The organism is Kocuria himachalensis (assembly GCF_054784195.1).
Window position 1 is genome coordinate 87,196 of record NZ_BAAGPL010000024.1, and the last position, 52,571, is coordinate 139,766.

Below are 52,571 nucleotides of genomic sequence, written 5' to 3' on the forward strand. Positions count from 1 at the left end.
TCGTCGGTGGCCGGGACCGTGCCGCGTCCAAGAAAGCGGCGGCCCCGGGCGGGCTCAGGCCGGGAAGATGACCCCGGCGAACCGGACCAGCACCGTCCCGAAGATCAGCACGAGCAGAGCCGCGGAGACGAACCACGCCCACTGGCCGGCGCCGCGCGCCACGCCGGTGGGCGCCGGCAGCACCCCGGCGCGCAGGTTGCGGGCCGTGGTGTGCACGAGCAGGACGGTCTGCATCACCCACACGAGCATGCAGTACAGGCACAGGGCGTTGATCTCGAAGGTGGTCTGCCACCACAGCCACAGCACGAAGACCCAGCCGAGGGTCACCCCGACCTGCAGCCCCCACCAGTACCAGGCGGCGAACCGGGCGCCGGCCAGCACCGCGAGCGCCACGGCCACGACGACCGCGTAGGCCACGATGCCGATGAACGGGTTGGGGAAGCCGAAGGCCTCCGCCTGGGGGGTGCGCATGACGGTGCCGCAGGACAGCCACGAGTTGATGTCGCAGCTGGTGCGGTGACCGGCGTCGAGGAAGAGCTGGAGCCGCTCGTACACCAGCGTGGCGGCGCCGTAGAAGCCCAGGAGGGCGGTCACGAGGGCCACGACGCCCCAGCGCCGGTCGGCCCGGGCGTCGTGGCCGTGGGACACGGCGGGGGAGTCGTCGAGGGTGGGAGGAGGGGAGGTCACACGCCGATCCTAGGCGATGGGCCCCGGAGCTCTCCCGGACCCGCGCGGGAGGGTCGCAAGCCGTGACGAGGCCAATCCGGCCCGGACCGGGACGTCTGTGAGATACTGGCCACGGTCGAGCCCGCCCGTACGCGGGATCTCGGCCCAGTCGGACTTCGACCCCAGGTCGGCAGGACCCGCGGCTCTCATCGGATTGAGCGCGTCCGCCGCCGGCTCAAGACCGTTGCCCTCGTGAGCAACGGCTCGAAGCCCCGGACTGGCTCGTTGCCGTCCCCGCCCGTTCGCGGGGTGTGCGGGACGCGACGGGTACGCACAGGACTTCTGGCCGCCGCGTGGACCCCCACCGGCGTTACGCCGACCAAGCCGTTGCGGGGACCGGGTACGGACGGCGTACCGCGGCAGGAGCACAGCTGTATATGGATGCCGAACAGGTGAACCAGGCCGGGGCGCAGGACGCTCTGGACGCTGGTCAGCAGAACACATCGGATGACGCACGCCGGGACCTCCCGGCGGCGGAGGGAACGGTGCAGGACACCGCCCCCGAGATCCCGGCCCAGGCGCCGGGTGACGACCTCGACGGGCCGTCGCAGGCCGCGCCGGACGCCGCCCCCGAGATCCCGGCCCAGGCGCCGGGTGACGTCCTCGACGAGCCGTCGCAGGCCGCGCCGGACGCCGCCCCGGAGATCCCGGCCCAGGCGCCGGGTGACGTCCTCGACGAGCCGTCGCAGGCCGCGCCGGACGCCGCCCCGGAGATCCCGGCCCAGGCGCCGGGTGACGTCCTCGACGGGCTGTCGGAGGCCGCGCAGCCCGTGCCGGACACTGCGCCGGCCACCGGCGACACCGCAGGGACCGACACCCTCGACGTCGCGCCCGGGACCGCGGTGCCCGGCGACGAGCGCCCCGGTGCGGTGGCCGAGGAGGCCGCGGCGCCCGAGAACCCCGCACCCGGCACCCCCGGTGCCGAGGAGGCCGCCGAGGGCGTGGAGCCCGCCGGCGAGGCCGAGGACCTGGGCCCGGAGGCCCCGTCCGCACCGGCGGAGGATGCGCCGAGCGGCGCCGGGCAGGACCCTGCCCCGGACGCCGACGAGGACACGGACGGCGAGGACACGGACGACGAGGACACCGACGACGACGGGGAGCCGCGCACGGCACTGGCCGCCGCCGTGACGGCGACCTCGCTGATGTTCCACGCCCCGGACCTCGACGAGCTGCGCGAGGCCGCTCAGCAGCGCGCCGCCCGCCGCCGGGAGGCGCGGCGCCGCCAGCAGGAGGAGAACGCCTCCGCCGAGGACCCGGGCGACGGTCCCGAGGAGCCGGACACGGCGGAGCTCGCCGACGAGGGCGAGGAGGCCGGACAGGGGTCGGGCGGGGGCGCCACCAGCCGACGCCGTCGGCGCCGCCGCCGCGGCGAGGTCGACATGGAGCTCGTGGGCGGCAGCGACGACGACCCGCCCAACACCGTGACCCGCGTCCGGGCGCCCCGCGCCGCGGAGACCGCCACGGCCGACGAGGTCGTGGCCGTGAAGGGCTCCACGCGGCTCGAGGCCAAGAAGCAGCGCCGGCGCGACTCCCGCCAGACCGGCCGCCGCCGCCAGGTGATCACCGAGGCGGAGTTCCTGGCCCGCCGCGAGTCCGTCGAGCGGCAGATGCTGGTCCGGCAGAAGGACAACCGGATCCAGATCGGCGTCCTGGAGGACGGCGTCCTGGCCGAGCACTTCGTCTCGCACACCCAGCAGGACTCCCTGATCGGCAACGTCTACGTGGGCAAGGTGCAGAACGTGCTGCCGTCCATGGAGGCCGCGTTCATCGACATCGGCCGGGGCCGCAACGCCGTGCTCTACGCCGGCGAGGTGAACTGGGACGCGTCGCGGGTCGAGGGCGGGCCCCGCCGCATCGAGGTCGCGCTGAAGTCCGGGGACTCGGTCCTGGTGCAGGTCACCAAGGACCCGGTGGGGCACAAGGGCGCCCGGCTCACGAGCCAGATCTCCCTGCCCGGCCGGTACCTGGTCTACGTCCCGGGCGGGTCGATGACCGGGATCTCCCGGAAGCTGCCCGACGTCGAGCGCGCCCGGCTCAAGAAGATCCTGAAGGACCGGCTGCCGGACGGGGCGGGAGTCATCGTCCGCACCGCCGCCGAGGGGGCCTCCGAGCAGGAGCTCACCCACGACATCAACCGGCTGCGCGCCCAGTGGGAGCAGATCCAGGAGCGGTCCGGGTCGACGAGGACGCTCGCGCCCGAGATGCTCTACGCGGAGCCGGACCTGACGATCAAGACGGTCCGCGACGTCTTCAACGAGGACTTCACCACCATGGTCGTCCAGGGCGACGAGGCGTGGGACAACATCGAGGCGTACGTGACCTACGTCGCGCCGGACCTGCTCGACCGGCTCCAGAAGTGGGACGAGGACGAGGACCTGTTCGTGAACTACCGCGTGGAGGAACAGATCCAGAAGGCGCTCGAGCGCAAGGTCTTCCTGCCCTCGGGCGGCTCGCTCGTGATCGACCGCACCGAGGCGATGACGGTGGTCGACGTGAACACCGGCAAGTTCACCGGGTCCGGCGGCAATCTCGAGGAGACCGTCACCAAGAACAACCTGGAGGCGGCCGAGGAGATCGTGCGGCAGCTGCGGCTGCGGGACATCGGCGGGATCATCGTGATCGACTTCATCGACATGGTGCTCGAAGCCAACCGGGACCTCGTGCTGCGCCGGCTGGTGGAGTGCCTGGGCCGCGACCGCACCAAGCACCAGGTGGCGGAGGTGACCTCGCTGGGCCTCGTGCAGATGACGCGCAAGCGCATGGGCACCGGCCTGCTCGAGGTGTTCTCCGAGCCGTGCGAGCACTGCGCCGGTCGCGGCGTGGTGGTCCACGACCACCCGCTCGAGGGCCGCTCCGGCGGCGCCACGGGCGAGTCCCGCGACCAGCGGCCGAACCGCACGGAGCGCAAGCGCGGACGCGGGGGCCGCAGCGAGCAGCAGCAACCGGCCCGGACGGAGCAGCGGTCCGCCGAGCCCGATCCCGCGGAGAGGGCCAAGGCCGAGGCCGCGCGGACGGCGTTCGCGACGATCGCCGCCGCCACCCACCACGAGGAGACCGCCGCGGAGACGGCGGAGCTCCCCGAGGAGACCGCCCAGCCGGCGGAGTCCCGGCCCGAGGGCTCGGGGCGCTCCCGGAAGAAGCGTCGCGGCAAGCGCAGCCGCAGCCGCGGACAAGGTGCGGAGAACGCCGCCGAGCAGCAGCCGGACGCGGGGGAGAGCCCCGCCCCGGCCGCACCGGACCAGGTGCCCGCGGACGGGTCACCGGCCGAGCCGGGATCGCGCCTGACGATCAACGGCGAGGTCATCGAGCTGCCGCAGGGCCACGCCGTCGTCGAGGAGCCCGCCGAGGCCCGGCCGCTGAGCCTGGACTCGCTCGCGGAGGTCTTCGGGCAGACGGAGCCGTCCGCCGGCTCCGTTCCCCAGGAGGCCACGGCTGAGGAGGTCACCCCCGAGGCGGTCACCGCCGCGCAGGAGGCCATGGCACGGGAGACAGCCGCGCAGGAGGCCGTGGCGCGGGCGAGCGCGGCGCAGCAGGCTCCCGCCCCGCCGGCGGCTCCGGAGCAGGCGAGCACCGAGCCGGCGCGGCCCCGTCGTCGCTCCCGGCGCGCTTCGGCCCCGGCGGCCCGGCCGGGCGAGGCCGAGGTGACCGCCGGCCAGGCGGCCGCCGCGGAGGGCGTTCGGCACGAGGCCAAGGCCGTCGCCCAGCGCTCCCCGCAGGACTCCTCCCGGCGGGCACCGACCGTCGTCGGCGTCGGCGTCAAGGCCGAGGACCTCACCAGCGGCAGGCCCGCCGACCGGGGCTGAGCCGCCCCGCCGGGCAGGACCACGGAGGACCCCGACCAGCACGGTCGGGGTCCTCCGTCGTCGCGGACCGTCACGGACCGTCCCGGCCTGCCCGGCCCCCGTGCGGCGGCGTACCGTGGTGCGCACCACAGCACACCCGGGGCCGCCGTCCCGTCCGCCGGGGAGAGCGGCCGCCCGTTCCAGGGAGCATCGCCATGACCAGTGCAGACACCATCCGCACAGCCGGCACGGACCTCTTCGTCCGCCGGGACCCGTCGGCCGTGGACCGCCACTACACGGAGGACTTCGTCCAGCACTCGCCGCTCGCGCCGGACGGGCGCGAGGGCCTCAGACAGTTCGTGCGCAGCATGCCCGACGACTTCCGCGTGGACCTCGTCCGGGTGCTCGACGACCACGGGACGGTGGTCGCCCACTCGGCCTACGCGGGACTCGGCCCGGAGCCCCTGGTCGGCTTCGACGTGTTCCGCGTGGACGACGGGCGGATCGCCGAGCACTGGGACGCCTTCGAGCCCCTGCGCACGGACTCCGACGGCGCCCGCCCCCAGCTCGACGGCCCCGTCGAGGTCACGGACCACGAGCGGACGCAGGACAACAAGCGCATCGCCGCCGAGTGGGTCGAGTCCGCCCTCGTCGCGGGCGACCGCCACGCCGTCCAGGACCACATGAGCCCCCGGGGCTGCACCGAGCACACCGTCCGCGCGCCGGACGGCCCGCAGCCCGCGTACCGGCGGCTGCGCCGGGTGGTCGGCGAGGGGAACTTCGTGCTGACCGTCGCGGAGGCCTCCCCCGGCGGCGACCGCGGTGACGGAGCCGCCGGCACGGTCGCCTGCTACGACCTCTGGCGCCTCGACGACGGCCGGATCGTGGAGCACTGGGGCGTGGCCCAACCGGTGCCCGAGCGGATGGCGCACGCCAACGGCATGTTCTGAGCCGGCGGCCGGGGTCCGTCCGCGTCCCGTTCCCACGCCGACTAGACTGGCAGGACACCTGACACGGGGTGCCGCACGAGCGGCTGAGAACACACCCGTCGAACCTGATCTAGCCAGTACTAGCGAAGGGATGTCGCAGATGCGCGATGCCGTACCCACGTCCGCCCGCACACGAGCAGCCGGGAGGCCGGCGCCGCCGGACCCCGCGCTCGCCGAGGACGCCGCCGCGGCCCTGGAGGACCTGCGCGCCGCGGCGCCGCTCGTGCAGTGCATCACCAATGCCGTGGTCACCAACTTCACCGCCAACGTGCTGCTCGCCGTGGGCGCGTCCCCGGCGATGACCGACATCCAGGGCGAGGGCGGGGTCTTCGCGGAGCTCGCCGACGGCCTGCTCGTCAACACCGGCACGCCCACCGCCGAGCAGCGCGGCGCCGCCTACGAGGCCGTCGGGGCCCGGCTCCGCGCGGGCCGGGCATGGGTCCTGGACCCGGTGGCGGTGGGCGCCCTGCCCGTGCGCACGGCGCTGGCCCGCGACCTGCTCGGGTTCCGGCCGGCGATCGTGCGCGGCAACGCCTCCGAGGTGATCGCCCTCGCCGGCGGCGCCGGAGGCCGCGGCACGGACGCCACCCACGGCGTGGACGCCGCCCGGGACGCCGCCGCGGCGCTCGCCGAGCGGGCCGGGGCGGCGGTGGCCGTTTCCGGGCCCGTGGACCTCGTGCGCTCCCCGGACGGCACGGTCGTCCGCGTGCCGCACGGCACGCCCCTGCTGACCCGCATCACCGGCGGCGGCTGCGCCCTGGGCGCCCTCATGGCCGCGTTCACCGCCGTGCGCGCGGATCCGGCCGCGGCGGCGGTGGCCGCCACCACGGTGTACACCCTCGCGGCTGAGGACGCGGCCGCCGACTCCGGCGGGCCAGGCTCCTTCGCCGTGGCGCTGCTGGACCGGCTGCACGCCGTCACGCCGGAGCGGGTCGCCGCCGGGGCGGAGCTCGTGCGCGAGGAGGGCGCCCGGTGAGCCCGCGCCTCGACCCCGCCGCCCTGGCCCTGCACCTCGTGACCGACACCGCCCTGAGCTCGCCCCGGACGGTCCCGGACGTCGTGGCGGCCGCCGTCCGCGGCGGCGCCACGATGGTCCAGGTCCGTGCGAAGGACGCCCCGGTCCGCGAGCTCGTCGCCCTCCTCACGGCCGTCGCCGAGCGCGTGGGCCGGGAGGTGCCCGTGCTCGTGGACGACCGCGCGGACGTCTACCTCGCCGCCCGCGCGGCCGGCGCCCCCGTGGCCGGGGTGCACGTCGGTCAGTCGGACCTGCCCGTGGCGCTCGCCCGGGAGATCTGCGGGCCCCACGCCCTGCTCGGCCTCAGCGCCGCCACGGCGGAGGAGCTCGACGCAGCCTCCGCCCTGCCCGCCGGGACGGTCGACTACCTGGGGGTCGGGGCGGTGCGGGCGACCCGCACGAAACCGGACCACCCCGAGCCGCTGGGCGTCGAGGGCTTCGCCCGCGCCGCGGGCCGCACGACCCTGCCCTGCCTGGCCATCGGCGGGGTGGAGGTCGGGGACGCCGCCGCCCTGCGCGCCGCCGGCGCCGCCGGGCTGGCCGTGGTCTCCGGGATCTGCGCCGCCCCCGATCCCGAGGCCGCGGCCGCCCGCTACGTGCGGGCCTTCGCCGCCCTGCCCGCCGAGGAGGTGGCCCGGTGACCGCCCGCGTGCCCCGAGTCCTGGCCATCGCCGGCACCGACCCCACGGGCGGCGCCGGCCAGCACGCCGACCTCAAGTCGATCGCCGCGATGGGCGGCTACGGGATGAGCGCCGTCACCGCCGTCGTCGTCCAGAACACCGTGGGCGTGCGCTCCATCCACGTCCCGCCGGTCGAGTTCCTCTCCGCCCAGCTCGACGCGGTCGCCGAGGACGTCGAGATCGACGCCGTCAAGATCGGGATGCTCGGCTCCGTGCCGGTCATCGAGGCCGTCGCCCGGTGGCTCGGGACCCACCGGCCGCCGGTCGTGGTCCTGGACCCCGTCATGGTCGCGACCTCCGGGGGGCGCCTGCTGGAGCGCGAGGCCGAGGACGCCCTGCGCTCGATGCTGGGCCTCGCCGACCTGATCACCCCGAACCTGCAGGAGCTCGCCGTGCTCGCCGAGGAGGACCCGGCGCCGTCGTGGGAGGAGGCCCTCGCACAGGGCCACCGCGTGGCCCGCGCCCACGGGACCCTGGTGCTCGTCAAGGGCGGGCACCTCGCCGGCGACCGGACGCCCGACGCCCTCGTGGGCCCGGACGGCCCGGAGCCCCTCGTGGCGTTCGACGGCGCCCGCGTGCCCACACAGAACTCCCACGGCACCGGGTGCTCCCTCTCCTCGGCCCTGGCCACGCTCCAGGTGCGGCACGGGCACTGGCCCCGGAGCCTGCGGATCGCCCGGGACTGGCTGCGCGGAGCCCTCGAGGCCGCCGGGGAGCTCTCGGTCGGCCACGGGAGCGGTCCCGTCCACCACTTCCACCACGTCCAGGACGCCCTCGAGGCCTGGGGCACGGCGCCGGAGCGGTTCAGCGACGAGCTGTGGGAGGCCTCCGCGGCCGTGCGGCGCGAGATCGAGGAGCTCGAGTTCGTCCGCCTCCTCGGCGACGGCCGGCTGGAGCCGGACCGCTTCCTCGCCTACCTCGACCAGGACCTGCAGTACCTCGACGGCTACAGCCGGGCGCTCGCCCTGCTGGCGGCCAGGGCGCCCGACGAGGAGCAGCGGCTGTTCTTCGCGGCCGGCGCCGTGGCCTGCACCGAGACCGAGGCGCAGCTGCACCGGGCCCGGCTGCAGCACGCGGGGGACGGCGGTGGCCGGGACGGGCTCGGCGAGGTGACGCGGCGCTACACCACGTTCCTGCTCGCGGCCACCGCGGCGGAGCCCTACCCGGTCGGTCTCGCCGCCGTGCTGCCGTGCTACTGGGTCTACGCGGACGTGGGACGCCACCTGGGCGAGCTCGCCGCGGCCGGCGGGCCCGACGAGCACCCCTACGCGGACTGGCTGGCCACCTACGCGGACGAGGGGTTCCAGGAGGCCACCCGCACGGCCCGCCGGCTGCTCGACGACGCCGCCCGCGAGGCCCCGGCGGACGTCCGGAACCGGATGCGGGAGGTGTTCCTGGAGGCCTGCGCGCTCGAGCGGGACTTCTTCGCCGCGCCGGTGGCGGAGCGCCGGTTGGCGGGTGCTGACCGGATCGAGTAGTCTTGATCTTCGGTGCCATGCCGGTGCGCGCGTGTAAAAACTCGACACCCCACCTGGCGGCACATGCGGGTGCAGTTCCTGAATTGCGGCGAACCTGCGCTGACCTCGGCCTAGTCCCACGGGCCGGTCACCGACAGCTCGTCTCAACGTCGTTGGTCCTGACAGGTATGCGCTCGACCCACACTGTTTACACATGACGTCGAGAGAAGTGAGTTCCCAAGTGGTGTACGCGATTGTCCGCGCTGGCGGCCGCCAGGAAAAGGTTTCCGTCGGAGACCTCGTTACCCTTGACCGCGTCGCCGGCGGAGCAGGCAGCACCATCGAGCTCCCTGCCCTGCTGCTGGTCGACGGGGACAAGATCACCTCGGATGCCCAGACCCTGGCGAGCGTCAAGGTCACGGCCGAGATCGTCGAGAACCTCCGCGGTCCCAAGATCTCCATCCAGAAGTTCAAGAACAAGACCGGCTACAAGAAGCGCCAGGGCTTCCGTGCCGAGCTGACCACCGTGAAGGTGACCGGCATCGACGCCTGACCGGCCCGGTCCCCGTCCAGACTCCACCAGCCAGTAAAGACCCGAAGGTAGGCACACCTCATGGCACACAAGAAGGGCGCGAGCTCCACTCGCAACGGTCGCGACTCCAACGCGCAGTACCTCGGCGTGAAGCGCTTCGGCGGCCAGACCGTCAACGCCGGCGAGATCCTCGTCCGGCAGCGCGGCACGCACTTCCACCCCGGCCTGAACGTCGGCCGCGGTGGCGACGACACCCTGTTCGCCCTGGCCGCCGGCCAGGTCGAGTTCGGCACCCGCCGGGGCCGCAAGGTCGTCAACATCCAGGCTGCCGCAGAGTAGTCGACAGGGCCGGCCCAGCCGGCCCCGGTGCGGGTCCCGACCCGCACCACCCATGTTTGGTCTGTAGAGGGTGGGTGCGTCCAGCGCCCGCCCTCTACAGTTTTAACGTGGCCCGTGCGCGGGCCCGACCGTTCTTGAACCAGAGGAGTTCCCCGTGGCCAGTTTCGTCGACCGCGTCGTCCTGCACGTCTCCGGCGGCTCCGGCGGGCACGGCTGCGTGTCCATCCGCCGCGAGAAGTTCAAGCCGCTCGGCGGGCCGGACGGTGGCAACGGGGGAGACGGCGGCAGCGTAATCCTGCGCGTGGACGGTCAGACCACCACGCTGCTGAACTACCACCACGCCCCCCACCAGTCCGCCCCCAACGGAGGACCCGGCAAGGGGGACCTCCGCCACGGGCACAAGGGCGAGGACCTCGTCCTGTCCGTCCCCGACGGCACCGTGGTCAAGGACCAGGAGGGCAACGTCCTGGCCGACCTGGTGGGACAGGGCTCCGAGTTCGTGGCCGCCCCCGGGGGGCAGGGCGGGCTGGGCAACGCCGCGCTGGCCTCGGTCAAGCGCAAGGCCCCCGGCTTCGCGCTCCTCGGCACGCCGGGCTCGGGCCGCGACGTGGTCCTGGAGCTGAAGTCCATCGCCGACATCGCCCTGGTCGGCTATCCCTCCGCCGGCAAGTCCAGCCTCATCGCCGCGATCAGCGCCGCCCGCCCCAAGATCGCCGACTACCCGTTCACCACGCTCGTCCCGAACCTCGGCGTGGTGGAGGCCGGGGACGTGCGCTACACCGTGGCCGACGTCCCGGGGCTGATCCCCGGCGCCTCCGAGGGCAAGGGCCTGGGGCTCGAGTTCCTCCGACACGTCGAACGCTGCGCCGCGCTCGTCCACGTCCTCGACTGCGCCACCCTCGAGCCCGGGCGCGACCCGGTCTCCGACCTCGAGACGATCGAGGCGGAGCTCGCCGGCTACGCCGTGGACGGCGACCTCGACGGCGGACAGGCGGTGCCCCTCAACGACCGGCCCCGCCTCGTGGTGCTGAACAAGATCGACGTCCCCGAGGCCCGGGACCTCGCCGAGTTCGTCCGGCCCGAGCTCGAGTCCCGCGGCTACCGCGTGTTCGAGGTCTCCACCGCTTCCCACGAGGGGCTGCGGCCGCTGACCTTCGCCATGGGCGAGGTCGTGCAGGAGGCCCGGGCGGCGCATCCCGCCCCGTCGGAGGCCCCGCGGGTCGTGCTGCGCCCCAAGGGGGTGCGCGGCCCCGAGTTCACCATCACCCGCGAGGAGCGCAACCTCGAGCCGCTGTGGCACGTGCGCGGCGAGAAGCCCGACCGCTGGATCCTGCAGACGGACTTCAACAACGAGGAGGCCGTCGGCTACCTCGCCGACCGGCTCGCGAAGCTCGGCGTCGAGACGGAGCTGTTCAAGCAGGGCGCCCGGCCCGGCGACGCCGTGCTCATCGGCCCCGAGGACGACGGCGTGGTCTTCGACTGGGAGCCCACCATGGTCGGCGGCGCCGAGCTGCTGGCCGGGCCCCGCGGCACCGACCTGCGCTTCGCCGACATCGACCGTCCCACCCGCGAGCAGAAGCGCCAGCAGTACCAGGACCGCAAGGACGCCAAGGCCGCCGCCCGCGCCGAGCTCGAGGCCGAGCGCTCCGCCGGGGTGTGGACCGAGTCGGTCGACGCCCGGCGCGGCGAGGCCGCGGGCGGCCCCGGCACCGACGACGACTGAGCGCACCCGCGGGGCGGACCGCGCCCGCACGCACGGGACGCCCCGCGGCCACGGCCAGACGACCGACCCGGCACACCGACCGACCCGGCACACCGACTGACCCGACACACCGACTGACCCGACACACCGACGACGCCCACCGGACGAGGGAGACGCCCAGGATGAACGAGCAGACGAAAGCGATCGACGTCGAGCAGCTCGAGGAGGTCGCGGAGAAGTCCGCGGTCCAGCTCAGCAGCGAGAACCGCGGCAAGAACCGGCGCAGTCCCATCGAGCGCCGGGATGACATCCCGCGTGCCCACCGCGTGGTGGTCAAGGTCGGTTCGTCCTCGCTGACGTCCATCGAGAGCTCGATCGACGAGCAGGCCGTGCGGATGATCGTGGACGCCCTGGGCGAGACGAAGGCGCGCGGCATCGAGATCGTGTTCGTCTCCTCGGGCGCCATCACGGCGGGCCTGGCGCCCCTGGGGCTGTCCCGGCGGCCCAAGAACCTGGCCGGCAAGCAGGCGGCCGCCGCCGTGGGCCAGGGACTGCTCATGGGCCGCTACATCGAGTCCTTCGCCCGCTACGGCGTCACCGTGGGCCAGGTGCTGGTCACCGCGGAGGACCTGATGCGCCGCAGCAGCTACAAGAACACCCACCGCCAGATCGAGCGGCTCCTGGACTTCGGCGTGCTGCCCATCGTCAACGAGAACGACGCCGTGTCCAGCCAGGAGATCAAGTTCGGCGACAACGACCGGATCGCCGCCCTGATCGCCCACCTAATCAAGGCCGACGTCCTGCTGCTGCTCTCCGACGTCGACGCCCTCTACACCATGGACCCCCGCAAGGGCGGGGAGCGGATCCCGGTGGTCAACGACCCCATCAAGGACCTCGAGGGCGTGCAGATCGGGTCGATCGGCCGCGCCGGCGTCGGCTCCGGCGGCATGGTCACCAAGGTCCAGGCCGCCCGGATCGCTGCGGCCTCGGGCATCCCCGCGCTCGTCACCTCGGCGCAGAACATCACCCGCGCCCTGGACGGCGAGGACGTCGGCACCTGGTTCGCGACCTCCGGCGGACGCCGCAACGTCCGGCTGCTGTGGCTGGCCCACCTCGCGGACATCAAGGGCTCCCTGACCCTGGACCCGGGCGCCGTCGAGGCGATCCGCGACCGCAACTCCCTGCTGGCCGCCGGGGTCACCGGCGTGTCCGGCACCTTCGAGGCGGGGGAGCCCGTCTCGCTGCGGGACCAGGAGGGCAAGGAGATCGCGCACGGGCTGAGCAACTACTCCTCGGACGAGATCCCGCCGATGCTCGGCAAGTCCACCTCCGTGCTGGCGGAGGAGCTCGGGGACGACTACAGCCGGGAGCTCGTGCACGTGGACAACCTCGTGGTTCTGCGGGCCCGCGGCGCACGGACTAAACTGACGAAATGACTTCCGCCGCACACGATTCCGTGACCACCGACGAAGCCACCCGCCCGACCGGCAAGGCGGTCGTGTCCGACCACGGCATTGTCGCCACCTTCGGGGAGGACCCCGTCGCCGGTGTCGCCGCCATGGCCGACGACGCCCGGGACGCCGCCCGCGTGCTCGGCCGCGCCACCCGGGCCTGGAAGGACCGCGCGCTGCTCGCCATCGCCGACCGCATCGAGCGCAAGCAGGACGTGGTGCTCGCCGCGAACGCCAGGGACCTCGAGCGCGGCCGCGTGAACGGGACCTCCACGGCCCTCCTGGACCGGCTGAAGCTGGACGCCGAGCGGATCACCGGCCTGGCCGAGAGCCTACGCGAGCTGGCCGCCCTGCCCGACCCCGTGGGCGGCTTCGTCCGCGGCAGCACCCTGCCCAACGGCCTGCGGATGCGCCAGGTGCGCGTGCCGATGGGCGTGGTCGGAGCCATCTACGAGGCCCGCCCGAACGTGACCGTGGACATCGCCGGCATCGCCCTGAAGTCCGGCAACGCGGTGCTGCTGCGCGGCGGCTCGGCCGCGGAGGAGAGCAACCGTGCCCTCGTGGGCATCATCCGGGACTCCCTCGCCGACGTGAAGCTGCCCGTGGACTCCGTGCAGAGCGTCGACGAGTACGGCCGCGAGGGCGCCAACGCGCTGATGGCGGCCCGCGGAAAGGTCGACGTCCTCATCCCGCGCGGCGGGCACGGGCTGATCCAGTCCGTCGTCCAGAACGCCAAGGTCCCCGTCATCGAGACCGGTGAGGGCAACGTCCACGTCTTCGTCGACCGCTCGGCGTCGAAGGACATGGCTGTGAAGGTGGTCGTCAACTCCAAGACCCACCGCACGAGCACGTGCAACACCACGGAGACCCTCCTGATGCACAGCGGGTTCGAGCACGGGGCCGCCGTGCTGGCGGCCCTCGACCGGGCCGGCGTCACGCTGCACGTGGACGAGCGGGCCGAGACCATGCTGCCGGCCGGCAGCCACCACCTGCGCGCCACCGACGAGGACTGGGCCACCGAGTACCTGTCCATGGACCTCGCCGTGAAGGTGGTGGACTCCCTGGGCGAGGCGCTCGAGCACATCGACCGGTGGTCCACGCGGCACACGGAGGCGATCGTGACCAACGACCTCGCGGCCGCCGAGCGGTTCGTCGCCGAGATCGACGCCGCCGCGGTCATGGTCAACGCCTCCACCCGCTTCACCGACGGCGGCCAGCTGGGCCTCGGGGCCGAGATCGGCATCTCCACCCAGAAGATGCACGCACGCGGACCCATGGGCCTGGAGGAGCTGACCACCACGAAGTGGATCGTCCAGGGCGACGGGCACGTCCGCTCCTGAGTCCCGGACGCGGCGGGCCCGCCGCGGATTCAGTACGATGAGAGCCGTCCGGGCCCGCCGGCCGAGGCGGCACGGGCCGCTCACCGACCACCCGCCGCGACGCCGGCGCCAGAAGGGATCCCCATGTTCCAGCAGACCGTCACCACCGTCCTCGCCGCCGCCGAGGGCGGGCACGCCGCCGCCGAGGCCGGAGTCCCCCCCGAGGTCTGGGGCATCTCCGTGTTCGTCGTGCTCATCGGACTCATGGTGGTGACGCTCTCCTTCGCCAACCGCGGGCTCAGCCCGGAGGTCGGCCAGCATCAGGATCCCGCCGACCTGCCCGCGGACGAGCGGGCCATGCTCGACGAGTACGCCGCCAAGCGCCACGGCTGAGCCGGGGAACCCCACCGTCGTGACGACCGCTTCGCAGGACACCGCCGCCCGGACCCGGGACCTGCCCCTCACGGGCACGGCCGTCCCGCCCCGGACGCCGGGCCGCACCCGCCTCGGCGTCATGGGCGGGACGTTCGACCCCATCCACCACGGCCACCTCGTGGCCGCGTCCGAGGTGGCCGGGGAGTTCGACCTCGACGAGGTCGTGTTCGTCCCCACCGGGCGACCCTGGCAGAAGGCCGCCGGGGCGGTGAGCCCCGCGGAGCACCGCTACCTCATGACGGTGATCGCCACGGCCTCCAACCCGCGGTTCACGGTCAGCCGGGTGGACATCGAGCGCGACGGTCCCACGTTCACGGTCGACACCCTGCGCGACCTCAAGCACCAGCGCCCGGAGGCCGACCTGTTCTTCATCACGGGCGCGGACGTCATGGGGGAGATCCTGACCTGGAAGGGCGCCGCAGAGCTCTGGCAGCTCGCCCACTTCGTCGGCGTCACCCGGCCGGGCCACGACCTCGCCGCACCTGTGGGGTCCAGCGGCGTGAACCTGCTCGAGGTGCCCGCGATGGCGATCTCGTCCACGGACTGCCGCACCCGGGTGGCCGAGCACAAGCCCGTCTGGTACCTCGTGCCCGACGGCGTGGTCCAGTACATCAACAAGTACGGCCTCTACCTCGGCCCCGGGGACGAGACGGCGCCGGACCACGTCGGCGCCCGCGGTGTCTCGGCGAAGGCGCCCTGATGGCCGGCGAGGACGACGCGCGGGACGGCGCCGCACCGGACGACCGGACCCCGGCGCCGCCCCCCGCCGGGCCGGCCCCCATCATCGACCTCGGCGGTGAAGCCGTGCCGGTCCGCCCCGTCAAGCCCCTCGGGCCCCGGCGGCTGGCCCGCCTGCAGCGTGAGCTGGCGGAGCGGACCCGCGAGCTCGAGGAGGCCGGCGGCAGCCCCGGGGATCCGGAGCTGCTCGAGAAGCAGCGCCGGTTCGCGGAGCTCGCCGCCCAGGCCGGGGCCGCGCAGGCCGACCCCGGCACCGGCACCGCCGTCCAGGAGCCGGTCGTCCCGGAGACCGCGGCGCCTGGTTCCGCACCGTCCTCCTCCGCACCGGGTCCGTCGGCCCCGCCGGAGGACCAGCAGGAGCTGCTCGAGCAGATCACCGTCGTGTTCCCCGATGGCGGCGGTCCGGGCGGGCCGGACGGGCACGTGTCCCACGACCCGGTGCACGTCGACCCGGCCCTGTTCAGCAACCGGCTCGCTCCGGAGGACCTGGCCGCGCTCACGCACATCGAGATCGTCGCGCCCACGGACGCCGAGCACCACGGCTCCCACGCCTCCACGTCGCCCGCCCCGGTTGCCGGCCACGAGGAGCCGGGGCACGCCGACGACCCACCGGCGGCTCCGCCCGAACCGGCCCCGGAGCCCGCGGGGTCGTGGGCCGACGACGAGCCGCCGGCCGCGCCCGTGCCGGCCAGCACCGCCGAGGGGCTCGAGCTGCTCGAGCCGCGGGAGTACCGGCGCCGCGCGAGCAGCGCCTGGTGGGTCCTGCTGCTAGCGGTGCTCGCGGCCCTCGCCGTCGTGCTCGTGCTCTTCGTGCTCTGAGCGCACCACCTGCTGTCCCGCACCACACCTTCCTGCACCACTCGTCCACTTCCATCCGTCCCCAGGGGACGGAACCTCCGGTTCGCCGGGAAAGGATCCTCCTTGACTGTCAACGATCTCTCCCTTTCCATCCTCCGGGTCGCGGCCGCCGCGGCCGACGCCAAGCAGGCCCACGACATCGTGGCCCTCGACGTGAGCGAGGCCCTGGGCATCACCGACGCCTTCCTCGTCGCCTCCGCCTCCAACGAGCGGCTCGTCAACGCCGTGGTCGACGAGATCGAGGAGAAGCTGGTCGAGCAGCTCGAGCTTCGCCCGATCCGCCGCGAGGGCCGCTCCGAGGGGCGCTGGGTGCTCCTGGACTACGGCGACGTGGTCATCCACGTCCAGCACGACGAGGACCGGGCGTTCTACGCCCTCGAGCGGCTGTGGCGGGACAGCCCCGTGGTGGACCTCGGGCCGGTCACGGGCCAGGCTGCTCCGGCCCCCGCCGCCGACGATTTGCCTGGAGCCTGATCGACTGCCTACTATGAATGCGTTGCCCAGCGAGGTGCTGGATCAACCGGAAACGGGTGCCGAGAGGGACTCATTCGAGGTTGTGATAATGTCTCCGAGGTAACGACCTGGGGCTGTGGCGCAGCTGGTAGCGCATTTGCATGGCATGCAAAGGGTCAGGGGTTCGAGTCCCCTCAGCTCCACCAGGCCGAAAGAGCCCGTTCCGCATCGCGCGGAGCGGGCTCTTTCGCTTTTCGTTTTCTCAGCTGCTCTCCCTTCCGCTCGTTGACGCGTCCTGTTAGCGTCAGCACAACCGGCGGCCGTTCTCCGTGACCTGGCTCACAGTGAGCCCAGGGCTACAGCGTGACGAGTTCCGTCGGAGACGAGGGCGTCGGTGGTGGAGACCTGCTGCGGACGCCCGTGACGGACATCCACCACGGAAGAGGTCATGATGGCAGGGAACAGAGCGGTTGCCTACAAGGGTCCCGGCAAGGTCGAGGTCATCGACACCGAGTACCCGGAGTTCGATCTCAAGGACGCGCCGGGGATCAACCCGGCCAACATCGGCCGGAAGGTCCCGCACGGAGTCATCCTCCGGACCGTGGCCACCAACATCTGCGGCTCGGACCAGCACATGGTCCGCGGGCGCACCACTGCCCCGACGGACCTGGTCCTCGGTCACGAGATCACGGGCGAGGTCGTCGAGTGCGGGCCGGACGTCGAGTTCATCCAGGTCGGGGACATCGTCTCCGTCCCGTTCAACATCTCCTGCGGCCGGTGCCGCAACTGTAAGGAGCGCAAGACCGGCATCTGCCTCAACGTCAACCCGGACCGGCCGGGCTCCGCCTACGGCTACGTGGACATGGGCGGCTGGGTCGGTGGTCAGGCCGAGTACGTGCTGGTGCCCTACGCGGACTGGAACCTGCTGAAGTTCCCGGACCGGGACCAGGCCCTGGAGAAGATCATGGACCTGACCATGCTCTCCGACATCCTGCCCACCGGCTACCACGGCGTGGTCACGGCAGGAGTGGGCGTGGGGTCCACGGTCTACATCGCCGGTGCCGGGCCGGTGGGCCTGGCCGCGGCGGCCTCGGCGCACCTGCTGGGGGCCGCGGTGGTGATCGTGGGAGACATGAACGAGCAGCGCCTGGCCCAGGCCCGCAGCTTCGGCTGCGAGACCGTGGACGTCTCCCAGGGCGCCCCGGCCGACCAGATCGAGCAGATCCTGGGGGTCCCGGAGGTCGACTGCGGCGTGGACGCCGTCGGCTTCGAGGCCCGCGGGCACGGCAAGGACGCCTCGCACGAGGCCCCGGCCACCGTGCTCAACTCCCTGATGGACATCACCGCCGCCGGCGGGGCGCTGGGCATCCCGGGCCTGTACGTCACCGGGGACCCCGGAGCGGTGGACGAGGCAGCGAAGAAGGGTTCCCTGTCGATCAGCCTCGGCACCGGATGGGCGAAGTCGCTGTCCTTCACCACCGGGCAGTGCCCGGTCATGAAGTACAACCGGCAGCTGATGATGGCGATCCTGCACGACAAGATCCAGATCGCCAAGGCCGTCAACGCGAAGGCCATCCCGCTGGAGGAGGCGCCGCAGGGCTACGCCGAGTTCGACGCCGGGGCCGCCACCAAGTACGTGCTCAACCCCAACGGCTACATCAAGAACTGATGCCGGGGTGACCGCCGGGCACGTGCTCGACCCCCGGCGGCCGGATCGAGAACCAGCCCGCGGGACGGAGCGCGCCCGCGGGGCGGGGCGGACCGGAGGCCCGGTCCGCCCCGCGGGCGCCGCCGCATCCTGGGTGTGCGCTGTGGAACACTGGGCGCATGGCCAAGAAAACCAGCAGCTCGGAGCTGAAGCAGACCGTCGACCAGGTCACCGAGGAAGCCATCAACGTGGGCTACCGCCTCGAGCAGCGGCTCCACCGGTTCCGCCAGCGGCGCGCCGAGGCCCGCGGTGACATCCCGGTCATGGTGGCCTTCGAGGGGTACGGCTCCCAGCACCACGTGCGGGTCCTGGGCCGGGCCCTGCTGAAGACCCGGGGACTCATCGAGTCCACCGACGAGAGCGCCGAGTCCATCCGCGGCTGGCGCTCGTTCACGGCCGTGCCCATCGCCTTCGCGCACATCAACGTCTGGATCGACGAGTTCGAGTTCCACCTGGTGGCCGACAGGGGCGGTGTGGTCGACGTCGACCTCCAGGTGTCCCTGGCCCCGGGCGAGCACACCGTGTGGATGCAGACGGAGGGCTCCGAGACGGTCGAGGCCCGCGTGTTCGTCGTGGCCGACGAGCAGCGGATCGGGGTGGTCTCCGACGTCGACGACACCGTCATGGTCACGGCCCTGCCCCGGCCCATGCTGGCGGCCTGGAACTCCTTCGTGCTCAACGAGCACGCCCGCACGCCCACTCCGGGAATGGCGGTCATGATGGACCGGCTGCTGCACCGCCACCACGAGGCGCCGTTCCTCTACCTCTCCACGGGGGCGTGGAACGTGGCGCCCACCCTGCGCCGCTTCCTCACGCGCAACGCCTATCCGGCCGGGGCGCTGCTGCTCACCGACTGGGGCCCCACCACGGACCGGTGGTTCCGGGCCGGGGCCGCGCACAAGGTGCAGAACCTCGAGCGGCTGGCCCGCAACTTCCCCCACGTGCGGTGGATCCTCATCGGCGACGACGGCCAGCACGACCCCGAGATCTACAGCGGCTTCGTGCACCGCTACCCCGAGCACGTGGCCGCCATCGTGATCCGCAACCTGTCCCCGGCGGAGGCCGTGCTGGCCGGCACCCCGCTGGTCAACGAGGAACGGCGGGTGACCATCCCCGAGGGCACCCTCTGGATCGAGGGCAACGACGGCGCGTCGATCTCCCGGCAGCTCGCGGAGCACGGCCTGCTCTGACCGACGGCCGGCCCGGGCCGTCCGTGCTGCCCCGGCTGTCTGTGCTGTTCCGGCTGACGGTGCGGCCCTGGCCGTCCTCGTCGCCCTTGACTGTCGGGGCAGCCCTGACCGGCCGTGCCGCCCCGGCGGTCTGTGGCGTCCGAGCCGGGCCCTACCCTGGAGCCATGACCAGCACCCGCAGCACCACCCCCGCCTCTGCACCGCCGGACGTCTCGGCAGACTTCCCCGCCGTCGACGCCGCCGTCGACCGCGCCCGGGCGGCCTTCGTCCCCGACGTCGACCTCGCGACCCGGCTGGACCGGCTGCACCGGCTCGAGGACCTCGTGCGGGAGAACCGGACGGTGCTCGAGGAGGCGTTGGCCGCCGACCTCGGCAAGCCCCCGGCGGAGGCGTGGCTGACCGAGCTCGGCTTCACGCTCGACGAGATCGCCGGGATCCGCAAGGAGCTCGGCCGCTGGATGACTCCCACCCGGGTCCCCGTCCCGCTGAGCCTCGCCCCGGCCCGCACCCACGTGGAGCACCAGCCGCTCGGGACCGTGCTCGTGATGGCGCCGTGGAACTACCCCGTCCAGCTCGTCCTGAGCCCCCTGGCGGGAGCGCTCGCGGCCGGCAACACCGTCGTCGTCAAGCCCTCCGAGGTCTCCGCGACCGTCTCCGGGGTGCTGGCCGGGCTGCTCGAGCGCTACCTCGGGGACTGCGTGAGCGTGGTCGAGGGTGGCGTCCCGGAGACCACGCGGCTGCTCGAGCACCGCTTCGACCACGTCTTCTACACCGGCAACGGGTCGGTGGCCCGGGTCGTGATGGCGGCCGCCGCCCGGCACCTGACCCCGGTGACCCTCGAGCTGGGCGGGAAGTCCCCGGTATGGGTGGACGGCTCGACCGACCTGCGGACCGCCGCCCGGCGGATCGTGTGGGGGAAGTTCCTCAACGCCGGCCAGACCTGCGTGGCCCCGGACCACGTGCTCGGCACCCCCGAGACGCTCGCCGCCCTCGAGCCGGAGCTGGTGCGGGCGGTGGAGGAGCACTACGGCGAGGACCCGTCCCGCAGCGACTCCTACGGGCGGATCGTCACCGGGCGCCACCTCGACCGGCTGACCGGGCTCCTGGACCGGGTCCCCGCTCACGACGTCGTCTGCGGCGGGACGGCGGAGCCGGGGGAGCGCTACCTCGCGCCCACGGTGGTGCGCTCCGCCCCGGACGGTCCGCTCATGGAGGAGGAGCTCTTCGGGCCCGTGCTCCCCCTGGTGCCGGTCGCCTCCGCCGAGCACGCCATTGAGCTGATCACCGCCCGGGACAAGCCGCTGGCCCTCTACGTGTTCACCGAGGAGCGGTCGGTCAAGGAACTGTTCCGCCGGCGCACGTCCTCCGGCGGACTGTCCTTCAACGCCCCGCTGCTGCACCTGACCAGCCCCGCGCTGCCGTTCGGCGGGGTGGGGGAGAGCGGCACCGGCGCCTACCACGGGAAGTTCTCGTTCACGACGTTCTCCCACGCGCGCGCGGTCCTGGACAAGCCGCTCGCCCCCGACACGCTGCGGGTCGTCTACCCGCCCTACCGGGGACTGCGGGCCCGGCTCGCCGCCGCGGCGGTCGGGCTGCGCCGGCCCCGCCGCCGGAGCCGACACGCCGTGTCCGAAAATTAATCCTGTCCACCGGCCGGGGGCCCGGCGGTGCACACAGCCTGTGCACAACGGGACCCCGGCGGCGGAAATCCGCGATCCCCCGCGGAGGTCCCCTGTGGATGGTCAGCGGTCGTTCTGGGGATAGCGAGAAGGGAGCTGTGGACAACCCGCACCACTGCATCTAGGGGTCGCTTCCCCTTCCTGGCACTAGATGTAGTATTGAAATCAGCCACCCGGAGAGACCCCTTCACCGCCGCAGAGACTGCGGAAGTCCCGGATCTCCCCCACAAACCACCCGATCGACCAAGGGGAAACAGTGATGTCCGTGACCGTGTACAGCAAGCCGGCCTGCGTCCAGTGCAATGCCACCTACCGGGCCCTGACCAAGAAGGGCATCGAGTACAACGTCGTCGACGTCACCGAGGACGAGGCCGCCCTGGCCCACGTCCTGGCCCTCGGCTACCAGCAGGTCCCGGTCGTCGAGACGGCGACCGAGCACTGGTCCGGCTACCGTCCGGACAAGATCACGTCCCTGGCCGTCCTCCTCTCGGCCTGAGGCCGGCGCGCCGCCCGCTTCCCCGCGGCGCCCCGGCCCTCCACCCACGACCCCATTTCGGAGCGCGGAAGCAATGAGCACGCACCACCCCGGCACCCGTACCGGGACCGCTCAGCAGGACCACGGCGACACCGCCGCGGCACCGGACAGCCACGCCCCGCTGGTGGTCTACTTCTCCTCGGTCTCCAACAACACGCACCGCTTCGTCGAGAAGCTCGACGCCCGCGTGCTGCGCCTTCCTCTTCTGACCGGGGAGGAGCCCCCCGAGATCACCGAGCCCTTCGTGCTGGCCGCCCCGACGTACGGGCGGCCCAACGGCAGCGGGGCCGTCCCGCCGCAGGTCGTGAAGTTCCTCAACAAGGAGACCAACCGGCGGTTCCTGCGCGGCGTCATCGGCGCGGGCAACACCAATTTCGGGCCGGCGTTCTGCCTGGCCGCGGACAAGATCGCGGCCAAGTGCGGCGTCCCCGTCCTCTACAAGTTCGAACTCATGGGCACCCCCGAGGATGTCCACCAGGTAAACCAAGGATTGGAACAGTTTTGGCGACAATTTCCGCAGCTCCGGGCGTGAGCGTCGAGCCCGGCCACGAGGACACGCGCGTCCCGGAGAAGTACCGGGGCCTGGGCTACCACGAGCTCAACGCCCTGCTGAACCTCTACGACGCCGACGGCCACATCCAGTTCGACGCCGACCGGCAGGCCGCTCGGCAGTACTTCCTGCAGCACGTGAACAACAACACCGTCTTCTTCCACGACCTCGAGGAGAAGCTCGACTACCTGGTCTCGCACCAGTACTACGAGCCCGAGGTCCTGGCGAAGTACAGCATGGAGTTCATCAAGGAGCTCTCCAAGCGGGCGTACTCCCAGAAGTTCCGCTTCGAGACCTTCCTGGGCGCGTTCAAGTTCTACACGTCCTACACGCTGAAGACCTTCGACGGCCAGCGCTACCTCGAGCGCTTCGAGGACCGCGTGGTCATGGTGTCCCTCTACCTCGCCGACGGCAACGAGCTGCTCGCCACGCAGCTCGTCGACGAGATCATCTCCGGGCGCTTCCAGCCGGCGACCCCCACGTTCCTCAACGCGGGCAAGCAGCAGCGCGGCGAGCTCGTCTCCTGCTTCCTGCTCCGCATCGAGGACAACATGGAGTCCATCGGGCGGTCGATCAACTCCGCCCTGCAGCTGTCCAAGCGCGGGGGCGGCGTGGCGTTCGCGCTGACCAACGTCCGCGAGGCCGGGGCCCCGATCAAGAAGATCGAGAACCAGTCCTCGGGCATCATTCCCATCATGAAGCTGCTGGAGGACTCGTTCTCCTACGCCAACCAGCTGGGCGCCCGCCAGGGCGCGGGTGCGGTGTACCTGCACGCCCACCACCCGGACATCTACAGCTTCCTGGACACCAAGCGGGAGAACGCGGACGAGAAGATCCGGATCAAGACCCTCTCCCTGGGCGTGGTCATCCCGGACATCACGTTCGAGCTGGCCAAGAAGAACCAGGACATGTACCTGTTCTCCCCGTACGACGTGGAGCGGGTCTACGGGATGCCGTTCTCGGACGTCAACGTGTCCGAGAAGTACCACGAGATGGTCGCGGACGGCCGGATCACCAAGAAGAAGATCAACGCCCGCGAGTTCTTCCAGACCCTCGCCGAGGTCCAGTTCGAGTCCGGGTACCCGTACGTCATGTTCGAGGACACGGTGAACCGCGCCAACCCGATCGACGGCAAGATCATCATGTCCAACCTGTGCTCCGAGATCCTCCAGGTCTCCGAGCCGTCCACGTACCACGAGGACCTGAACTACGACGAGGTGGGCAAGGACATCTCCTGCAACCTCGGCTCCCTCAACATCGCGCTGACCATGGAGTCCCCGGACTTCGGGCAGTCGGTGGAGACCGCGATCCGGGGTCTCACCGCGGTGTCGGACATGTCCGACATCACCTCGGTGCCCTCGATCGAGCGCGGCAACCAGATGTCCCACGCCGTGGGTCTCGGGCAGATGAACCTGCACGGCTACCTCGCCAAGGAGCACATCCACTACGGCTCCGAGGAAGGCCTCGACTTCACGAACATCTACTTCTACACGGTCACGTACCACGCGGTCCGCGCGTCGAACGAGATCGCCAAGGAGCGCAAGGCGGTGTTCGCCGGCTTTGAGCGGTCCCAGTACGCGTCGGGGGAGTACTTCACCAAGTACACCGACCGCGAGTGGGCCCCGGCCACCGGGCGGGTGCGGCAGCTGTTCGCCGAGGCGGGCGTGCACATCCCCACCCGGGCGGATTGGGAGCAGCTCAAGGCCTCGGTCATGGAGCACGGGATGTACAACCAGAACTTGCAGGCCGTGCCGCCGACCGGGTCGATCTCCTACATCAACAACTCTACGTCCTCGATCCACCCGATCGCCTCGAAGATCGAGATCCGCAAGGAGGGCAAGCTGGGCCGCGTGTACTACCCGGCGCCCTTCATGAACAACGAGAACCTGGAGTACTTCCAGGACGCGTACGAGATCGGCTACGAGAAGATCATCGACACCTATGCCGCCGCCACCCAGCACGTGGACCAGGGCCTGTCCCTGACCCTGTTCTTCAAGGACACGGCCAGCACCCGGGACATCAACCGGGCGCAGATCTACGCGTGGCGCAAGGGCATCAAGACGATGTACTACTCCCGGATCCGCCAGCTGGCGCTGGAGGGCACCGAGGTCGAGGGCTGCGTGTCCTGCATGCTCTGACCGCCGGCGCCCCGGCGACCACCCTAAAACTCCCCGCGCGCGTCCGCAGGACGCGCGCGGGGGTCCACCCCGTTCGAGGAAGAGACAGATCATGACTCTGGAGAAGAGCGAGAGCATCGACAAGGTGCAGCTGCTCCACCACCAGGCCCAGGCCATCAACTGGAACCGGATCGAGGACCCGAAGGACGACGAGGTCTGGGACCGGCTGACCGCGAACTTCTGGCTGCCCGAGAAGGTGCCGATCTCCAACGACGTCCCCTCCTGGAAGACGCTCACCGCGGAGGAGCAGGAGCTCACCATGCGGGTCTTCACCGGCCTGACGCTGCTGGACACCATCCAGGGCACCGTGGGCGCCGTGTCTCTGATCCCGGACGCCGTCACCCTGCACGAGGAGGCGGTGTACACCAACATCGCGTTCATGGAGTCCGTGCACGCGAAGTCCTACTCCTCCATCTTCTCGACGCTGTCCTCCATGAAGGACATCGACGACGTCTTCCGCTGGGCCCGGGAGAACCCGTACCTGCAGAAGAAGGCCGACATCGTCATTAAGTACTACAAGGGCGACGACCCGCTGAAGAAGAAGGTGGCCTCGACCCTGCTCGAGTCCTTCCTCTTCTACTCGGGGTTCTACCTGCCCATGTACTGGTCCTCCCGGGCCAAGCTGACGAACACTGCCGACCTGGTGCGCCTCATCATCCGCGACGAGGCCGTGCACGGCTACTACATCGGCTACAAGTTCCAGCGTGCCATGGCCCTGGAGTCCCAGGAGCGTCAGGACGAGCTGAAGCTCTACACCTACGAGCTGCTCGAGGAGCTCTACGAGAACGAGGTGCGCTACACCGAGTCCCTCTACGACGGCGTCGGGTGGACCGAGGACGTCAAGAAGTTCCTGCACTACAACGCCAACAAGGCCCTGAACAACCTGGGCTTCGAGGCGCTGTTCCCGAAGGAGATGACCGACGTCTCGGCGGCCATCCTCTCCGCGCTGTCCCCGAACGCCGACGAGAACCACGACTTCTTCTCCGGCTCGGGCTCCTCCTACGTGATCGGCAAGGCCGTGAACACGGAGGACGAGGACTGGGACTTCTGATCCCGTTTGAGGTGCCGGGCTAGTTGGCCAAAACGGTAGGAGTTGGCCAGAACGCGCCAGCGAGTTGGCCAGCGACCGCGCAGTTGGCCAGGCCGCCTACAAGGGACCCAGGAAGTGCGGTGAGTGACCGTTCTGAGCCTCGAAGGACCCACGGGTCCGGCAGGGATGGCACTCAGCATGAAACTTGGCTGGAAAGCCAACAAGAACGGGGTGGCCCTGTTGTCGCAGGGCCACCCCGAGCCGGGCCAAAGGACCCGATGCCTAGTACGGCTCGGACAGTCTACGTGAGTTCCCAGCGTCCCCACTACGGGGCGTGCTCGGGCTCGGCGCAACCTCCAAGGAGGTCGCGATGGCACGCAGTGTCAATCGCAGTGCTCGAACAGGACGCTTTGTCAGCAAGGCGACCGCGTCTCGGTGGCCGGGTAAGACGACCCATGAGGCCGTCGGCTCGGGCACCAGCAACAAGCGCACTGTGACCCGATCCGCAGCAACCGGGCGCTTCGTGCCGAAGGGGCGCGGCGACGGCAATCCTGGCGGCACGATCCGTCAGCGCGTCTGATGATTGAGGGCCCGGTCGCTGAGGCGGCCGGGCCTTCAGTTCAGTGACACGCCTCGACAGCGTCAATTACAACCGGTTCACGGCACTTCCACGAATCCGCTGACCGGTGATTGAGCCTTAAGCCATGACCTCATATCGCGCCCTGCACGCTTTGGAACAGGGCTCGGCCGAGCAGCTTCACGACCTCGAGCTGGACGCGTTCGTCGCTGAAGAGGTGATCCACCATCTGGCCCTGATCAGCCTGATTGCGGAACGCGGCGGAGAGCACGGAGTTCTTCAGGTCGGGGCTGACCATGAACTGGGCCTCGGAGTTGTTCTTCGCCTGGGCCACGAGCCGGTCGTCCTGTTGCAAGGAGTTCAGCTGGGAGGTCACGAAGTTCTCCCGCACGTCCTTCGGCAGGTCCTGACCGAAGATCTCGTTGAGCCGGTTCACGACCTCCTCCAGCGCCACGAGCTTCGGGTCCCGGTTCATCCCGGAGCCGGCGGCGCTGAGCGGGTTCAGCTCGACCGCCTCCCCGGAGGCCAGCTGGATGTCGGCGGCAGGGCCGCGGGGTCGGCTGATGACGTCGAGGAGGTCCACGGTGGACAGGTCGGGGGTCTCAGAGCGTTCGTCCTGCTTGGTGACCTCCCACAGCACCCGGTAGAAGATGGCGCGTTTGGCGATGTCGGTGTCCTCGAAGTCCAGCAGCTGGGAGAGAAAGTCATAGAGGTTGGTGAAGGTCCGCAGGTTCTTGCGGAACAGGTCCCCGGACGTGAGCGTCTCGCCGTCTGCCGGCGTGTAGACCAGCTCGGAGAAGCCGCCTTCCTCTGCCGTCCGGCACACATCGGCGCGCCGGCCAGCGCGATCGTCATCCCGGAGGACGGGTCGCCGGTCCTCCACGCAGCCTGACGGAGGCCCGATCACGGGGCGCTTCCCTGATCGCCTCTTGGCGTATCCGCTCGGCGCCTCGACGGTCCGTTCGCCCCTGCCCGACGGCGCGGACTCACTCCGCGGCGGCGACCCCGAGGTCCGCGGCGTGGCCGCTGATGGTGCGGGCCAGGTCGATGTCGCGGCTGGTGATCCCGCCGACATCGTGGCTGGAGAGCGTGACGCCGACCTCGGGGTAGGTGAGGGTGAGGTCGGGGTGGTGGCTGGCCTCCTCGGCGGAGGCGCCGATGCGGTTCACGAGCTCCAGCCCGGTGGAGAACTTCCGGGTCCTGAAAGTGGCGGCGAGGGTCTCGCCGGCCTGGCGCCAGCCGGTGAGCCCGGCCTCGGCGACCTCGGCAGCGGACAGCTTCCGTTGGGCATCAGTCATGGTGCCATCATGGCCCCGGCGGGCCGCCGCGGGCCACCCCTAAGACCTGGTCTCAAAACCTGATCTGTCGTTGCCGCCCGCTTGGGAGTGCTTCACAGTGCCTGCATGACGACGAGGAAGCAGTCGTGGATGGTCGATGACCGTCTGTGGGAGCTGATCGCCCCGCTGATCCCTCCCCAGCCACCTCCTCGAGGGCCCGCGGGGCCGACCCCGGATCGATGACCGTGCCGCCCTGGGAGGGATCCTGTTCGTGCTCCACACCGGGTGCCGCTGGCGGGATCTGCCCCCGGCCTTGGGCTGCGGATCCCGGCACACCGCCTGGCGCCGCCTGCGCGAGTGGCAGGAGGCCGGGGTGTGGGAGAAGCTGCACCGGGCTGTGCTCGAGGAGCTCTCCGAGCAGGAGATCCTCGACTGGTCGCGGGCCAGCATTGATGCTGTGTCCGTGCGGGCCAAAAGGGGGGCGAGCTGACCGGTCCCAACCCCACTGACCGCGGGAAACCAGGCACGAAGTACCACCTGCTCACCGACGCGGCCGGCCTGCCCCTGCACGAACTGGTCTCAGCAGCCAACACGCACGACAGCAAGCTCTTCGAGCCGCTGCTGGAGACCAATCCGGCAGTGCGCGGTCGCCGCGGTCGTCCGGGGCGACCTCGCCGCCGGCCGGAGAAGCCGCAGCGGACAAGGGCTACGACTACCCGAGGTGCCGTCGCTACCTGCACCGGCGAGGCATCAAGGTTCGGATCGCTCGCCGCGGAATCGAGGCCAAGACCCTCCTGGGCCGGCACCGCTGGGTCGTAGAGCGCACCATCTCCTGGGTGCTGCGCTTCAAGCGCCTCGGGCTGCGCTACGACCGCACCGCAGCCACGCTGTTGCCGTTGCTCCTGCTCGCTGTCACACTCATCAACTTCCGCCGACTCCGCCAGTCGACCGAGTTCTGAGACCAGGTCTAATCCGCAAGGGCGTACACACCCGGGCACTGCCGCGGTCAGGAATGCGCGGAGTCAGCAGCTGTCGAGGCTACGGATCCTTCCGACATGCCACTGGATCCACTTATCTACGTGGCTGAAGGCCACAGTCGAACGGATGGGGGCCCCGCTGTATTTGATGCAAGACATCTGCGCACGATATGGCCGTGCTGCAGCCTGTGGGGCCACTACAAGTGATTAGCTAATGCACATAGTGCAGCTCACCCAATCGCGAGGACGCCATGGGCCACCGCAGATCCGCCATGTTCATAGACTTCGACAACTTTTTCAGCGGGTTGCTCAGTAGCGACCCGAAAGCAGCCCTCGAGCTCGCAGAACGACCGTCCGCATGGATCAACCGACTGGCCACGCACGACGCTGACGACGTCCGACGCTGGCTGGTGCTGCGTTGCTACATGAACCCCTCTGGCAGCATCGCCCACCCCCTGCAGCCGGGGGAGCGGCTGTACTTTTCGAAGTTCCGGCCATTCTTCACCCAGGCCGGCGTGGAGGTCGTGGACTGCCCCAGTCTCACGCGGGGGGCGAAGAACGGAGCGGACATCCGCATCGTGATAGACGTGATGACCGCTCTGCAGCACGACACCTGCTACGACGAGTTCGTGCTGGCCTCCAGCGATGCCGACTTCACACCGTTGCTTCAGGTGCTACGCGCCCATGACCGCATAACCGCAATCATCGCCACTGGCTCGACCGCGGTGGCCTATGAAGCCCTGGCCGACCAGTACCTCGATGAGCAGGACCTGTTCGACCTCATGGCCCCGGACCAGGAGTCAGAAACTGACGTCGCTGAGGAAGCTGCGGCGATCCTGGAAGTACACAGCGTCGCAGGGGACGCCACTCCCGGGGGCCGGCCGAACGACGAGGAGGCATGGCGGGAGTTCTGCGAGGTGGTGCGCAGCGATTACGAGTCCTCCAAGGTGCCCATCAATTCTGCCCGCCTTGCCAGCCGGATCCACGCAGACCTGGGTGAAGTCGTCACACGTACCCGGTGGTTCGGTGGAGGAACGTTCCGGAAGGCCGTCGAGCGGATCGGCTTGCCCAACCTCAACTTCTCACCGCACCACTTCTGGGACTCGACCAGGCACCCGGCACCCGAACCCGTCCAGCCTGAGCCGAGCGACCCGCCGGAGGTCCCGGCGCCGCTTCCCCCGGGTATCACCCGATTCTGCGACGTCGCCAAGATGCCCCGACTGCCGCAGGAACACTGGCCCGTCGTGTTCGAGGTGCTCTCGGAGTACGCCCGTGAGTTCGACTTCAACCTCTCGGAGGCCTCGAAGTGGTCCAGGGACCGCGCCAGGGAACTGGACGTTGAGGTATCCCGGAGAGCGCTTCTCTACGTTATTCGAGGTGCCCGAACCGGTGGCGCCGACCTCAGTGCGGACCAGGCCCCTGATGCCCCTGCCATCGGCCGCGCTGTGCTCAGCAGCGTGCTCGAACAGGCCGCCCTGGCGGGGTTCTCTCCTTCCGAGGACGAGAAACAAGACCTGACCGACTGGCTAGCAGTCGACGCGTCGAGCTTCAGGCTTGTCCACGAAATGCTGTGACGACCGGAGCGGTACCCGGCCTTCAGCTTTGCGTCGGTAGCTGGCAACGCCGTCGCTGGCTCAGCATGAACCCTCGAACAGTTGGAGCCGGACGGTGTCGGAGGGGTCGGGAATGGCCAACTAATCCGGGTCGGCGAGAACATGTTCAATGTGAGGACAATGCCTAGATTCTGGGACTTTAGGACTGGCCACATTGGCCAGTTAGCCCGGGGCCTCACATCCCGTGTAAATAGACAAACTATTTGGACCTTTTCACAACATAATTGGTCCTGTGACACAACATCCGGTTCTTTGGTCCCGTCGGTGTCACGAGGCCTCCTTTGGGGCGCGATTCCAAAGGGGCGGTAGCTCGTCGGCTGTGGTCGCTATATCGGCGCTCAGGAGCACGGAGTTGTACGGGCCAATAAATTCGGGCGTAGTTGGGAGATTCCGGGCTGGTCGGCCAGGACGGCAGAGCGAGGCGGCCAATGGTCGCGTAGTTGGTCACGGCATCGACGAGGCATCAAAAGAGTGCGGCGAGTCTTCACGATTGGTGAGCAGGCGTTGAACCCATGCGGTCCACTCGGCAGGAGCAAAGCGAAGGACACTGCGACGATCGCCGACGTAGCTCCACCGGCGACGAGCAGCTTGCGCTCCTCGCCTCCGGCGAGAACCCACACACCGCTGCACCAGACCGTCCCCGAGGGGCAGTCCACTTGCCGCCGCCCCGGCAGGCCCGAGTCGATGCCCTGTGGTCGTGCTGCCTCAGCCTGCCGCGTCGACTCGGGTCTCGGCCGTGCTCGGCCGCCGGAACGTCCACGGCCAGGTGATGAGCGCCCACGCCACAGTGACGATGAGCAACTCCACCAGCAGGTACCACGGCCAGGGCCCGAACAGGTCGAGGATCGAGGGGTTGTCCGGCTTGCCGTTGAGGAAGCCGTAATTGGTCCCCAGCCAGCTGTTGAGCCCGAACGTTGCCATGGCCCACGTGACGGTGACGACCAGGGCCAGTCGGTAGTCCCGCCAGTCAACGCGGCCGCCGCGTCCCCACATCAGGTACAGGGCTGCCCAGAGCACCAGGATGTGCTGGACCCAGAGGTCGATGAAGTCGATGTGGGGGAAGTCCGGCGAGTCGAGTGCCGGGGTGAGGATGGCCTGCGGGTTGAGAGTGAGTCCCCAGTAGTAGGTGAGCGCCGTCGCCCAGTGGGCCCGTGTCCACAGGGCGATGACGGCGACCATCCACGCGAGATCCGAGAGGTGGACCGGCAGTGAGATGTGGACGTCGAAATTGCCCGGCCACCACCGGTAGACGAGCATCGTCACCGTGTACGTGGTCAGCACCGAGGCGAAAGCCCGGGAGAAGATCACCTCGGCCTCGGAATCCCGTAGACGGCGGCCCACGATCACCACGACCACAGCACCGAGGACGCAGACGCCCAGAGCAGCCCAGTGAGTGGGGCCGTAGGGTACGAAGACCTCCTCGTCGGGCATCGCAGTCTCCCCTCCACCTGTCCGGATTATAGATTCCCCGGACCGAGCGCCAGGAGCTCGAACGATCGAAGGGAGGGCACGACAGCGGGGAGACCCGTGCCACGGTGCGGTCAGGGGGCTCGGCCCCTCCACCGGATTTCTGGGGTGGTGCGGCCATGGCGCCGGAGCATCACAGCTGGTCGTCCAGGGCCATGGGCGGAGCAACATGGACCGGAACCGGTGTCGGCTTGCTGTCGGAGTCCTTGACCTTGCCCTGACCGATGCTGCGAGTGACGGAGATCAACTGGTAGGGCCGCTTGGCCCGGGGCCGTGTGTCGCGCCGAAGCAGTGCCACCCACCCTTCGCCGGCAACGTCCACTTGCTTCAAGGGCCGGGTGAGGTAGCTGATGACCGTCGGCGGCGTGGTGGATCGGTCGATGCGGGCCCCGCCGACGAGACCGGTATTGAAGTCCCGGGTCCAGGCGTTCTTCGCCGGCGTGGCCGAGGCAATGTGCTCTGTGAACTCCGGTGGCACCTCGAAGGTCGCCATCCTGCCTTCTACGCCCCGCAGCCGCAACGGCACCCGGTACTGCGGTGCGTCCAGCACGTCCATCCCAGGCCCTTCTTCGTGGGTTCGAACGGCGGTATTATAGCGGATCCTTCTGTTTTTTCCTCTAGGGGCAGAAGATCATGGCAGCAGCGGGCAACCGCGCCACTCCGTGACATGCCGAGCTGGCCCACGACGGTGAACATCCTTGCGTGCGCCGGGCGTGAGACCCCGACGGCGAGGGTGCCCCAGGTGGCGCCTCGCGCTCTGAGCTGGTGCCATGGCCTCCCCGGCGGAGCGGGGGTGGGGTAGTGTTCGTGGTGGACATGCAGAACTCGCCTTCTCGTGTCCACGGCTCGCTCGGTCTTACTGGACCGGGCGGGCCATTTTTCGTAGGTGGGGAGTGGAACCCCAGGGAATGAGCGGGCGACGACCAGTGTCAGCCGCGGGAGCAGGGCGGCTCCGGCGCGGTCGCCTACTGCGCCGGCTGCGAGACGTCCACGCCGGTGACCGGGTCGCCGGCCCGCTCGTAGACGAGCGAGATCGCACCTTTCGGGAACGCCCGCGGCGGCTCCACCAAAGTGAAGGCCGCCGGGACGGTGCCGTCGCCGAACAGGCGCTTGCCCGAGCCCAGGACCAGCGGATAGAGGAACAGGTTCAGCCGGTCGACCAGGTTCTCCCTGAGCAGGCTCGTCACGAGGTCGCCGCTGCCGATGACGTGGATCTCGTCGAACCGGTCCTTGAGCGCTCGCACTTCGGTCGTGACATCCGCCAGCACTGTGGTTCCCTCCCACGACGGGTCGGTCAGCGTGCGCGAGACGACGAACTTCGGCACCGCGTTGAACTTCACGGCGATCGGGTCGGCGTCGCCCTGGGCCGGCCAGTAGCCGGCGAAGATGTCGTAGGTCCTGCGGCCGAGCAGCAAGGCGTCCAGGCGCTCGATGCCGGCGCCGATCGTCTCGCCCGACTCGTCGTCGAAGTACGCCCCCTGCCATCCGCCGAGCTCGAAACCGCCCGAACGGTCCTCGTCGGGTCCGCCCGGCCCTTGGTACACGCCGTCGAGGGTGAGGAAGAGGTCGACCTGGATGATGCCCATGGTGTGGTCCTTCGGTGTGCTCCTGCGAGATCCGCGTGCACCATTTTTTCTCGACGACGTCCGGGGATCAACCCCTGGGCCGACGGATGACGACCCACTCGGACACGGGCCGGACAGGGTCCGCATGCACAGTGTCGACCGTGGAAATGCCATCCTGAGGGTCATCGGCGCTGCACCCACCGGCTGGTCCCACGACGGCCGGGGCGCTGATCGGGACCCCTGCTCCTGGAGCAGACGGACCCATCCGGCTCCACCACGAGAGGACGGCAAGCCCATGCCCCAGAGCACTCCGGGCGTGTGGACCGTCGTCGTTCCTGGAGCTGCGGCGATGGCGCTGGCCATGGGCGTGGGCCGGTTCGGGTTCACCCCGATCCTGCCGCTCATGCAGGACCAGGCCGGCCTGGCGCCGGAGCAGGGCGCACAGCTGGCCACCGTCAACTACCTGGGCTATCTGCTGGGAGCGGTGCTGGCCCTGGTACGACCCGCGGTGACCTCGTCCGTCCTGGCGTTCAGGATCGGGCTGGTGGTCCAGATCGCGACTCTGGTCGCGATGGCGGCGACCGCCTCCGTACCCGCCTGGGCCCTGGCCCGGCTGAGCTCCGGGGTGGCCAGCGCCGTGGTGTTCATCGCCGTGGCCGGCGTCGTGGCCGTCCGGCTGTCGCACGGGGGAGCGCGCAGCGGCGGCTGGGTCTACGGCGGCATCGGCGGGGGCATCGCGCTGTCCGGCGTGCTCGTGCTGGCACTGGAGCGCGCCGGGACCTGGAGCACGGCCTGGTGGGCCTGCGCGGTGGCCGCCGCGGCGCTGGCCGCGGTCGCCTGGGCCTTGCCGGTGGGCGGCGCGCCGGGCCCCGTCCGGGCCCCGGCGTCGCGAGCCGGCTCCGGTTCCCCGGTGCGGATCGAACCGGGGGTCCGCCGTTCGTTCGTGGCGCTCGTTATCAGCTACCTCCTGGAGGGCGCCGGCTACATCATCGCGGGCACGTTCCTCGTGGCCGCGATCCGTGCCACCTCCCCGGGGTGGATAGGCAGCAGCGCCTGGGTGGTCGTGGGCCTGGCGGCCCTGCCGTCCTCGGCGCTGTACTCCCGCCTCGCCTCTCGCTTCCCACCGGCCACGGTGCTGCGCACCGCGCTGCTGGTCCAGGCCGTCGGCATGCTGCTGCCCGCGGTGTTCTCGGGCAGCGGCGTGGCGCTGTTCGCCGGGGTCGTGTTCGGTGGAACCTTCCTGGGCATCGTCTCCCTGGGCATGGGCACCGGGGCCCGCATGGGTATCCCACGCTCGGCAGCCATCCTCACGATCGCCTTCAGCATCGGGCAGATCCTCGGGCCGCTGGCCGCAGCGCCCCTGCTGGGCGGCGGGTATGCCCCCGCCCTGGTGCTCGGAGCCGTGATCGTCACCCTGGCCGCAGTCCCCACCCTGTTGATCCGCTCCGGCAGGAACGCCACCGGTTGACGCCGTCCGGGCCTGCGGCGGAGGGATCCACGGTCTGCGCCTCAACCGCCGAGGACCGGTGCCAGTGACTTGATCAGCTGCTGCACGCCCAGGACGGCGAACAGCAGGGCCGTGATGCCCAGGGCGATGTTGGTGTGCAGCTTGTTGGCCCACTTCTTCGGGATCCGTCTGCCGTTGAGCAGGCCCAGCAGCGTGAGGGCGAGGAAGGGCATGAAGAGCGAGCCGAGCATGCCGTAGGCCAGGATCAGGCCGATGGGCTGGCCCAGGGCGAAGAGGATCATGGGCGGGAACGTCAGCCACAGCACGTAGAAGCGGAAGTACTTCCCGCCGACGCGGGTGTCGGGGTGGCCGGACTCCTTGCCGCGGACATTGCCCCAGAAGTCGGCGAACATGAGGGAGACGCCGTTCCAGACACCGATGATCGAGGAGAAGGACGCGGCCCAGAAGCCGATGAGGAACCCGGTGCCGACCACGTCCCCGTATTCCGCGCGCAGCACGTCGTAGAGGTCGAGGAGGCCCTCGTCGCCGGAGCTGAGCGCCAGGCCGGCGGAGCGGACCACCTCGGCGCCGACGATCAGCATGGCGATGACGAAGATGCCCGTGACCACGTAGGCCATGGAGTTGTCGATCCGCATGACGCGCATCCACTTCGGGGTGTACCAGCCCTTCTCCCGCAGCCAGTAGCCGTAGGCGGCCAGGGTGATGGTGCCGCCCACTCCACCGGCCAGGGCCAGGGTGTAGAGCACACCGCCCTCCGGGATGATCGGCACCAGGCCCGTAAGCATCTCGGGGATGTTGGGGGTCGCGATGACGGCCAGCCCGACGACGGTGACGAACATCAGGCCGACCAGTGCGGCGGTGATCTTCTCGAAGGTGGAGTACTTCCCGAACCACACCATGACGAACCCGAGGAGGCCTATCAGGATCGCCCAACCCCAGAGCGGCAGGACGGGGAAGACCGCCGCGAGGGGAAGGGCCGCGGAGGACATCGCCGTCGCTCCGTAGACGAAGCCCCAGATCATGATGTACGGACCGAAGTACCAGGTGGTCCACCGGCCCAGGGACCGCCAGCCCTCGAAGATGGTCCGGCCGGTGGCCAGGGTGAAGCGCCCGGCGCCCTCCACGAGGATGATCTTGAGGATCACCCCGAGGATCACGGCCCACAGCAGGCCGTACCCGTACCGGGAGCCGGCCACCAGCGTGGCGACCATGTCGGCGGCGCCCACACCGGTGGCGGCGACCACCAGGCCGGGTCCCACGATCTTCCACTTGGCGGGTGCGCCGCCGTCGTCGTCCGCGCGGGCCTCGTGGGCCGCGAAATCTGTCTCGTTCTGGTGGCTCATCTATGTCCTCATCGGATCGATCATGTGCATGCTGTGGCTCCTGGCGGAATCGGCACAGGACTGCTGATCGGCGACGTCATCGTGCGGCGCCGGGAGATCCGGGTCTCCCGCACAGCCGCGAGCTGGCCGAAGGGGTCGCCGTGTTCGACCGGACGGACCCGGTCCGCACCGGAGTCCCGTGCCCCGGATCACTGTACTGTGCGATGAGCCGCACCGTTCCCGGCACGGGGACCGGGAAGGGAGGCGGGTCCCCCGGGATGCAGGTCTCGACCCGGGGGCGGGTTTCCGGACACCTCCGCGGGTCCGACCGGTGGACGATCGTCGGCGAACCGGACCGTTGCGGGAACGGCGGCGCGACGCCGGTCACCGGCCTGTTCCGCTCGGTGGTCCGAGCAGGCCACCGAGCCGTTGGCGTGTCCGCGCCCCTCACTACACTGGGCCGCATGAACGAGCACGAACCGGGCCCGTCCCGGGCCGCCGCGGCTCCCGTCGGCCGCGCAGCACTTCCCGCGGACGCGGCCGTCACGTCCGCTCCGACCGATGACGGCGAGGCACCGCCGGGGCTGATCGATCCCGATGCCGTCGACACCTCCGTGCGCAGTCCGGCGCAGCGGTCCCGGACCTTCGCCGGGATCCTGGTGAACACCGCCCTCGCCAACATCACGACCAGTTACCTCTGGTTCGCCCTGACGTTCTGGGTGTACCTGGAGACGCGCAACGTGATCGCCACCGGGGTGGTCGGTGGCGCCTACATGCTGCTGATCGCGCTCTCGAGCATCAGCTTCGGCACCTTCGTGGACCGCTACCGCAAGCTCGCCGTGATGCGCTTCGCCGCCGCCTTCACACTGGTGCTGTTCGTGCTGGCCGGCATCCTGTTCTTCCTCGCCCCGGCTGCCTCGATGGCGGACCTGACCCGGCCGTGGATCTGGGTCTTCGCCCTGCTCGTCCTGATCGGGGCGGTGGTGGAGAACATGCGCAACATCGCCCTGTCCACCACGGTCACGATCCTCATCGAACCGGACCGGCGTGCCAACGCCAACGGGCTGGTGGGCATGGTGCAGGGCCTGATGTTCATCATCACCTCGGTGCTCTCCGGGCTGTCGGTCGGACTGCTGGGCATGGGCTGGACGGTCGTGGTCGCCGTGGTGCTCACGGCCGTGGCCTTCGTGCATCTGTTGACCCTGCGCATGCCCGAGGAGGTGCGCGCCGCGGCCACGGACGCCCATGGCGGCTTCGACCTGCGGGGCGCCTTCGCCGCCGTGGTGGCCGTGTCCGGGCTGTTCGCGCTGATCCTGTTCTCGACGTTCAACAACTTCATCGGCGGCGTCTATATGGCGCTGATGGACCCCTACGGCCTGGAGATGTTCCCCGTGGAGATCTGGGGAACGGTCTTCGCGCTCGGCGCCACCGGGTTCATCGTGGGCGGGGCGCTGATCGGCAAGTTCGGGCTCGGGTCCAACCCGCTGCGCACCATGCTGCTCGCGGTGGTCGCGATGGGCGCGCTCGGCGCGCTGTTCACCGTGCGGGAGTGGGCCTGGCTGTACGCCCTCGGCATCTGGCTCTACCTGGTGCTCGTCCCCTTCGTGGAGGCGGCCGAACAGACGGTCATCCAGCGGGTCGTGCCGCTCGAGCGGCAGGGCCGGGTCTTCGGCTTCGCCATGGCGTTCGAGTCCGCGGCAGCGCCGATCACCGCGTTCCTCATCGCACCGCTCGCCCAGTTCTGGATCATCCCGTACGCGCGATCCGCGGAAGGCAGCGCCCAGCTGGCACCGCTGCTGGGCGAGGGCACCTCGCGCGGCATCGCCCTGGTGTTCCTGGTGGCCGGCGTCGTCATGATCACGGCCGCGCTGCTGGCGTTCCTGACCCCGGTCTACCGCCGGGTCTCGGCGACGTACGCGCGGATCGCGGCGGAGGATGCCGGGAACGGCGTCACCGCCCCCTCGTCCCCCTCCTGAGCGAGACCGCCGGTCGGCCACCGTCCTCGCTCAGCCGAAGGACGAGGGCCGTGGCCGGCCGACGGGCTCGACCGGGCCGGCAGACCCGTCGCAGCGTCAGCGATGTGCGGCGACATAGGCGTCGAAGTCCCACGGTGGGCGGGTGGACGAGCCGTCGAGGAACTTCTCGGCGGCCCGGCGGCCGTTGTGGTAGAGGAAGTCCCGGTCGTCGTCGGTGAGGTTGAAGTCGGTGGCGCGGATGCTGCCGGTGTCGACGAAGATGGTGCGGGCCTGGGCGTCGGGGGACTCGATGTGCATCTGGTCGTAGAAGCCGGTCATGGTCTTGAGCATGGCCCGGCTCATGCTCACCGGTCCCCTGATCGGGTACCCGGTGCCCTGGACCGCGTCCGGATGGGCCGAGAGCTTGATGCCCAGCGTGGGCCACCGCGGAGTAGCGCCCGGCGGGGCGTCGAAGGCGGCGATCGGGAAGTTGGAGAGCATCCCGCCGTCGACCAGCCACGCCCTCCTGCCGTCGGCGGTGTCCCAGCGGACCGGACGGTAGAAGAAGGGGATGGACATCGAGGCCCGGACCGCCTCGACCACGTGCTGAGCGCCCCGGTCACGGCCGAACTCGTCGTAGTCCCAGGGCAGATAGCGCAGCCGGCCCCTGCTGATGTCCGAGGCGGTGACCACCAGCCGGAACGACCGCTCCGGGGCGGGAGGCCGCTCGTCGTCGGTGTAGGGCAGGTCCGCGAAGGTCCGCACCCCGTACTCGTCGAGCTGGGACTGCAGCCAGGAGCGGAGGTGCTCGCCGAGGTAGATGCCGTTGCGGGCCAGGATCCCGGCGGCCTTGCCGGCGGTGGTCCGGGTCAGACGGGAGCCGTCGCGGAAGTCCGGGTACTGGACGGAGCCGATGATGTCCACCAGCTTGCTCGCCGGGGCGCCGGCGGCGACCAGGGCCCCGACGATGGCACCGGCAGAAGTACCAGCGACCCGTTTGAAGCGGTAGCCGCGCTCCTCGAGGACCTCGATGGCTCCCACCAGGGCGATGCCCTTGACGCCCCCGCCCTCCAGCACCAGGTCGGCATACCGCTCCATGCTGTCCACGTCCCCTCGGCACGTTCTGTTTCCGCAGCCAGTACAGCAAATGATGTGAGGGCATGGAACGGGTGTCCGGTATCGGGTCCCGTGTGACGAGCAGGACATCGCACCTGGAACGTCGGCACCTGCAGGAACCCCCAGCCGTTTCTCCCGGCGCAGAGGAGAGCGGCCTGACAGGCACACGGACGGGGGTGGAGGGATCTTCATGTTGGTGTCACATGGTCACAGCCCCGGCACAGCGAGGATCCTTCTCTTGGAGGGGCAGCCTCGAGCGTGGTTTCGTCGATGCATATCACTTGGATGGTGTTCACCGCACGCTGCGAGGAGCGATGGGTGCCGGCGTCGACCCGTAGCGCCACCTCGGTCCTCCAGGATCGATGCCCGTCCAGGTCAGAGCGTGGATCGGCTCGGTGTGCCGGCAAGCCGTGCCGATACCGTGCGGGCCGCGACTGCTCGGCGCGGAACGGCTCGCGTGGGGGCCCTGTCGCCGGGTTCTCGCGGGGCGTCGACGCCCTCGGCCTGCCGCGAGCCGTGCTCGAGACCATCTGACAGGTGCTCGTTCAGGAGTTGAGAATGATGAGTTCCTCAGTTCGCCCTTATTGTGCCGTCAAGCCGCGCATCGTGCGTCCCCTCCCCGAGGGGCTGGTGGGCGTCAGACAGCGGCTCGTACGGTTGATGGCCCAGAAATGGGTCAACGGGACAGTGCTCCGCTACGCGTTCCGGGAGGGACCCGAGCCTCAGCGCCAGGCGGTGCGGAGCGCGTTCCAGGAGTGGAAGGACCTGGGGATCGGTCTCGGATTCCAGGAGGTGGAGGAGCCGGGGGAGGCGGAGGTGAGGATCTCCTTCGACCAGGCCGACGGGTCCTGGTCCTACGTGGGCCGGGACGTCCTGACCATCGGCACCCAGGACGCGACCATGAACTTCGGCTGGGACCTGACCGATGAGTACGGGCGCACGACGGCGCTGCACGAGATCGGCCACACGATGGGCCTGCCGCACGAGCATCAGAACCCGTTCGCCGGCATCGTGTGGGACGAAGCGAGGGTCTACGCGTTCTTCGCCGAGGCCCCCAACCACTGGTCCCCGGAGACGACGCACCACAACGTCCTGCGCAAACTGGGACAGGACGAGGTGGAGGGCTCGACCTGGGATCCCGACTCGGTGATGCAGTACGCCTTCCCCGAGGGACTCATCAAGGAGCCCGCCCGCTACCAGACGGGCATCAGCCCCCCGGGCGGTCTGTCGACCAAGGACCAGGAATGGGTGCGGAAGTTCTACCCGGTCCTGCCGGACGTGCTCCCGACGCTCGAACCGTTCCGGTCCACGCCGCTGACCCTGGCCCCGGGACAGCAGGCGGACCTCGAGATCACCCCCGACGTGTCGCGGAAGTACCAGATCGCCACCTTCGGGACGGCCGACACCACCTTGGTGCTCTTCGAGGAGGTCGACGGAGAGCTGCGCTTCCTGGCCGGCGACGACGACAGCGGGGAGGACCGCAACTCCGGTGTGTCGGCGAAGCTCTTCCGGGGAAGGCGGTACGTCATCCGCGTCAGGCTCGCCTGGGCAGGCCAGTCGGGAGACACCGCCATCATGTGCTGGTAGCCCGGACATGGTCTCCTCGATCGCCCGAGCGGCGGCCCCTTCGCCCAGCACCCCACCCGGCCACCGCCGGGTCCCCGGCGGACCGGTGAAAAGGGCCGATCGCGCCGGTGTCGATGCCACCGGTGTCGGAGACCCCGGAACCTTGACGGCCTCCGGGCCGGCCACGACACTTTGAGAGGTGGACGCACAGCTGGACCTCCAGCAGCTCCCTCGGAGCACCGCCCAGCGGGTCGACCCGACTCCGCCGGCGGTCCCGAACGCCGTGTCCGCGCCCCCGAGCCCCGGCACGACCTCGATCACCCTCGGCGTCCGCCGTGATCGCCTCGACGTCCCACCCCGGACGGTGGACGACGCCCTCCGGATGCCGGCCGGCGCCACGCCGCGGCCTGCGGCGTCCGCCGACCACGTGCTGCCCCTCGACGAGTCCGGACCGACCACCCGGAGCGATGCCTCTGCCGCGCGACCGGTCCCGGACCGGTACCGCCATCCTGGAAGGAAGACCCATGTCCCAGACCTCTGATGCTCCCGTGCACGGCAGCGAGAGCGAGAACCCGGCGATCGACGCACCCACCCCCAAGACCGGTCAGCCACGGACCGTCCAGGACTGGTGGCCGAACCAGCTGGACCTGAACGTCCTCCGGAAGCACTCGGCCACGACCGACCCGCTGGGCCCCGACTTCGACTACGCGAGCGAGTTCGCGACGCTCGACGTCGAGGAGCTCAAGCGGGACCTCGCCGAACTCATGACCACCTCGCAGGACTGGTGGCCCGCCGACTTCGGGCACTACGGGGGGCTGTTCATCCGGATGAGCTGGCACTCGGCCGGCACGTACCGGATCGCGGACGGCCGTGGCGGTGCCGGGGAGGGCGCCCAGCGGTTCGCCCCGCTCAACAGCTGGCCGGACAACGCCAACCTGGACAAGGCCCGGCGCCTGCTGTGGCCGGTCAAGCAGAAGTACGGCCGGAAGGTCTCGTGGGCCGACCTGCTGGTGCTCGCCGGGAACGTGGCGCTCGAGTCGATGGGCTTCAGGACCTTCGGCTTCGGCTTCGGGCGCGAGGACGTGTGGGAGCCCGAGGAGATGTTCTGGGGCCCGGAGGACACCTGGCTCGGTGACGAGCGCTACGGCGGCGACCGCGAGCTCTCGGGGGCGCTCGCCGCGGTGCAAATGGGGCTGATCTACGTCAATCCCGAGGGCCCGAACGGCAACCCCGACCCGCTCGCGTCCGCCCGGGACATCCGCGAGACGTTCCGCCGCATGGCGATGAACGACGAGGAGACGGTCGCGCTGATCGCCGGCGGGCACTCCTTCGGCAAGACCCACGGGGCCGGGCCCGCCGACCACGTGGGCCCCGAGCCCGAGGCCTGCCCGGTCACGGGCCAGGGCCTGGGCTGGAGGAGCACCTACGGCAGCGGCAAGGGCCCGGACACCATCACCAGTGGTCTGGAGGTGACCTGGACCAGCACCCCGACCCGGTGGGGCAACGGCTTCTTTGGCAACCTGTTCGGCCACGAGTGGGAGCTGATCGAGAGCCCCGCCGGGGCGCACCAGTGGGTCGCCAAGGACGCCGACGAGAGCGTCCCGGACGCCTTCGACCCGGAGAAGAAGCACCGGCCGACGATGCTCACGACCGACCTCGCGCTCCGGGTCGATCCGGAGTACGAGAAGATCTCCCGACGCTTCCACGAGCACCCGGACGAGTTCGCCGAGGCGTTCGCCAAGGCATGGTACAAGCTGCTGCACCGCGACATGGGCCCGGTCACGCGCTACCTGGGGCCGTGGGTCCCGGAGCCGCAGCTGTGGCAGGACCCGGTCCCGGCGGTCGACCACGACCTGGTCGGGGACGACGACGTCGCCGTCTTGAAGGAGACCCTCCTCGGCTCGGGACTGACCGTGGCGCAGCTGGTGTCCACCGCGTGGGCCTCCGCGGCCAGCTTCCGGGGCACCGACAACCGGGGCGGGGCCAACGGTGCCCGCATCCGCCTCGAGCCGCAGCGGCACTGGGAGGTGAACGAGCCGGAGCAGCTGCCCGAGGTGCTGCGCGTCCTCGAGCAGGTCCAGCAGGACTTCAACGGCGCCCGGTCCGACGGCACGAGGATCTCACTGGCCGACCTGATCGTCCTCGGCGGCTGCGCGGCCGTCGAGCAGGCGGCCCGGAACGCCGGACACCCGGTCCGGGTCCCGTTCCGGCCCGGGCGCACGGACGCCACGCAGGAGCAGACCGACGTCGAGTCCTTCGCCGTGCTCGAGCCGCAGGCCGACGGCTTCCGGAACTTCGCGAAGTCCGACGTGCGGCTCTCGCCCGAGACGCTGCTGCTCGACCGCGCCTACATGCTCAACCTCACCGCCCCCGAGATGACCGTCCTGGTCGGCGGTCTGCGGAGCCTGGGCGCGAACCACGGGCAGTCGGCGCACGGCGTGCTCACCGACCGGACGGGCGCGCTGACCAACGACTTCTTCGTGAACCTGCTCGGCGCCGGCACGGAGTGGCGGGCGTCCGAGGATGCGGAGGAGGTCTTCGAGATCCGCGATCTCACCACGGACGAGCTCCGGTGGACGGCCACCGCGGCCGATCTGGTCTTCGGCTCGCACTCCCAGCTGCGGGCGATCTCGGAGGTCTACGCCGGCGACGACGCCCGGGAGAAGTTCGTGCGCGACTTCGTCGCCGCGTGGGTCAAGGTCATGGAGCTCGACCGGTTCGATCTGCGCTGACGGCACCGGCCCCGGAAGGTGGGCCGCACCAGGTGCTGAGCGCGGTCTCGAGTCCTGAGGTGTTCCCGTCGCCCACCCAGGCGACATGCCCGTCCGGCCGGACCAGCACGGCGGTGGGGGCGGGGACGGGCCCGAGGACCGGCAGCTCCCAGCTGCCGCGGTGCGCAGCGACGACCAGGGGGACGCGGTCCGCCCAGCCCCCGATGTCGACGCCGCCGGGCGTGCCGAGGTCGAGCAGCACCGGCCGGGCCTCGTGTAGCTGGGTGGAGACCCGTGACGGTCCACCGGCCGTGCGGAGATCGAGGTCCGGCATGCGCCGCCCGAGCAGCGGGTGCCCCGCACCGAGGTCGTAGTGGATGTCCAGACCGGACATCATCGCGGCCCACCGTCGTCGTGGCTCGTCCATGCTCAGCAGCTCGGCGATCGTCTCGCCCACGGCCCGGCTGCGGTCGTCGGGCCGGCGCAGCGCGACCTGCGCCATCGTGAGGCGCATCACGCGGGCCGCCACCGGGTGGCGCTCGGCGTGGTAGCTGTCCAGGAGGCTCTCCGGTGCTGTCCCCCCGACGACCTGCGCGAGCTTCCAGCCGAGGTTCACCGCGTCCTGCACGCCCGTGTTGAGGCCCTGACCGCCGTCCGGGGCGTGCACGTGCGCGGCGTCGCCGGCCAGCAGGACCCGTCCGTCCCGGTAGGACGCGGCCTGCCGGGTCGTGTCGGTGAACCGGAAGATCCAGGTGGGGCTGTGGACCCCGTAGTCCGTCCCGTACACGGCGACGAGCGCATCGCGCAGATCACCCAGGGTGGGCTCGCGGCCATGCCCGACGTGGCGCTCGGTCACCATGACCCCCACCGGCCCTCCGTCCTGGGGCCGGCGGAAGGCATGCTTGCCGACGGCGTCCTGGTGGACGCCCCACTCCGGCTCCTCGGTCAGCTCCACCTCGGCGAGCAGGCTGCTCGTCGTCGGGTCCCACCCCGGGAACGCGATCCCCGCCGCCTTGCGGATCCGGCTCCGTCCTCCGTCGCACCCGACGAGGTACTGCGCCCGCAGCGGCCGGCCGTCCGCCGGCTCGACGTGGACGCCGGTGCCGTCCCGGACGATGCCCGTCACCTCGTGCCCGTAGCGGACCGGCACCCCGAGCTCGCGGACCCAGTCGGCCAGGAGCCGTTCGATGTGGTTCTGCCACAGCGCGAGACCGTAGGGATGGCGGGTGGGGAAGTCGCTGATGTCCAGGGGGACACCGGCGAACCCGGCGACCTGGGCGGTCGTTCCCGCCGCGAGGAACCGGTCGGCGATGCCGCGCTGGTCGAGGACCTCGATGGTCCGCGAGTGCAGCCCACCGGCGCGCGACCCGACGAGATCCTGACCGGCCCGCCGTTCGACGACGACGACGTCAACCCCCGCCAGCGCCAGCTCGCCCGCCAGCATCAGCCCTGTCGGCCCTGCGCCGACGACCACCACCGCGTGCTCGTCCATTCCATCCGCCTCCGTCCGCAGGTCCCGCTCCCGGCCCGAGCATTCTGCGGCGCGCAGGGGGTCTTGCCACAAGCCCCCCGGCGCGCTATAGGTTGGAAATGCAGGCGGCACATGGTGACCGCACCGAGGGTCGGCAGCTCTGCTGCGCCCTGTCGCCCCCGAGACTCATGGAACTCATGGAGCAGCCGGCCTCGGCCGAGACGCTGCCGTCGGCCACCGGCTTCCGGGACGCGCGGAATCCCACCTGCGGCGTTCCCGCGGAGGACCGGCGCCAGGAGGCGCACCCAGCCGCCCGGCGACCGCTCGGGATGTCATCCGCCGGGCGGTACCCTGGCGGGGTGGTCGAGCAGAGCGTGTGGATGCAGAAGGTGCGGGCGGATCCCGGGCACTCGTCGTGGTACGTCGAGCGGTTCCGGGCCCTCGCGGCCGCCGGTGAGGACATCGTGGGGGAGGCGCGGCTGATCGAGGCCATGGTCCCGCCCAGGTCGCGGATCCTCGACGCCGGGTGCGGTCCCGGTCGGCTGGGCGGCCACCTGCACCGCCGCGGGCACACCGTCGTCGGGGTCGACGTCGACCCGGCCCTGGTCACCGCCGCCCGGGAGGACCACCCCGGTCCCCGGTGGCTCGTGGGGGACCTGGCGGAGCTGGACCTGCCCGCCCGGGGCGTCCCGGAGCCCTTCGACGCCGTGGTGTGCGCCGGCAACGTGATGGCCTTCCTGGCCCCCAGCACGCGCACCGAGGTGCTCCGCCGCTTCCGCCGGCACCTGGCCGCCGACGGGCGGGCGGCCGTGGGCTTCGGAGCCGGCCGCGGCTACCCGTTCCCGGAGTTCCTGCAGGACGCCGAGCGGGCCGGGCTCGTGCCCGACCTGCTGCTGTCCACCTGGGACCTGCGCCCGTTCCGGGCGGACAGCGACTTCCTCGTGGCCGTGCTGCGGACCGCCGGTCAGCCCTGATCCCGCCGGCCCCTCGGCGGGAGCAGGTTCACCGAGTAGCGTGGTGGGTGTGAGCACCGCACCCCTGTCTACCGTCACCCTCGAGAGCCGCTTCGCCCAGGAGCTGGGGGAGTTGTCCGTGCCCTGGAAGGCCGACGACGTCCCCGAGCCCCGGCTGCTGGTCCTCAACGAGCCCCTCGCCGCCGAGCTGGGGCTGGACCCGGAGTGGCTCCGGAGCGCGGAGGGCGCACGCCTGCTGGTCGGCAACCTCGTGCCCCCCGGGGCGACGCCGGTGGCGCAGGCCTACTCCGGGCACCAGTTCGGCTCGTTCTCCCCGCGCCTCGGCGACGGGCGCGCCCTCCTGCTGGGCGAGGTCGTGGATGCCGCCGGCCGCCGCCGGGACCTGCACCTCAAGGGCTCCGGGCGGACGCCGTTCGCGCGCGGCGGCGACGGTCTCGCCGCGGTGGGCCCCATGCTGCGCGAGTACATCCTGAGCGAGGCGATGCACGCCCTCGGCGTCCCCACGACCCGGTCCCTCGCGGTGGTGGCGACGGGGCGGCAGGTGCGCCGCGAGACCCTGCTGCCGGGGGCCGTGCTCGCCCGGGTGGCGAGCAGCCACCTGCGCGTGGGCAGCTTCCAGTACGCCCGTGCCACGGGCGACCCCGACCTCCTGCGCCGGCTCGCCGACCACGCCATCAGCCGCCACCACCCCGAGGCCGCCGGCGCCGAGCACCCGTACCTCGCGCTGTTCGAGGCGGTGGTCGCAGCCCAGGCCTCGCTCGTGGCCCGGTGGATGCTGCTGGGGTTCGTGCACGGGGTGATGAACACCGACAACACGACCATCTCGGGCGAGACCATCGACTACGGGCCGTGCGCGTTCCTGGACGCCTTCGACCCGGCCGCGGTCTACAGCTCGATCGACCACGGCGGGCGCTACGCCTATCGGAACCAGCCGGTCGCCGCGCAGTGGAACCTCGCCCGGCTCGCCGAGGCCCTGCTGCCGCTGCTCGACGAGGACCAGGACCGGGCGGTGTCCCTGGCGGAGGGAGCGCTCGAGGTGTTCCCGCAGCAGTACAGCGCGGCCTGGTCCGCGGGGATGCGGTCCAAGCTCGGTCTGCCGGGGGACCTCGACGACGAGGTCGCCTCGACCCTGGTCGACGACGTGCTCGTGCTGCTCCAGCAGAACCACGTCGACTGGACCTCGTTCTTCCGCGCCCTGGGCGGGACCGCCCGCACCGGCGCGCACGCCGCGCGCGACCTGGTCCTCGACCTGCCGGCGTTCGACGCCTGGGCCGAGCGCTGGCGCGCCGTGGGTCCGGACCCCGAGGAGATGGACCGCGTGAATCCCGTCCACATCCCCCGCAACCACCTCGTCGAGGAGGCCCTCGCCTCCGCCGTCGACGGCGACCTCGACCCGCTGGGACGACTCCTGGAGGCGGTGACCGCCCCCTACGAGGAGCGCCCCGGCCTGGAGCGCTACGCCGCCGGTCCCCCGGACGACTTCGGCGCGTACACGACCTACTGCGGGACCTGAGGCGCCCGGCGGGCCCGTGCGCCGTCCGGCTCTCCCGGACCTATCCGTGCAGGGTGCGCGACGGGTTCTCGCCGTAGGCGTGCCGGTGACGGCGGGCGAAGTCCCCGGCGTGGGGGAAGCCCCAGCGCAGGGCGATGGCGCGCACCGTCTCACCACCGGCCGCGCTGCCGCGGACCAGGTCCCTGTGGGCGGCTGCCAGCCGCAGACCGCGCAGGTAGGCCGCGGGGGTGATCCCCGTCCGGGAGCGGAACACCCTGGCGAGCTCGACCGTGCTCAGACCCACGTGGCGGGCGACGTCCTCGACCGTGATCGGCAGCGACAGGGACGCGTGCATGAACTCGACGGCCTGCCGGTGGGCGGTCTGCCGGGAAGCCACCGAGATCCGCCGGGTCCTCGGGTCGCCGGAGAGGCGGAACGTCTCCAGCGTGGCCACCGACATCCGGCGCAGCAGGTCCGCCCGCAGCAGGGGGACGGCGGCGATCGCGGGATCGGTGAGGATCCCGTGGGCGAAGTCGAAGGTGTCGGCCCAGTACTTGGCGTGCGCGGGGGACGCGGGCCGGGGATGGTCGAAGACGACCTCGAGACCCTGGTCGCCGTGGACGGCGCGGGCGGTGTCCTGCAGGGCGGTCAGGTGCAGGTTCAGCGAGTCGACCTCCAGGAACTCCAGCTCGGCCCGGTAGTCCTCGTGCGGCTGGATGACCATCAGACCGGTGCCGCGCCGGCCGTCGACCTCCCAGCGGTGGGCGCCGGTGCGGCGCCGGACCACCGTGAGCGTGTCCTCCAGGACCAGGTCGACCCGTCCACGGCCCCCGAAGTGGAAGCGCCCCAGGCTCAGCTGGGCGTCCCCGTCCACGTCCTGGCGGTAGGCGAACGCGGGGTCGTCGCGAGGCGTGCGGATCTCTGCCCCCGCGTACGTCTGCCGGAGCCTGTCACTGGCGACCTCGGGGTCGGTGGTCGCCACGCGCAGGCGGATGGGCAGCGGGTGCGTCACGTCGTTCCTCTCCCGGCTCCGGTGCGACGCTGTCATGCCTGCAGGGTGGTGGACGGGGCCTGGCCGAAGGTGTCCCGGTAGGCGGCGGCGAACCGTCCGCGGTGGGCGAAGCCCCACCGGGCGGCGACGGCCTCCACCGTCGCCCCCGTGGTCGGGTCGGCGGCCAGCAGATCGCGGTGGACGGCCTCGAGCCGGGCGGAGCGCAGATAGGCGAACGGCGTGGTGTGCAGCTCGCGCCGGAACGCCGCTTGCACCCCGCGGGGGCTCAGCCTCGCGGCCGCGGCGATCTCCGGCAGCCCGATGTCCTCGCTCAGGTTGGCGTCGATGAACGAGACGGCCCGGCGCAGCGCCGCCGGGCGGGGGGCGGGAGCATCGGACACCGGCGGGTCCTGGAGAAAGGTGTTCGGGAAGGTGTGCAGCAGCGCGGTGATCAGGGACCGGGCCATCTCGCTCCGGACGAGGGGACTGCTCATCACCTGGGCGTTGGGCAGCAGGTCGCGCTGCAGATGGGCCACGGTGCTCGACCAGTACCGGGCCATGACCGGGCTCACGGGGCGGGTTCCGGTGAACTGCAGGTGGAAGGAGTCCGCTCCCAGCAGCTGCCTGGCCTGCTCCGCCACCGCGGCGCCGTCCACGGAGACGCTGAACAGGTCGAGGTCCGCCCAGTAGCTCGTGCACGGGAGCTGGGGGAACAGGAACGGGCCACGGCGCGGGAAGCGGTCGGGGCCGCTGGTGGTGCTCAGCACGCCGTCCAGCACGTGACCGATCCGGACCACCTCGGCGTACTCGGTGGTTCCCCGGACGGAGGAGCCGCCCAGCCGCAGCCGGCCGTAGCTCGCCGGTCCTGCGCCGGTCGAGGAGAAGGACATGGAGAGGTCCCCGCCCGTGATCCACCGCACATCACGCAGGGCGTAGACCTCGTCCAGCTTGGCCAGGGCCTGGGCGGGGTCACGGGTGGTGAAGACCGCCCGCTGCACAGTGTCCCCCATGCTTGGCAGGATACGCCGCACGGGCCGCCGTCGACACCCGGGCGCCCCGTGCGAGTGCCGGTCACCCGCCGATGCGCTCCCCGGTCACGCTGTCCACGGTGCCGTTCTCGATGCCCGTGCACTGCGCGACACCGGCTTCCGTCACCGGGTCGTAGTTGATGCAGAAGGCGTCGTAGTAGGGCACCCCGCTCTGCCACGCGGCCAGGGCCTCGTCGTAGGTGAACTTCCCCGGGAAGGGCACCGCCCCCACGTCCGTGTTCACCTGCACCTGGCAGGTCCCGGGACCGCCCGGGGCGAAGGCCAGGAGCTGGCCGACGGTGTCGACGACGTCGATCCGGTCCTGGCCGGTGCCCATCGAGGACTGGTAGGCCCGGCAGATCTCGACGGCCACGGCGCGGTCGTTCACGTCCGCGGTGAGCCGGTGCACGGCACCGCCGCCCGGGGCCTCCTGCTGCTCGATCCTGGACACGGTCCGGGCGTACGGCTGTCCCTCGGGCGTCGCGGAGAACGCGGACCACGCATCGGCGGGAACGGGATCCGCGGGGGCGGCCTCGGGCTGCGACGGGGAGTCCTCGGCAGTCTCCTCGTCCGGCTCCTCGTCCGGCTCCTCGTCCGCATCCTCCGTCGGATCCTCTGTCGGCTCCTGGGTCGACTCGGGGGCCGGTTCCGGCGTCGTCGCCGAGGCCGTGCCCGACGGAGTGGGGGAGGTCCGGGCGGCGGGGGTGTCCTCCTGGGCCGGGGGGTCGCCGGCGCAGCCGGCCAGGGCGAGACCGGACGCGAGGAACAGACTGGTGACGACGGCCTTCGTGCTCATGGGGTGCCTCTGCTTCGCTGGGGGGCGGGGTTCCCACTGTAGGCGGCCCGCGCGGCGAACCCGGGTTGCCCGCCGGAGAGTTGCCCACCCAAGAGGGGTCAGACGGGGAGGGGGGCGCCGTGCCACGATGCGGAGGGCATGCCGTCGAACAGTGAAGGGGGCCGCTGTGCCGCACCAGATGACGCTGATGTTCCTCAACATCGCGCTGACCCTCGTCCTCGCCGTGGCGTGCTATCTGCACCTGGACGGCGGACGGTGGTGGTTCCCCTGCCTGTGGTTCGTGGGCATGGCCGCGGGGTCCCTGTGGGACGCGCTGCCGCACCGCCGCGCGGCGGAGTTCGCACGCCGCGCCGGCGGGCGGCCCGCCTGGCAGGGCTGAGCGCGGCGGGGCGCCCGTCCCCGACCGGCAGCGGCCGTGGGGGCAGGGGCCCGGCGGGTGGTGTTCGTCGTCCGGTCCTCGTCCTTCTGGCGTCCTACTCGCACGCGACGCCGTCGCCGTCACGGTCCATGGCGTCCCGGTAGCCGGGCTCCCCGCGCAGCAGCGGGGCGGCGCCGGCCTCCCGGGCGGCCGTGCAGTTGGCGTAGTGCACGTCCGCGGGGGCGGGAGCAGGGCCCGGGGCGGGCTGCGGAGCGGTCCCGGTGCCCCCGGGGATGTCGCCGAACGGGGTGCCGCCGGGCAGCTGCTGGTCGGGGCAGTCGGAGAGCACCTCGGCCATGGCGGTCTTCTCCGGGGCGGTGACCCAGAGATCGTAGCGGGACTTCACCGCGATCTGGACGGCCACCATCTCGCAGGCGAAGGCCCGGTTGGGGGGCAGCCACCGGGAGGCGTCCTGGTCCGACTTCGACCCGTTGGCCGGGCCGTCGACCGCCAGCAGGTTCAGCGGGTCGTTGGCGAGGGCTACACGGTCGGCCTGGGAGAGCCGGCGCGCCCCGGTCACCCAGGCGTTGCCGAGCGAGACCACGTGGTCCACCTGGACGTCGTCGGAGGTCGCGACCCCGCGCACGAAGTCGATGGTCGCCCCGGTGTAGGGGTCGGCGAGGGTGCCGGTGTCGACCCTGCACCCGTCGGTGGAGGTGATGCCGGTCAGGTCCCGGGCCAGGACCTCGTTGCGGGAGTCCTCGCAGTCGCCGTCGGCGTCGATCCACCCGCCGAACAGGCTCTCACGGTCGTAGTCGGACATCGTCCCGGCTGCGGCGACCGGCAGGTCCTCCAGGGCCAGGAACGCCCCCGAGGGCGGGGCCACGACGCGGACGGGGGTCTCCGACGGCTCCGGCGCCGCGGTGACCCTGGTGACCGACCCGGGGGTCCTCGAGGGCGTGGGCGAGGCGGTGCTGCTCGGCGTGGTGTTCGGGGACGGGGCGGCGGGCACCGTCCTCACCGTCCCCGGGACGGGACCGGGATCGGCGACCGGGTCGGTGGACGCGGTGCTGGACGTGCAGCCGGCGACCAGGCCGATCGAGAGGGCGAGGTGCAGCGGCACGGCCGCGATCCACCTGCCCACGGCGGAACCGCGGCGGGACGCCAGGTCCGTCCCCGGGGCAGGGGAGGAGAAGGGGGTGCTGCTCATGGTGCTCCTGGGGGAATGAGGGGACGTGCACCTGGAGGAGGGAGCGCGCCGGGGAGCGCGGGAGGCGCTCTCCTGTTCTACGTCCGGTGCCCGTCCGTCACCGCACGGCACGCCGCGGATGACGGCCACCGGCGCGAGTGTGACGCCGGACCGCGCCGCGCCGGCTGGTGCGCACCACGACCGAGCTCGCGATCCGGGCCGCGGACGGGCGCTCGGCGGCGCGGGGACCGTGCCGTACGACCTGACCGGCGGCCCGCTGGTCCACCGCCTGCTGCCCGTGCCGGACGTCCCCGCCGGCGCCATCCCCGGATGAGGGGTCAGACACGCGGGCTCCCCGGGTGCGAGGATGCGCTCACGGGGATCGTCGAACGGGGGGAGGGCCTCGTGCTGACCGTGCGCGACAGGCTGCTCCTGGGGCTCTGGCTCCTGCCGGTGGCCCTCGGTCTCGTCGTGGGGCTGTGCGTCGGCGACGACGACGGTTCCGTCATGCTGTTCGTCACCGGGCTCGTCGCGGCCCTCTACGTGGCTGTGCTGGTCAGCACGGTCCACTCCGCACGGCGCCGGCGGGCCGCACCCGCCGCCGAGACCGAGCCGGCCGAGCCCGACCCCGAGCCCGACCTCGAACCCCCGGGCGCCTCCGGCGAGGGCGGGCGCGCGCTCGCCGTCAAGCGGGTCCTCCCACTGGTCCTGATCGTCTCCGCCGCCGTCTACGTCGTCGCGGAAGGCGGCTGGACCTTCGTGGTGGTCGCCGTGCAGCTCGTCACCGTGATCACCATGGCCGCCTATGTCCACGAGCGCGGCGCGGAGCCCGTGACGTAGTACGGCGCAGCCCCCGTCCGCGCGGACGGGGGCTGCACCGCGGTCCGGCCGCGACGGATCGCGGCCGGCGGGCTCACGACAGCTGCACGTACGTGGCCGAGTGCCCGAAGCCGACGACGTCGTCGCGACCGTCGCCGTTGACGTCACCGAGCAGGCGCGGATACCGCTCCTCCGTCCATCCCTGGTCGTAGCCGAAGGCGGCGACCTTCAGGTACACCGGGCCGAAGGAGCCGTCCGTCCGGCCGTGGGCGACGTGGACCCCGGCGTTGCCGAAGCCCACCAGGTCCTGGATGCCGTCGACGTTGATGTCCCCGTGGGTCCGCAGGTGCCGGTCGCCCCGCCAGCCCTGGGCCTGGCCGAAGTCGTTCACCCGCACGGCCACGCCGGTGTAGTTCCCTCCGTTCAGCGAATGGGCGACGGAGACCCCGGAGTGGCCGAAGCCGATGATGTCCGCCGCGGCGTTGCCGGCGGGA

Annotated in this window: 46 protein-coding genes, 1 tRNA gene, 1 pseudogene and 1 riboswitch; of the genes and pseudogenes, 34 read left to right on the forward strand and 14 right to left on the reverse strand. The window is 71.2% G+C overall.

The window, feature by feature from the left end; translation table 11 throughout:
* Positions 1 to 54: 54 nt before the first annotated feature.
* Entirely contained in the window at positions 55 to 687 is a 633-nt protein-coding gene (locus tag ACYVM4_RS16585) for a vitamin K epoxide reductase family protein (RefSeq protein WP_460669246.1), read from the reverse strand.
* A gap of 416 nt (positions 688 to 1,103) precedes the next feature.
* Here ACYVM4_RS16585 and ACYVM4_RS16590 point away from each other — a divergent pair, with 416 nt between their 5' ends.
* The 23 genes from ACYVM4_RS16590 (at position 1,104) to ACYVM4_RS16700 (ending at position 25,925) form a co-directional block, all read left to right on the forward strand.
* The gene (locus tag ACYVM4_RS16590) at positions 1,104 to 4,529 is read left to right on the forward strand and encodes an Rne/Rng family ribonuclease (RefSeq protein ID WP_460669247.1); all 3,426 of its coding nucleotides are present in this window, start codon (positions 1,104 to 1,106) and stop codon (positions 4,527 to 4,529) included.
* Positions 4,530 to 4,723: 194 nt separating this feature from the next.
* Positions 4,724 to 5,458: a nuclear transport factor 2 family protein gene (locus ACYVM4_RS16595; protein ID WP_460669248.1), complete on the forward strand. Its 735-nt coding sequence runs from the start codon at positions 4,724 to 4,726 to the stop codon at positions 5,456 to 5,458.
* Between the two features lie 54 nt (positions 5,459 to 5,512).
* Positions 5,513 to 5,606, forward strand: a riboswitch (TPP riboswitch).
* Positions 5,598 to 6,473, forward strand: coding sequence for a hydroxyethylthiazole kinase (thiM, locus tag ACYVM4_RS16600; protein ID WP_460669249.1), 876 nt, complete (start codon positions 5,598 to 5,600; stop codon positions 6,471 to 6,473). (Overlaps the previous riboswitch by 9 nt.)
* Positions 6,470 to 7,153 carry a thiamine phosphate synthase gene (thiE, locus tag ACYVM4_RS16605; protein ID WP_460669250.1) on the forward strand — a complete coding sequence of 228 codons (684 nt, stop codon included), beginning with the start codon at positions 6,470 to 6,472 and terminating at the stop codon, positions 7,151 to 7,153. Before thiM ends, thiE begins: the two co-directional genes overlap by 4 nt.
* Positions 7,150 to 8,670, forward strand: a complete 1,521-nt coding sequence (locus ACYVM4_RS16610) for a bifunctional hydroxymethylpyrimidine kinase/phosphomethylpyrimidine kinase (RefSeq protein WP_460669251.1) — start codon at positions 7,150 to 7,152, stop codon at positions 8,668 to 8,670. Before thiE ends, ACYVM4_RS16610 begins: the two co-directional genes overlap by 4 nt.
* A gap of 220 nt (positions 8,671 to 8,890) precedes the next feature.
* A complete protein-coding gene (gene rplU / locus ACYVM4_RS16615) occupies positions 8,891 to 9,202 on the forward strand; it encodes a 50S ribosomal protein L21 (protein WP_017834600.1) in 312 nt (103 codons plus the stop codon).
* Positions 9,203 to 9,262: 60 nt separating this feature from the next.
* Positions 9,263 to 9,520 carry a 50S ribosomal protein L27 gene (gene rpmA / locus ACYVM4_RS16620; protein WP_017834601.1) on the forward strand — a complete coding sequence of 86 codons (258 nt, stop codon included), beginning with the start codon at positions 9,263 to 9,265 and terminating at the stop codon, positions 9,518 to 9,520.
* Between the two features lie 154 nt (positions 9,521 to 9,674).
* Positions 9,675 to 11,243, forward strand: a complete 1,569-nt coding sequence (gene obgE, locus ACYVM4_RS16625; protein ID WP_460669252.1) for a GTPase ObgE — start codon at positions 9,675 to 9,677, stop codon at positions 11,241 to 11,243.
* A 161-nt stretch (positions 11,244 to 11,404) separates the two neighbouring features.
* Positions 11,405 to 12,658 carry a glutamate 5-kinase gene (gene proB / locus ACYVM4_RS16630; protein WP_368819964.1) on the forward strand — a complete coding sequence of 418 codons (1,254 nt, stop codon included), beginning with the start codon at positions 11,405 to 11,407 and terminating at the stop codon, positions 12,656 to 12,658.
* Positions 12,655 to 14,013, forward strand: a complete 1,359-nt coding sequence (locus tag ACYVM4_RS16635; protein WP_368819965.1) for a glutamate-5-semialdehyde dehydrogenase — start codon at positions 12,655 to 12,657, stop codon at positions 14,011 to 14,013. Before proB ends, ACYVM4_RS16635 begins: the two co-directional genes overlap by 4 nt.
* A gap of 123 nt (positions 14,014 to 14,136) precedes the next feature.
* Positions 14,137 to 14,385, forward strand: coding sequence for a hypothetical protein (locus ACYVM4_RS16640; RefSeq protein ID WP_368819966.1), 249 nt, complete (start codon positions 14,137 to 14,139; stop codon positions 14,383 to 14,385).
* Between the two features lie 19 nt (positions 14,386 to 14,404).
* Positions 14,405 to 15,127: a nicotinate-nucleotide adenylyltransferase gene (gene nadD, locus ACYVM4_RS16645; protein WP_438612785.1), complete on the forward strand. Its 723-nt coding sequence runs from the start codon at positions 14,405 to 14,407 to the stop codon at positions 15,125 to 15,127.
* The gene (locus tag ACYVM4_RS16650; RefSeq protein WP_460669253.1) at positions 15,127 to 15,984 is read left to right on the forward strand and encodes a hypothetical protein; all 858 of its coding nucleotides are present in this window, start codon (positions 15,127 to 15,129) and stop codon (positions 15,982 to 15,984) included. The genes nadD and ACYVM4_RS16650 overlap by 1 nt, the downstream gene beginning before the upstream one ends.
* 102 nt (positions 15,985 to 16,086) lie before the next feature.
* Positions 16,087 to 16,497, forward strand: a complete 411-nt coding sequence (gene rsfS / locus ACYVM4_RS16655; protein WP_368819968.1) for a ribosome silencing factor — start codon at positions 16,087 to 16,089, stop codon at positions 16,495 to 16,497.
* Positions 16,498 to 16,606: 109 nt separating this feature from the next.
* A tRNA-Ala gene (locus tag ACYVM4_RS16660) sits at positions 16,607 to 16,682 on the forward strand.
* Between the two features lie 245 nt (positions 16,683 to 16,927).
* Entirely contained in the window at positions 16,928 to 18,145 is a 1,218-nt protein-coding gene (gene fdhA, locus ACYVM4_RS16665; RefSeq protein ID WP_368820150.1) for a formaldehyde dehydrogenase, glutathione-independent, read from the forward strand.
* Between the two features lie 158 nt (positions 18,146 to 18,303).
* The gene (locus ACYVM4_RS16670) at positions 18,304 to 19,374 is read left to right on the forward strand and encodes an App1 family protein (RefSeq protein ID WP_368819969.1); all 1,071 of its coding nucleotides are present in this window, start codon (positions 18,304 to 18,306) and stop codon (positions 19,372 to 19,374) included.
* 164 nt (positions 19,375 to 19,538) lie between these two features.
* The gene (locus tag ACYVM4_RS16675) at positions 19,539 to 21,014 is read left to right on the forward strand and encodes an aldehyde dehydrogenase family protein (protein ID WP_460669254.1); all 1,476 of its coding nucleotides are present in this window, start codon (positions 19,539 to 19,541) and stop codon (positions 21,012 to 21,014) included.
* Positions 21,015 to 21,312: 298 nt separating this feature from the next.
* Complete coding sequence (gene nrdH / locus ACYVM4_RS16680) at positions 21,313 to 21,549, forward strand: glutaredoxin-like protein NrdH (protein WP_017834611.1); 237 nt, start codon at positions 21,313 to 21,315, stop codon at positions 21,547 to 21,549.
* Positions 21,550 to 21,622: 73 nt separating this feature from the next.
* Complete coding sequence (nrdI, locus tag ACYVM4_RS16685; protein ID WP_368819972.1) at positions 21,623 to 22,120, forward strand: class Ib ribonucleoside-diphosphate reductase assembly flavoprotein NrdI; 498 nt, start codon at positions 21,623 to 21,625, stop codon at positions 22,118 to 22,120.
* The gene (gene nrdE / locus ACYVM4_RS16690) at positions 22,117 to 24,276 is read left to right on the forward strand and encodes a class 1b ribonucleoside-diphosphate reductase subunit alpha (protein WP_368819973.1); all 2,160 of its coding nucleotides are present in this window, start codon (positions 22,117 to 22,119) and stop codon (positions 24,274 to 24,276) included. The genes nrdI and nrdE overlap by 4 nt, the downstream gene beginning before the upstream one ends.
* Before the next feature lie 91 nt (positions 24,277 to 24,367).
* Complete coding sequence (nrdF, locus tag ACYVM4_RS16695; RefSeq protein WP_368819974.1) at positions 24,368 to 25,366, forward strand: class 1b ribonucleoside-diphosphate reductase subunit beta; 999 nt, start codon at positions 24,368 to 24,370, stop codon at positions 25,364 to 25,366.
* 349 nt (positions 25,367 to 25,715) lie between these two features.
* Complete coding sequence (locus tag ACYVM4_RS16700) at positions 25,716 to 25,925, forward strand: ABC transporter ATP-binding protein (RefSeq protein ID WP_460669255.1); 210 nt, start codon at positions 25,716 to 25,718, stop codon at positions 25,923 to 25,925.
* A 130-nt stretch (positions 25,926 to 26,055) separates the two neighbouring features.
* Here the strand turns inward: ACYVM4_RS16700 and ACYVM4_RS16705 are convergent, their stop codons facing one another.
* Positions 26,056 to 26,748 carry a hypothetical protein gene (locus ACYVM4_RS16705; RefSeq protein ID WP_460669256.1) on the reverse strand — a complete coding sequence of 231 codons (693 nt, stop codon included), beginning with the start codon at positions 26,746 to 26,748 and terminating at the stop codon, positions 26,056 to 26,058.
* Positions 26,749 to 26,908: 160 nt separating this feature from the next.
* Complete coding sequence (locus ACYVM4_RS16710; RefSeq protein ID WP_460669257.1) at positions 26,909 to 27,220, reverse strand: 4a-hydroxytetrahydrobiopterin dehydratase; 312 nt, start codon at positions 27,218 to 27,220, stop codon at positions 26,909 to 26,911.
* A 105-nt stretch (positions 27,221 to 27,325) separates the two neighbouring features.
* Between ACYVM4_RS16710 and ACYVM4_RS16715 the strand changes: the two are divergent.
* Both ACYVM4_RS16715 and ACYVM4_RS16720 read left to right on the forward strand, forming a co-directional pair.
* Positions 27,326 to 28,158 (forward strand): annotated as a pseudogene (locus ACYVM4_RS16715) (IS5 family transposase).
* 269 nt (positions 28,159 to 28,427) lie between these two features.
* Entirely contained in the window at positions 28,428 to 29,750 is a 1,323-nt protein-coding gene (locus tag ACYVM4_RS16720; RefSeq protein ID WP_460669258.1) for an NYN domain-containing protein, read from the forward strand.
* Positions 29,751 to 30,494: 744 nt separating this feature from the next.
* On the opposite strand, the gene ACYVM4_RS16725 is transcribed toward ACYVM4_RS16720, so the two are convergent.
* The 3 genes from ACYVM4_RS16725 to ACYVM4_RS16735 form a co-directional block, all read right to left on the reverse strand.
* On the reverse strand, positions 30,495 to 31,220 hold the full coding sequence (locus ACYVM4_RS16725) for a YwaF family protein (RefSeq protein WP_368820010.1): 726 nt from the start codon (positions 31,218 to 31,220) through the stop codon (positions 30,495 to 30,497).
* Positions 31,221 to 31,389: 169 nt separating this feature from the next.
* Positions 31,390 to 31,812 (reverse strand): hypothetical protein, encoded by a 423-nt coding sequence (locus tag ACYVM4_RS16730; RefSeq protein ID WP_460669259.1) that lies wholly within the window; start codon positions 31,810 to 31,812, stop codon positions 31,390 to 31,392.
* A gap of 409 nt (positions 31,813 to 32,221) precedes the next feature.
* The gene (locus ACYVM4_RS16735; RefSeq protein ID WP_460669260.1) at positions 32,222 to 32,842 is read right to left on the reverse strand and encodes a dihydrofolate reductase family protein; all 621 of its coding nucleotides are present in this window, start codon (positions 32,840 to 32,842) and stop codon (positions 32,222 to 32,224) included.
* A gap of 274 nt (positions 32,843 to 33,116) precedes the next feature.
* Here ACYVM4_RS16735 and ACYVM4_RS16740 point away from each other — a divergent pair, with 274 nt between their 5' ends.
* Entirely contained in the window at positions 33,117 to 34,289 is a 1,173-nt protein-coding gene (locus ACYVM4_RS16740; protein ID WP_460669261.1) for a YbfB/YjiJ family MFS transporter, read from the forward strand.
* A gap of 41 nt (positions 34,290 to 34,330) precedes the next feature.
* Here the strand turns inward: ACYVM4_RS16740 and ACYVM4_RS16745 are convergent, their stop codons facing one another.
* On the reverse strand, positions 34,331 to 35,632 hold the full coding sequence (locus ACYVM4_RS16745) for an Nramp family divalent metal transporter (RefSeq protein ID WP_460669262.1): 1,302 nt from the start codon (positions 35,630 to 35,632) through the stop codon (positions 34,331 to 34,333).
* 443 nt (positions 35,633 to 36,075) lie between these two features.
* Between ACYVM4_RS16745 and ACYVM4_RS16750 the strand changes: the two genes are divergently transcribed.
* A complete protein-coding gene (locus ACYVM4_RS16750) occupies positions 36,076 to 37,587 on the forward strand; it encodes an MFS transporter (protein WP_368820015.1) in 1,512 nt (503 codons plus the stop codon).
* 96 nt (positions 37,588 to 37,683) lie between these two features.
* Here ACYVM4_RS16750 and ACYVM4_RS16755 read toward each other — a convergent pair whose 3' ends face one another.
* The gene (locus tag ACYVM4_RS16755; RefSeq protein ID WP_460669263.1) at positions 37,684 to 38,664 is read right to left on the reverse strand and encodes a patatin-like phospholipase family protein; all 981 of its coding nucleotides are present in this window, start codon (positions 38,662 to 38,664) and stop codon (positions 37,684 to 37,686) included.
* A 678-nt stretch (positions 38,665 to 39,342) separates the two neighbouring features.
* Here ACYVM4_RS16755 and ACYVM4_RS16760 point away from each other — a divergent pair.
* The 3 genes from ACYVM4_RS16760 (at position 39,343) to katG (ending at position 42,980) form a co-directional block, all read left to right on the forward strand.
* Positions 39,343 to 40,269, forward strand: a complete 927-nt coding sequence (locus ACYVM4_RS16760) for a M12 family metallopeptidase (RefSeq protein ID WP_460669264.1) — start codon at positions 39,343 to 39,345, stop codon at positions 40,267 to 40,269.
* 178 nt (positions 40,270 to 40,447) lie between these two features.
* Positions 40,448 to 40,789 (forward strand): hypothetical protein, encoded by a 342-nt coding sequence (locus ACYVM4_RS16765; RefSeq protein ID WP_460669265.1) that lies wholly within the window; start codon positions 40,448 to 40,450, stop codon positions 40,787 to 40,789.
* Positions 40,773 to 42,980, forward strand: a complete 2,208-nt coding sequence (gene katG, locus ACYVM4_RS16770) for a catalase/peroxidase HPI (RefSeq protein WP_460669266.1) — start codon at positions 40,773 to 40,775, stop codon at positions 42,978 to 42,980. Before ACYVM4_RS16765 ends, katG begins: the two co-directional genes overlap by 17 nt.
* Here the strand turns inward: katG and ACYVM4_RS16775 are convergent.
* Positions 42,949 to 44,451, reverse strand: coding sequence for an FAD-dependent monooxygenase (locus ACYVM4_RS16775; protein WP_460669267.1), 1,503 nt, complete (start codon positions 44,449 to 44,451; stop codon positions 42,949 to 42,951). The genes katG and ACYVM4_RS16775 overlap by 32 nt on opposite strands.
* A gap of 338 nt (positions 44,452 to 44,789) precedes the next feature.
* Between ACYVM4_RS16775 and ACYVM4_RS16780 the strand changes: the two genes are divergently transcribed.
* The gene (locus ACYVM4_RS16780; RefSeq protein WP_460669268.1) at positions 44,790 to 45,404 is read left to right on the forward strand and encodes a class I SAM-dependent methyltransferase; all 615 of its coding nucleotides are present in this window, start codon (positions 44,790 to 44,792) and stop codon (positions 45,402 to 45,404) included.
* A 49-nt stretch (positions 45,405 to 45,453) separates the two neighbouring features.
* Positions 45,454 to 46,917 (forward strand): protein adenylyltransferase SelO, encoded by a 1,464-nt coding sequence (locus ACYVM4_RS16785; protein ID WP_368820024.1) that lies wholly within the window; start codon positions 45,454 to 45,456, stop codon positions 46,915 to 46,917.
* Positions 46,918 to 46,957: 40 nt separating this feature from the next.
* Here ACYVM4_RS16785 and ACYVM4_RS16790 read toward each other — a convergent pair whose 3' ends face one another.
* The 3 genes from ACYVM4_RS16790 to ACYVM4_RS16800 all read right to left on the reverse strand — a co-directional run bounded on the left by ACYVM4_RS16790 (position 46,958) and on the right by ACYVM4_RS16800 (position 49,711).
* The gene (locus tag ACYVM4_RS16790; protein WP_460669269.1) at positions 46,958 to 47,908 is read right to left on the reverse strand and encodes a helix-turn-helix transcriptional regulator; all 951 of its coding nucleotides are present in this window, start codon (positions 47,906 to 47,908) and stop codon (positions 46,958 to 46,960) included.
* A 32-nt stretch (positions 47,909 to 47,940) separates the two neighbouring features.
* A complete protein-coding gene (locus tag ACYVM4_RS16795) occupies positions 47,941 to 48,897 on the reverse strand; it encodes an AraC family transcriptional regulator (protein ID WP_368820026.1) in 957 nt (318 codons plus the stop codon).
* A gap of 61 nt (positions 48,898 to 48,958) precedes the next feature.
* Positions 48,959 to 49,711 carry a hypothetical protein gene (locus ACYVM4_RS16800; RefSeq protein WP_460669270.1) on the reverse strand — a complete coding sequence of 251 codons (753 nt, stop codon included), beginning with the start codon at positions 49,709 to 49,711 and terminating at the stop codon, positions 48,959 to 48,961.
* Positions 49,712 to 49,877: 166 nt separating this feature from the next.
* On the opposite strand from ACYVM4_RS16800, the gene ACYVM4_RS16805 reads away from it, so the two are divergent.
* Positions 49,878 to 50,090, forward strand: a complete 213-nt coding sequence (locus ACYVM4_RS16805) for a hypothetical protein (protein ID WP_460669271.1) — start codon at positions 49,878 to 49,880, stop codon at positions 50,088 to 50,090.
* A gap of 94 nt (positions 50,091 to 50,184) precedes the next feature.
* Here the strand turns inward: ACYVM4_RS16805 and ACYVM4_RS16810 are convergent, their stop codons facing one another.
* Positions 50,185 to 51,279 (reverse strand): excalibur calcium-binding domain-containing protein, encoded by a 1,095-nt coding sequence (locus ACYVM4_RS16810; RefSeq protein WP_460669272.1) that lies wholly within the window; start codon positions 51,277 to 51,279, stop codon positions 50,185 to 50,187.
* A gap of 309 nt (positions 51,280 to 51,588) precedes the next feature.
* Between ACYVM4_RS16810 and ACYVM4_RS16815 the strand changes: the two genes are divergently transcribed.
* Positions 51,589 to 52,098 (forward strand): hypothetical protein, encoded by a 510-nt coding sequence (locus ACYVM4_RS16815; RefSeq protein ID WP_460669273.1) that lies wholly within the window; start codon positions 51,589 to 51,591, stop codon positions 52,096 to 52,098.
* 73 nt (positions 52,099 to 52,171) lie between these two features.
* Here ACYVM4_RS16815 and ACYVM4_RS16820 read toward each other — a convergent pair.
* On the reverse strand, positions 52,172 to 52,571 hold a 400-nt coding region (locus tag ACYVM4_RS16820), incomplete at its 5' end, for an FG-GAP repeat domain-containing protein (RefSeq protein WP_460669274.1).

What these genes read in the sequence shown, in the direction of transcription:
- ACYVM4_RS16590 (WP_460669247.1), top strand. Translation starts at nt 1,104, where the DNA reads ATGGATGCCGAACAGGTGAACCAGGCCGGGGCGCAGGACGCTCTGGAC.
- ACYVM4_RS16595 (WP_460669248.1), top strand. Translation starts at nt 4,724, where the DNA reads ATGACCAGTGCAGACACCATCCGCACAGCCGGCACGGACCTCTTCGTC.
- thiM (WP_460669249.1), top strand. Translation starts at nt 5,598, where the DNA reads ATGCGCGATGCCGTACCCACGTCCGCCCGCACACGAGCAGCCGGGAGG.
- rpmA (WP_017834601.1), top strand. Translation starts at nt 9,263, where the DNA reads ATGGCACACAAGAAGGGCGCGAGCTCCACTCGCAACGGTCGCGACTCC.
- proB (WP_368819964.1), top strand. Translation starts at nt 11,405, where the DNA reads ATGAACGAGCAGACGAAAGCGATCGACGTCGAGCAGCTCGAGGAGGTC.
- ACYVM4_RS16635 (WP_368819965.1), top strand. Translation starts at nt 12,655, where the DNA reads ATGACTTCCGCCGCACACGATTCCGTGACCACCGACGAAGCCACCCGC.
- ACYVM4_RS16640 (WP_368819966.1), top strand. Translation starts at nt 14,137, where the DNA reads ATGTTCCAGCAGACCGTCACCACCGTCCTCGCCGCCGCCGAGGGCGGG.
- ACYVM4_RS16650 (WP_460669253.1), top strand. Translation starts at nt 15,127, where the DNA reads ATGGCCGGCGAGGACGACGCGCGGGACGGCGCCGCACCGGACGACCGG.
- fdhA (WP_368820150.1), top strand. Translation starts at nt 16,928, where the DNA reads ATGGCAGGGAACAGAGCGGTTGCCTACAAGGGTCCCGGCAAGGTCGAG.
- ACYVM4_RS16670 (WP_368819969.1), top strand. Translation starts at nt 18,304, where the DNA reads ATGGCCAAGAAAACCAGCAGCTCGGAGCTGAAGCAGACCGTCGACCAG.
- ACYVM4_RS16675 (WP_460669254.1), top strand. Translation starts at nt 19,539, where the DNA reads ATGACCAGCACCCGCAGCACCACCCCCGCCTCTGCACCGCCGGACGTC.
- nrdH (WP_017834611.1), top strand. Translation starts at nt 21,313, where the DNA reads ATGTCCGTGACCGTGTACAGCAAGCCGGCCTGCGTCCAGTGCAATGCC.
- nrdI (WP_368819972.1), top strand. Translation starts at nt 21,623, where the DNA reads ATGAGCACGCACCACCCCGGCACCCGTACCGGGACCGCTCAGCAGGAC.
- nrdF (WP_368819974.1), top strand. Translation starts at nt 24,368, where the DNA reads ATGACTCTGGAGAAGAGCGAGAGCATCGACAAGGTGCAGCTGCTCCAC.
- ACYVM4_RS16700 (WP_460669255.1), top strand. Translation starts at nt 25,716, where the DNA reads ATGGCACGCAGTGTCAATCGCAGTGCTCGAACAGGACGCTTTGTCAGC.
- ACYVM4_RS16710 (WP_460669257.1), bottom strand. Translation starts at nt 27,220, where the DNA reads ATGACTGATGCCCAACGGAAGCTGTCCGCTGCCGAGGTCGCCGAGGCC.
- ACYVM4_RS16720 (WP_460669258.1), top strand. Translation starts at nt 28,428, where the DNA reads ATGGGCCACCGCAGATCCGCCATGTTCATAGACTTCGACAACTTTTTC.
- ACYVM4_RS16725 (WP_368820010.1), bottom strand. Translation starts at nt 31,220, where the DNA reads ATGCCCGACGAGGAGGTCTTCGTACCCTACGGCCCCACTCACTGGGCT.
- ACYVM4_RS16730 (WP_460669259.1), bottom strand. Translation starts at nt 31,812, where the DNA reads ATGGACGTGCTGGACGCACCGCAGTACCGGGTGCCGTTGCGGCTGCGG.
- ACYVM4_RS16735 (WP_460669260.1), bottom strand. Translation starts at nt 32,842, where the DNA reads ATGGGCATCATCCAGGTCGACCTCTTCCTCACCCTCGACGGCGTGTAC.
- ACYVM4_RS16740 (WP_460669261.1), top strand. Translation starts at nt 33,117, where the DNA reads ATGCCCCAGAGCACTCCGGGCGTGTGGACCGTCGTCGTTCCTGGAGCT.
- ACYVM4_RS16745 (WP_460669262.1), bottom strand. Translation starts at nt 35,632, where the DNA reads ATGAGCCACCAGAACGAGACAGATTTCGCGGCCCACGAGGCCCGCGCG.
- ACYVM4_RS16750 (WP_368820015.1), top strand. Translation starts at nt 36,076, where the DNA reads ATGAACGAGCACGAACCGGGCCCGTCCCGGGCCGCCGCGGCTCCCGTC.
- ACYVM4_RS16755 (WP_460669263.1), bottom strand. Translation starts at nt 38,664, where the DNA reads ATGGAGCGGTATGCCGACCTGGTGCTGGAGGGCGGGGGCGTCAAGGGC.
- ACYVM4_RS16760 (WP_460669264.1), top strand. Translation starts at nt 39,343, where the DNA reads ATGGCCCAGAAATGGGTCAACGGGACAGTGCTCCGCTACGCGTTCCGG.
- katG (WP_460669266.1), top strand. Translation starts at nt 40,773, where the DNA reads ATGTCCCAGACCTCTGATGCTCCCGTGCACGGCAGCGAGAGCGAGAAC.
- ACYVM4_RS16775 (WP_460669267.1), bottom strand. Translation starts at nt 44,451, where the DNA reads ATGGACGAGCACGCGGTGGTGGTCGTCGGCGCAGGGCCGACAGGGCTG.
- ACYVM4_RS16795 (WP_368820026.1), bottom strand. Translation starts at nt 48,897, where the DNA reads ATGGGGGACACTGTGCAGCGGGCGGTCTTCACCACCCGTGACCCCGCC.
- ACYVM4_RS16800 (WP_460669270.1), bottom strand. Translation starts at nt 49,711, where the DNA reads ATGAGCACGAAGGCCGTCGTCACCAGTCTGTTCCTCGCGTCCGGTCTC.
- ACYVM4_RS16810 (WP_460669272.1), bottom strand. Translation starts at nt 51,279, where the DNA reads ATGAGCAGCACCCCCTTCTCCTCCCCTGCCCCGGGGACGGACCTGGCG.
- ACYVM4_RS16815 (WP_460669273.1), top strand. Translation starts at nt 51,589, where the DNA reads ATGAGGGGTCAGACACGCGGGCTCCCCGGGTGCGAGGATGCGCTCACG.